The organism is Curtobacterium poinsettiae (assembly GCF_025677645.1).
GTDB classification, from domain to species: domain Bacteria; phylum Actinomycetota; class Actinomycetes; order Actinomycetales; family Microbacteriaceae; genus Curtobacterium; species Curtobacterium poinsettiae_A.
On sequence record NZ_CP106879.1, the window covers coordinates 344,623 to 399,886 of the forward strand.

Consider the following 55,264-nt stretch of genomic DNA (forward strand, 5'->3'; position numbering starts at 1 on the left):
GCGCGACCGAGCGATGGGAACCCTGATGACGAACGACGACCGGAACGACCAGGACCGGACGGGCGACGGCCAGGCGCCGCGCTGGGGCGACGCCCCGCAGCAGCAGCCCGACGCCGATGCCCCGCGGTACGGCGAGCGGGTGGACCCGGCGCCGACCTCGACCCCGCAGTACGGCGAGCAGTACGGGCAGGGCCAGCAGCAGTACGGGCAGCAGTCCGGGCAGGGCGAGCAGCAGTACGGCCAGCCGAACGGCGAGCAGCAGTACGGCCAGCCGTCGAGCACGCCGAGCTGGAACGACCAGCAGCGCCACGACCAGCAGCCGTACGCCGCCGCGCCCGCCCACTCCGGCGCCCCGGCCTGGCAGAGCCACGACGAGCCGAAGCCCAAGAAGAAGAAGACCGTCGGCATCATCGCCTTCGTGCTCGGCCTGCTCGCGCTCGTGCTCGGCGTCATCGGTGGCTACATCATGGGTTCGGCCATCAGCAACAGCGGTGTGCTCGACCAGATCACGCAGAACGGTTCGACGAACCTCACGCCAGAGCAGATGCAGAGCGAGGTCATGAGCGACCCGGACGTCCGCTCGCAGCTCGTGGGCGGAGTCGCCGTGATCGGCATCGCCGCGTTCCTCGGACTCTGGGCACTCGTGCAGGGCATCATCGCGGCCGTCGCCAAGCGCGGTCGTGTCTGGGGCATCCTGGCGATCGTCCTGGCGGTCGTCGCGACCATCGCCACGTTCGTCACCTACGCCGGCGTGGCCGCTGCCGCCGCCGTGGGCGCCAACTCCTGATCGACCACCCCGAACGGCCCGTCGTGCTCCGGCACGGCGGGCCGTTCGTCGTCCCGGAGGGCACGCGCGGACCGCCGCAGGCGTGCAACCTGAGCGCGTCGCACCGACCGCTCCCGGGAGACCGCGGCTACCCTCGAACCGATGTCCCTCCCGCCCGACGACCGCCAGCAGCCCGACCTGTCCGACCGTTCCCGTGAACCGCGCCACGCGGCTCCCGTGACGGCCGGGGTCAGCCCGGGCAGCACCTTCGCGCCCATCAGCCTGCGACCCGCGGTCGACGTCGACGCCGTGCACCAGCGGCTCCGTGACCTCGGCCAGAGCCGCAGCACCGACGCCCTCGCCGAACGGGCCGAGCTCCTCCGTCTGCTCGGTCGTCTGGACGAGTCGCTCGTCATCGCGGAAGAGGTGTTCCGCCTCGCGATGTTCACCGGGGAGCGCCAGGACAAGGTCGCCGCGCGGATCCGTCGTGCGCACGTCCTGCACGACCTCGGGCGCCACGACCGCGCCGCCAGCGAGGCCGCCATGGCCCGCGACACCGCCGCCACCGAGGAGTGGCCCGAACTCGAGGGCGCCGCAGCCGAGATCGAGGGCTGGTCGCTGTTCGAGAACGACCGCTTCGACGAGGCTCGCGCCGCACTGTCGCGGGCGTACCAGGCCTTCCGGCAGGCGGGGGCGCCGTCCGAGCGCACCGACGCGCTGCGAACCGCGGTCGAGGCCGCGATGCGGGCCTCGATCACGAACCCGGCGGAACCGTCGGACAAGCCGCGGACCGCCCGCGAGGTCGCCGCCCGCCGTGCCGAGGACGACGAACCGACCACCCGCGTCGCCGAGCCGGTGAAGCAGGTCCCACCGATCCGCCGCCGCGTGCTCGGCGCACCCGACGCCGCACGGACCGAGGCCGACGACATCTGGGGCCGGATCGCGGCCCGGGCAGCGAAGAAGGGCCAGGCCGACCCGCGCGCCGAGCAGTGACCGCACTCGAGACCGTCCGGCTCCGCGCCGAAGCGCTCATCGCCGAACACCTCGGCGCCGGGACGTGGGCGTTCGGGTTCGACCACGCCAAGACCCGCGCAGGGCAGTGCGACTTCGCGCGGAAGCGGATCACGGTGAGCCGACACCTGGCCACCCGGTTCTCCGACGACGACGTCGAACAGGTCCTGCTGCACGAGGTCGCGCACGCCCTCGCCGGCGCCCAGGCAGCACACGGACCCAAGTGGAAGCGCACGGCCGCGGCGATCGGGTACACCGGCTCCAGGCTGCACGACGGGCCGATCGCCAGCGAGCTCGCCCCGTGGATCGGCACCTGCCCCGCGGGACACGAGCACTTCCGGTACCGCACGCCCACCCGTCCCCTGGCCTGCGCCCGCTGTTCCCGGCGGTTCGACGCCCGGAACGTCATCACGTGGCGGCGCCGGACCGCGGACGACGACGCGGCCACGATGGCGTCGACTACCGCATGAGGGTCCCGACGCACGGAGGCGCGCCGGTAACCCGTTAGCCTGGGCGGATGCACACGGGGCAGCACATCCGCACGGACGCCGGTTCCTCCTGGTTCTTCGACGCCGGACGGATCGCGCTCGACTTCGCGCACACGGGTGGCTTCGCGGACGACGCCGCCAGCCGCCGACCGCGGTCGCAGCTCGGGGAACTGCTCGCGAGCCCGGCCGACCTGGACGAGTGGCTCAGCGAGCACACCGAGCCGATCGACGTCGGTGCCAGCGCCCGCGAGCTGCAGGACGCCCGCGCCCTGCGCGCCGCGATCGCGCGGCTCGCCGTGGCCGCCGCCCCCGCGCCGGCGAGCACCGCCGCGGAACGCACCGCCGTGGCGGCGGGCCTGCGTGCCGGGGCCGGCCGCACGCGCCCCGCGCCCGACGACATCGACACCGTCAACCTGTTCGCCGCCCTGCCGGACGTGCCCCCGAGCCTCCCGGGTGGCCGACGCCGCGCCGGGGCCAACCGGGTCCGCCTGGCACAGGCCCTGTCGAGCGTGGCGCGCGATGCCGTCGCGCTCTTCACCGAGGTCGGCTTCGACGACGTCGAGGCCGACGGCCGGCCGACGCGGCTGAGCCGGTGCTCGGCCGAGGACTGCGGCCTGGTGTTCTACGACTCGTCGCGCGGCGGGACCCGGCGCTGGTGCTCGATGCAGCGGTGCGGCAACCGTGCGAAGGTCCGGGCGCACCGCGCCCGCCGCGCCACGGAGTGACCAGGAGCTGACACCTTCCCCTCGTCGTCCGGGAGGGGCGAGTCGCGACACCCCGCGCACCTCCGCCGAGCGGTCACCGACCGTCGCCCGACGGCGTCCCAGCCGTCAGGTTGCGACCACCCGACGCGGAGCAATCGACGAGTCGCGACCAGCCACCGGCCGGGAGGCGCGTGGCTGCGCCGCCACGGGCCTCCTGTCCGCCTTCCGCGAGCGGTCAGGACCCCCCGCGCACCTCCGCCGAGCGGTCACCGACCGTCTGCTGGCGGCGTTCAAGCCGACGGGTCGTGACCACGCGACACACACACGCGCGAGCGGCGACCGGCGAGCACCACGAAACGTCGAAGAAAAAGATTCGGCGTGCCGAATTCTCTGACAGGATCGGTGCATGACCGACACTGCCAACCCCCGGCTCGACGAGCACCCATCCGGTGCCCCGCGTCGTCGTGCAGCCGGGCTCACCCTGCTCGGACCGGCGTTCGTGGCGGCCATCGCGTACGTCGACCCCGGCAACGTCGCCGCCAACCTGACCGCCGGGGCCGAGTACGGGTACCTGCTGCTCTGGGTGCTCGTGGCCGCGAACGCCAGTGCCGTGGTGGTGCAGTACCTGTCCGCCAAGCTCGGGGTGGTGACGGGGAAGTCGCTGCCCGAGCACCTGGGCCTGCGGATGCGGCGCACCCCACGGCTGCTGTTCTGGGGCCAGGCCGAGATCGTCGCCGCCGCGACCGACATCGCCGAGGTGATCGGCGGCGCGCTGGCGCTCTACCTGCTCTTCGACCTGCCGCTCGTGGTCGGTGGGATCATCACCGGGCTCGTCTCGATGCTCCTGCTGACCCTGCACAGCCGCCGGGGCACGCGGCTGTTCGAGACCGTGGTGACGGCGATGCTCGCGATCCTGACGGTGGGCTTCTGCGCCGGGCTGCTGTTCGCCCGGGTGTCTCCGGCCGATCTCGTCGCCGGGCTCGTGCCGCGGTTCGAGGGTGCCGGCTCGGTGCTGCTCGCGGCCTCGATGCTCGGCGCGACCGTGATGCCGCACGCGGTGTACCTGCACTCGGCGCTCGCCCGGGACCGCCACGGGGACGTCCCCGCCGGGCCGCAGCGTCGCCGGGTGCTCGTCGCGACCCGGTGGGACGTCGGGCTCGCGCTGATCGTCGCGGGTGGGGTGAACATCGCGATGCTCGTCCTCGCCGCGGCCACGCTGCCGGGCGTCGAGGGCACCGACTCCATCCCCGGCGCGCAGCGCGCCATCGCCGAGAACGTCGGCCCGGTCGTCGGGGTGCTCTTCGCCGTGGGCCTGCTCGCGTCCGGCCTGGCCTCGACCTCGGTGGGCTGCATGGCCGGCGCGGAGATCATGAAGGGCCTGCTGCACATGCGGATCCCACTCGTGGCCCGGCGCGCGATCACCCTGGTGCCGGCGATCGTGCTGCTCGCGCTGAACGCCGACGCGACGATGCTGCTCGTCGTCAGCCAGGTGGTGCTGAGCTTCGGGATCGCCTTCGCGATCGTGCCCCTGGTGGTCTACACGTCGCGACGGAGCGTGATGGGGACCGACGTGAACGCCGCGACCACCCGCGTGGTGGCGTGGGTGATCGCGACGGTCATCGTGGCGCTCAACGTCGCACTGGTCGTGCTCACCCTGACCGGCTGAGGCACGACCGGTCAGGGTGACGGGCGGTCGTCACTCGACGACCTGGACGTCCTTCCAGAACGCGACGTAGCCCGAGTAGTCCTTGCCGACGCGGTCGAACGACGACGGGATCGGCGTCGGGTACGACCACGCGCGGTCCTGCAGCGCCTGTCCGTCGACGTTGACCGTGAAGTACTGGGTGTCGCCCTTCCACGGGCAGTGGTACTGGGTGGGGCTCTCGGTGAAGAGCTCGGTCTTCACGCTCGACGGCGGGAAGTACCAGTTGCCCTCGATCTTGATGAGGTCCTCTTCGGGGGCCTCCGCGATCACCGTGTCGCCGACGACTGCCTTCATGGCGTTGCTCCTTCGCTCGCTGGTTCCGTGACGGGGCGAACGCTACGCGCGCTCCCCCGATTCCCGCAGGACGGGCAGGTCGGGGCCCGCGGCGAGCGCCGCGTGCACGTCGTCACGGCTCAGGACGGCGGCTCCCTCGGACGCGCAGACCAGGTGCCGCACGGCACGGCGCAGCCCCGTGTACGCCGCGCAGGCCGCGGCGGCCTCGGGTGAGGTGTGGTCGATGCCGACATCGGTGAGCGCGTCGACGACGGCTCCGGCTGCGAGCAGGTCCTCGACCGCGAAGTCGGGTGCGTCGGCGACGTCGACGGACTCCCCCGCCGCCTCGGCCGCGTCGTCGAGGGCTGCGGTGTGGTGCAGCCCGGCGGCCACGATCGCGACGACGCACCGGTCACCACGTGCGGCCTGGAGGCCAGTCACCCGTTCCGCGACCGCCGCCGCGTTGCCGAGGTGGCCGAGCACGACCTCCGGACCCTGCGGCAGCTGGGCGGTCACGTTCCGCAGCGCGCGCCGCTGTGCTGCGGCGTCGGGGGTGGGCGGCAGGGCGTCGACCCAGACGAGCAGGTGGGCGCCGTGGGCGATGCGAGCCGCACCTCCGGAGCCCCACGCGAACCGGACCTGGTACTTCTCCTGGGTGCGTTCTGCCACGTCCGTCACGATAGCCGCCCGGGCGATGCTGTCCCTCTCCACAGGGTCGCCGTCCGACCGGGTTCCACCAGGGTCGGCGACCCTAGGATGCATGTCCATGGAGATCGCCCCCGTACCCCCCCTGACCGGCGACCGTGTGACACTCGAGCCCCTCGGGCAGGAGCACGCGGAAGACCTGCGGGCGGCGGTCGCGGACGGCGATCTGTGGCGCACCTGGTACACCTCGGTGCCCGCCCCGGCACAGGTCGAGGCCGAGATCGACCGGCGGCTCGCCGAGCACGAGGCCGGCCGCATGGTGCCCTTCGCCGTGCGGGACCGTCCGACCGGCCGGGTGGTGGGTGCGACGACCTTCATGAACATCGACCCGGGCAACCGTCACGTCGAGATCGGCAGCACGTTCCTGGCGCGGTCGGCGCAGCGCTCGGGGATCAACACCGAGTCGAAGCTGCTCATGCTGTCGCACGCGTTCGAGGCGTGGCAGTGCATCGCGGTCGAGTTCCGCACACACTGGCACAACCTGCAGTCCCGGGCGGCCATCGCGGGCCTCGGCGCCAAGCAGGACGGCGTGCTCCGGAACCACGCGATCGGCCGCGACGGCACCCTGCGCGACACCGTGGTGTTCTCGATCATCGCGTCGGAGTGGCCGGCGGTGCGGCTCTCGCTGGCCGAGCGACTGCGGCGACACGACCGCGCCGAGGGCTCCCGCCGTCGTTCTGCCCGGCACGCCTGAGTCGTCTCGCTTGCGTCGTCTCCCCTGACCAGGCGCCGTCGGCAAGCGGGCACGGCGCACCGTCCAGCGCGCGGGCGTAGCGTCACCGCCATGCACGTCGGACTCCGGATCGTCCTCGATGCGCCGGTCGACGCCGTGCGCGATGCCCTGCTGTCCCCGTCCGTGATGGTGGCGGTGACGAAACCGTTCCTGGCGTACCGCTCGCGCGATCCCCGGGGGTTCCCGGAGCGCTGGGAGCCGGGACACCCGCACCCGATCACCGCGGACGCCTTCGGGCTGGTGCCGAGCGGCGACACGCACGTCGACCTCGACCTGTACGAGGTCCGGGGGGTCCCCGTGCAGCGCGACAACGGAGGCGGCACGTCCGGGTTGTTCGGGCGGATGACGATGTCGCACCGGATGGCCGTCGTCCCCGTACCGGGTGGCCGGACCCTGCTGCTCGACCGCCTGACCTACCGGATGCGACCGGCCGTCCTCGGGCTCGCCCTGTGGCCCGGCATGTGGGTCATCTGGCAGTGGCGGGCGTTCCGGATGCGCGCCCTCGCGCCCACCTGGCGGACCGACGCCGAGTGACGGGACGCGGGTCGGGCCTCCCGTCCACCGCGGAGCGGGCGTAGCCTCGACCACGTGAGCCAGACGCGCCCCCAGGAGCCGACGACCGACGACCGCGTGCGCAGCACGCTGGCGACGACGGATTGGCGGCGGATGACGTTCGACCTGTACCGCCGCGTCCGCGCCACCCCGGACCCCCAGACGGCGCACGCGCTCTGGCGCGAGACCCGGGACGCGATGTTCGCGGAGCACCCGGCGTCGCCGCTGCTCGACGAGGACGCCCGCGACTTCGAGTCCCTGCCGGTGCCGGACTACGACCCGGCGTGGCGGTTCCAGGTCCGCATCGAGGCCACCGAGCCCGCCGAGTTCGACTTCGAGACCGGCACCGACGGCGTCGTCCACTTCGACCGCCTCGGCCTCGTGCGGGTCCCCGGTGTCGGCACCCTCGACGTCTGGAAGCACGGCGGCTACGCGGGCGGGGTGTTCGTCCCCGTCAAGGACGCCAGCGCCGGCAAGGCCCGCGGCACCTACGGCGGCGGACGCTACCTGCTCGACACCATCAAGGGCTCGGACCTGGGCGGCGACGACCTCGGGTCGCTCGTGCTCGACTTCAACTTCGCCTACAACCCGTCGTGTGCGTACGACCCGGCGTGGGCGTGCCCGCTCGCGCCTCCGGGCAACACCGTGCCGGTCCCGATCCCCGTCGGCGAGCAGTACGACTTCTAGGGTGGAACGCATGACAGGACTCGTCGCCCTCGACGTCGGTGGCCGCGTGCCGCCGTTCGAGCAGGTCCGATCGCAGATCGCCGCGCAGATCACCGCCGGGTACCTGGTGGACGGCGAACGGCTGCCCAGCGTGCGTGGGCTGGCGGACGAGCTCGGTCTCGCCGCCGGCACCGTCGCGAAGGCCTACCAGCTGCTCGAGGAGGCCGGGCTCGTGCACACCGCACGGGGTGCCGGCACCCGGGTGGTGCGACCGGCAGCGGTGCCGGACGCCGTGGCCGAGGCCGCTCGTGCCCTGGCCGCTGCGGCGCGATCGGCGGGGCTGTCGGCGAACCAGGCGGCCACCGCGTTGCGCGAGGCCTGGCCGGCGTAGCGGGCGCAGGGCGCGCGCTTCCGGGCATACCCGGTCGTTCCGGGCGTACCCGGTCGGAAGTTCTGACCCGGTACGCCCGATCCGACCATGCATCGCAGGCGTTCTGGGAAGGAACGTCCCGGGCGCTCAGCAGTGCTCGTACACGTACGCGTCGTCCGCCGGGGTCACCAGGTCGCGGTCGCGCAGGATCGTCATGGCCGGACGGCTCCGCAGCCCGCACACCGAACCCCACGAGCGCTCGAGGGTGTCCGAGTACTCCACGTCGATGACCCGCCCGCCGTAGGCCTTCGTGTACGCGGCGCACTCCCGGTACTGCACGCACTCCTCGGCGACGACGAAGTCGAACCCGGTCTGCTTCCGGCCGGACGCCCCGAGCTGCGGGGTGTTCTTCTGCCCGACGGCCAGGCCGTGTCGGTGCCCCGTGGCGACGAGCGACTTCGCGAGCGCCAGGTTGCCGGCACGGGTGAGCCGCTTGCCGCTCCGGGTCCACGAGTCGAGGTTGTCGAACTCCACCGCGTCGAACCCGCGGTCACCGCAGCGGGCGACGGTCTTCGCGAGCACCTTCGTGATCAGGGCACGCTTGGCCGCGGTCCGGGTGTCGAGGAGCATCTCGTCCGGCCACCCCGGGTCCGAGACCGGCTTGCCCGCACGGTCGCGGAGGATCGCTGACGGGTACGACTTCTTCCACGTCCGGGCGGCCTCGGGCTGCGTCTGGAACCCGTTGACGTAGCAGATGTCGTACGTGCCCTTCGCCGGGCGGTCCGTGCTGTCGCGCTCGACGATCGTCACGCCGGAGGGCGGTGTGTACCCGCCACCGAGCTGGTAGTCCACCCGGCCCGAGGTCGGCAGGTTGCGGTAGCTCGCGGCCGCGCTGGTCGTGGCGGCCTCGGCGCAGCCGGCCGTGCCGAGGACGGCCACCAGGGCCATCGCGGTGGTCAACAGGACGGATCGCATGCGCACCCCGGAATCCTCGCACGCGCAGGGCGAACGGCCCCGCCCTCGCTGTTCCGGAGATGTGCACGCTATGCTGGTCGTACTCGAGGCGCCGATCGCCTCGTGCGTCGTACGGACGCCCCGAACTCCCGACCACCTGTCTCAAGACTCCGGTCGATGATCGAGCACCTCACGAAGGTGCCCAGGCTTCTCTGCTGCGGCGACTGCGCCAGCCACATCCGTTGGCGCGCATCCCGCCCGCGCGCTGCCTCGCAAGCGTGCCCACAGCCGGACTGCTCCGGCTGGAAAGGTCACCATGACCACCGAAGACATCCGTTTCTCCGACCTCGGCGTCCCCGCGCCGATGGTCTCCGTCCTCGCCGACCAGGGCAAGGACATGGCGTTCCCCATCCAGGCGGACACCCTCCCGGACTCCCTGCAGGGCAAGGACGTCCTCGGCCGCGGCCGCACCGGCTCCGGCAAGACCATCGCGTTCGCGATCCCGCTCGTCGCCCGCCTCGCCGCCAGCGGCCGCAAGCGCCGAGCCGGCCGCCCCCGCGCCCTGGTGCTCGCGCCGACCCGTGAGCTCGCGACGCAGATCGACGTCGCCCTCGCTCCGCTCGCCAAGGCCATGGGTCTCAACACCACGACCATCTTCGGTGGCGTCGGTCAGGGTCGTCAGGTCGACGCCCTGCGCGGCGGCGTCGACGTCGTGGTCGCCTGCCCGGGGCGCCTCGCCGACCTCATGCAGCAGGGCCACGTGAACCTCGGCGACATCGAGGTCACCGTCCTCGACGAGGCCGACCACATGGCCGACATGGGCTTCCTGCCCGGGGTCACCAAGATCATGCAGGCGACGCCCGAGAACGGGCAGCGACTGCTGTTCTCCGCCACGCTCGACAACGGCGTGGACAAGCTCGTCAAGAAGTTCCTGCACAACCCGGTGATGCACTCCGTCGACGAGGCGAACAGCCCCGTCGAGGCGATGACCCACCACCTGTTCGAGGTCGCCGACGCCGACGCGAAGAAGCACCTCGTGAGCGCCCTCGCCTCGGGCAACGGCCGCCGCATCCTCTTCATGCGCACGAAGCACCACGCCAAGCGCCTCGCCAAGCAGCTCAGCAGCCAGGGGATCCCGGCCGTCGACCTGCAGGGCAACCTGTCGCAGGGTGCCCGTGAGCGCAACCTCGCGAAGTTCTCGTCCGGTGAGGCCCTCGTGCTCGTCGCCACCGACGTCGCCGCCCGCGGCGTGCACGTCGACAACGTCGAGCTCGTCGTGCACGTCGACCCGCCCACCGAGCACAAGGCGTACCTGCACCGCTCGGGGCGCACGGCGCGTGCCGGTTCGTCCGGTGACGTCGTCACGGTGACGATGCCCGCCGAGCGTCGCGACGTCGCGCAGATGATGCGTGCAGCCGCGATCAAGGTCACCCCGCAGCACGTCACGGCGACCTCTCCGGCGGTCACCGCGCTCGTCGGCGAGGTCGCTCCGATCCGCCACGTGGCCGAGGAGCAGCCCACCCAGCAGCGTCAGCCCAAGCAGCGCTCCGCCGAGTCCGCCGGTGACGGCGGCGGTCGTCGCCGTGGTCGCGGCGGTCGGTCCGGAGGCGCGGCACAGCCCGCGCGCTCCGGCTCGGCCGGCGAGTCCGCCGGTTCGGCCGGGGGCCGTCAGGGCCGTCCGGCCCGTGGCGCACGTTCCGAGGGCGCCGGGCGCTCCGGCGCCGCAGCCGCCGGTTCGACCGGTGGTCGCCGCAGTGGCGGCAACCGCCGCTCGGGCAGCAGCGACGTCGTGCGCGGCGGCTCGTCGGCCGTCTGGTCGTCCGAGGGCGGCTACGCCGCGGGTCGGTCCGGCAACGAGTCGGGCGGCAACCGTCGTGGTGGCTCGCGCCGCGCCTCCCGTCCGGCCGGCGCTGCCGACCGCCACTGACCTGCGCGGTCTGAGTCCGCAGGACACCGGTGTTCACGTTTCGAACCCCCGCATCCCGGGGTGTGTTCGGTGAGCACCGGTGTTTCGCGTCGGGGCTCGGGCGAACCTTGGCGGGGGCTGGGGGCGGGGTACTCCGCCGGGCGTACGGTCTCACTCACCGGATGCCGCGCAAGCGGCTGACGGGGAACACGTCCGCTTCTGGAAGGAGTGCCTATGGCTGGCATCGATGACATCAAGAACGCCGCTGAGAAGGCGGCAGGCAAGGTCAAGGAAGCCACCGGCAACGCGACCGGTAACGACCGCTTGAAGGCCGAAGGCCAGACCGACCAGGGCAAGGCCTCGGCGAAGCAGGGCGTCACCGACGTCAAGGACGCCGCGCACGGCGTCGCCGACAGCTTCAAGGACGACAAGCACTAAGCCGGTTCGCGACCGCGCTGCGAAGCCCCCAGATCCGATCGGATCCGGGGGCTTCGTCGTGCACGGGCTTCGTCGTGCGCGGGCTTCGTCGTGTGACGAGCTAGTGCAGGGCACCGACCGATGCCAGGCCGGCGCGGAGCAGTGCCCCGCGGCCGCCTTCCATCTCGTCGGCGACGGCGTCGGACGCGGCTTCCATCGGGCTCATCCACGTGAGCTCGAGGGCGTCCTGCCGGGGCTCGCACGTCCCCGTGACGGGGACGACGTACGCCAGCGAGATCGCGTGCTGCCGCTCGTCGGTGTACACCGAGGCGCCGGGCAGCGGGAAGTACTCGGCCACGGTGAACGGCGTCGGGCTCGAGGGCAGCTGCGGGAACGCCATCGGCCCGAGGTCCTTCTCCAGGTGGCGGAACAACGCGGTCCGGATCGACTCGCCGAACATCACCCGGCCGGACACCAGGGTGCGGGCGATCGAACCGCTCGGGGAGACACGCAGCAGCACGCCGACCTCGGTCACGACGCCCAGGCCGTCGGTGCGGACGGGGACCGCCTCGACGTAGCAGATCGGCAGACGACGGCGGACGTTCGCGAGCTCCTCGTCGGACAGCCAGCCGGAGTCGGGATCGGGGGTGCGCAGCGAGGACATGCACCGTGTCTACCAGGGACGGCGGCGAGTTCGGCGGAAGGCGCGGGAGTTGGGGATGGTTAGCGTTGTCCACATGATCGATGCGGACCTGGTGCAGTGGACCCGGAGTACCTCGGACCGGCGGGGCACACCCCTGCTCGTGGCCATGCACGGGGTCGGGTCGAACGAGCACGACCTGCTCGGCCTCGCCCCCGCGCTGCCGCCCGTGTGGACGGTCGCGTCGCTCCGGGCACCGATGCCGTGGGGGCCCGGCTTCAGCTGGTACCCGCTCGGCACGCCCGGCTCCCCCGTGCCAGAGGCGGTCGACACCGCGGCCGCCGAGGTGCTCGACTGGATCGACTCCGTCGCCGCCGACCACCCGCGGATCGGACTGCTCGGGTTCTCGCAGGGCGGCTCGATGGCGCTCCAGCTCCTGCGCGCCCGGCCAGCGGCGTTCGCGTTCGCGGTGTCGCTGTCGGGGTTCGTGGTGCCGGACGTCGCGGACTCGCGCGACGAGGCCGTGTCGGCCGTGCGTCCGCGGGTGTTCCTCGGGCACGGCGACCTCGACCCGGTGATCCCGCCCGAGGCCACCGCCCGGACGCAGGCGTGGGCCGCAGCGCACACCACCGTGACGGACCGGACGTACGACGGGCTGCCGCACGCGGTGTCGGCAGCGGAACTGGCGGACGTGGCGGCGTTCATCGGCGGGTAGGGGCGCGGGGTTCGGCGCGCTTGGTGAGCAGAAATGGTCGGGTCCGACGTGCGGACTCGACCATTGCTGCTCACGATGTGGATGGGAGGCACGGGGCGGGCTGGCACCGGGCCTCCTGTCCGTCATGGGTGACGTCCGTCAGTCGGCGAGGATCTGGAGCAGGTCCTTGCGGAGCTGGTCCACCTTGGCCGTGGCGGCCTTGGCCTGTTCCTCGGTCGCGGTGCTGCGGTACATCTGCAGGACGCCCATGGTCTTCCGCAGCGCCTCGAAGAACTCGCGCTGGGCGTCCGGGATGCCCGGGGCCCCGTCGAGTGCCGCAGCGATCTCGTCGGCCTTGGCCTCGGTCTCGGCCTTGCCGGCGTCGGTGAGCTCGAAGAGCGTCTTGCGGCCGTCGCCCGACGAGACCACGAGGTCTTCGTCGACGAGCTGCTGGAGCGTCGGGTAGACCGAGCCGGGGCTCGGCTTCCAGGCGCCGCCGGTGCGCTCGGCGATGGTCTTGATCACGGCGTACCCGTTCTGCGAGCCCTCGGCCAGCAGACCGAGGATCGCGAGGCGGACGTCACCGCGGCGACGGCGTTCGCGGCCGAAGCCGGGCCCGCCGAAACCGGGGCCGAAGCCCGCGCCCGGGCCGAAGCCGGGGCCGAACCCGCGACCACCGAAGCCGCGGCCGCCGTGGTCGTGGTCACCGCGGTCACGGCCGGGGAACCCGGCGCCGTGGTGCTGCCGCGCGCCGCCGAAGCGGGGGCCGCGCGGGCCGAACCCGCGCTGGTCGCGGGGGGACGTGTTGCTGTCGTCGTCATACGAGGGGCGCATGAGGAGTCCTTTCATCGTGCTGAGTCGGCTCGCGACCGGTCTGACCTGATCGTCTTCGTCGTATCGCGATGTGTTCACGATAGATCGGTAACTATCGCTCTGTCAAGGGGTACGTGCGCTCGGCCTGCTGTCGGTGGTGGCGGGCAGGATGGGACGGACCATGACGGACGTCTTCGAGCGCTTCTCCCCCGCGACCACCGAGTGGTTCCGCGGCGCCTTCGACGCACCGACGCCGGCGCAGGCCGGGGCGTGGGAAGCCATCTCGACCGGGCAGCACGCACTCGTGATCGCCCCGACCGGCTCCGGCAAGACCCTGGCGTCGTTCCTGTGGTCGATCGACCGGCTCATCAGCGCGACGGACCGTCCGCCGGCGAAGCAGCGCACGCGGGTGCTCTACGTCTCGCCGCTCAAGGCCCTCGGCGTCGACGTCGAGCGCAACCTCCGGAGCCCGCTCGTCGGCATCACCCAGACCGCTCGGCGCCTCGGCACCGAACCGCCGGACGTCACGGTCGGGGTGCGCAGCGGTGACACCCCGTCGTCCGACCGCCAGAAGCTCCTGCGCCAGCCGCCGGACATCCTCATCACCACGCCCGAGTCGCTCTACCTGATGCTCACCTCGCAGGCGCGCGAGACCCTGGTGAACGTCGACACCGTCATCGTGGACGAGGTCCACGCGGTCGCCTCGACCAAGCGCGGTGCACACCTGGCCGTGTCGCTCGAGCGCCTCGACGACCTGCTCGAGAAGCCCGTGCAGCGCATCGGGCTGTCCGCGACCGTCCGCCCACCGGAAGAGGTCGCGCGGTTCCTCGGCGGCCGGGCACCGGTGACGATCATCGCGCCGCCAGCGCAGAAGACCTTCGACCTGCGGGTCGTCGTCCCCGTCGACGACATGTCCGAGCTCGGGGCACCACCGGTCGGCGCGGACGCGTCCGAGTCGCCGACGAACGGGTCGATCTGGCCGCACGTCGAAGAACGTGTCGTCGACCTGATCGAGGAACACCGCTCGACCATCGTGTTCGCGAACTCGCGGCGGCTGGCCGAACGGCTCACGGCGCGGCTCAACGAGATCCACGAGGAACGCGTGCTCGCCGCCGCCGGTGACGGCGTGCTGGTGCCGGCGGGGGCGTCCCTGGACGACGACGGGCTCCCCGCGGCGCGGGGCCGACCACAGTCCCCGGCCCGCACCTCGGCGCACGCCGTCGCGCCCCAGGGGGCCGGGCGACCGCCGGCGCAGCTGATCGGCGGGTCCGGGCAGACGGGCGGCGGGGGCTCGGACGCCTCGGTCCCGGTGCTCGCCCGCGCACACCACGGCTCGGTGTCGAAGGACCAGCGCGCGATCATCGAGGACGACCTGAAGTCCGGTCGGCTGCGGTGCGTCGTCGCGACGAGTTCACTCGAGCTCGGCATCGACATGGGCGAGGTCGACCTGGTCGTCCAGGTCGAGGCGCCGCCGTCGGTCGCGAGCGGCCTGCAGCGCGTCGGTCGCGCCGGCCACCAGGTGGGTGAGATCTCCCGCGGCGTGCTGTTCCCGAAGCACCGGGCCGACCTGGTCAACAGCGCGGTCACGGTCGAGCGGATGGTCACCGGTCAGATCGAGTCGATCTCGGTGCCGGCGAACCCGCTCGACGTCCTGGCGCAGCACACCGTGGCCGCCGGGGCGATCGACACCCTCGACGTCGAGCACTGGTTCGAGCTCGTGCGGCGGAGCGCCCCGTTCAGCGGCCTGCCCCGGTCGGCGTTCGAGGCGACGCTCGACCTGGTCACGGGCCGGTACCCAAGCGACGAGTTCGCCGAACTCCGGCCACGGCTGGTCTGGGACCGCGTGCACGGCACCCTGACCGGGCGCCCCGGTGCGCAGCGACTCGCGGTGACGAGCGGCGGCACGATCCCCGACCGCGGCATGTTCGGCGTCTTCATGGTCGGCGAGAAGGCGTCCCGCGTCGGCGAGCTCGACGAGGAGATGGTCTACGAGTCACGCGTGGGCGACGTCTTCGCCCTCGGTGCGACGAGCTGGCGGATCGAGGAGATCACCCACGACCGCGTCGTCGTGAGCCCGGCGTTCGGGCAGCCCGGACGCGTGCCGTTCTGGAAGGGCGACGGCATCGGCCGACCCGCCGAGCTCGGCCGGGCGACCGGTGCGTTCGTGCGCGAGGTCGAGGGCGCGTCGGACGACGACGCCCGCGCCCGCGTCGCCGCCGGTGGACTGGACGAGCGTGCGATCACCAACCTGCTGACCTTCCTGCGCGACCAGCGCGCGGCCACCGGTCACGTGCCGAACGACACCACGCTCGTCATCGAGCGGTTCCGCGACGAGCTCGGGGACTGGCGGCTCATCCTGCACTCGCCCTACGGCATGCAGGTGCACGCGCCGTGGGCCCTGGCCGTCGCCGCACGGCTGCGCGAACGGCACGGCATCGACGGTGACGCGATGGCGGCCGACGACGGCATCGTCGTCCGCATCCCGGAGACCGACGCCGAGCCGCCGGGTGCCGACCTGTTCGTGTTCGAGCGCGACGACCTCGAGGCCCTGGTCACCGACGAGGTCGGCAGCTCGGCACTGTTCGCCGCGCGGTTCCGGGAGTGCGCGGCGCGTGCCCTGCTGCTGCCCCGACGGAACCCCGGACAGCGGTCGCCGCTCTGGCAGCAGCGGCAGCGGGCATCGCAGCTGCTCGAGGTCGCGCAGAAGTACCCGACGTTCCCGATCGTGCTCGAGACCGTGCGCGAGGTGCTGCAGGACGTCTACGACGTGCCCGCGCTGCTCGGGATCGCCGACGACATCGCCGGACGCCGGATCCGCCTGGTCGAGACGGAGACCGAGCAGCCGTCGCCGTTCGCCCGGTCGATCCTGTTCGGGTACGTCGCGGCGTTCATGTACGAGGGCGACACCCCGCTCGCCGAACGCCGGGCAGCGGCCCTGTCGCTCGACTCGACCCTGCTCGGCGAGCTGCTCGGCCGTGCGGAGCTGCGCGAGCTGCTCGACCCGTCGGTCATCACCTCGGTGGAGCGCGACCTGCAGCGGCTCTCGCCGGACCGCCGTGCCCGTGACGCCGAGGGGCTCGTGGACGTGCTGCGGCTCGTCGGCGCGCTCGACCTCGACGAAGCGGTCGACCGGAGTTGGCTCGCCGACGCCGCCGACCGTCCAGAGGCCACCGCTGCACTGCGCAGCACGCTCGAGGTCCTGGAGCGCGACCGCCGAGTGCTCTCGTTCTCGCACGCCGGGGCGACGCGCTGGGCCGTCATCGAGGACGCCGCCCGTCTGCGCGACGCCCTCGGGGTGCCGCTGCCGATCGGTGTGCCCACGGCGTTCGTCGAGCCCGTGGCGGACCCCCTCGGTGACCTGATCGGCCGCTACGCGCGGTCGCACGGACCGTTCTCCGCGCAGGAGGCCGCCGGTCGTCTCGGGCTGGGCATCGCCGTCGTGCAGGACACCCTGCGCCGACTCGTCGCCGACCGCCGGGTGGTGGAGGGCGAGTTCCGCCCCGACCGCCAGGGTGCCGAGTGGTGCGACGCCGAGGTCCTGCGACGGATCCGCACGAAGTCCCTCGCAGCCCTGCGGCACGAGGTCGAACCGGTCTCGCCGGACACCCTCGCCCGCTTCCTGCCCGCCTGGCAGCACGTCCAGACCCCCGGGACCCGCGGTGGGCTCCGCGGCGTCGACGGGGTCCTGCAGGTGATCGACCAGCTCGCCGGGGTCGCCCTGCCCGCCAGCGCGTGGGAGACCCTGGTGCTGCCGTCGCGCGTCACCGACTACTCGACGAGCATGCTCGACGAACTGACCGCCACCGGCGAGGTCCTGTGGTCCGGCGGGGGCACCCTGCCCGGCAACGACGGGTGGGTGCGCCTGCACTTGGCCGACACCGCGGCGACGACGCTCGCCGAGCCCTCCGGCGACGAGACGACCGAGCTGCAGCGGGACGTGCTCGGCGCCCTGGCCGGTGGCGGCGCGTACTTCTTCCGGCAGCTCGGCCAGGCCGTGGGCAGCAGTGATGACCAGGCGCTCACCACCGCGCTGTGGGACCTGGTCTGGGCCGGACAGATCACGAACGACACCTTCGCCCCGCTGCGCTCGATGCTCGGCGGCAAGGCGAAGAGCTCGAGTGCTCCGCGTGCTCGGGCCTACCGCGGCCGTCGGCGTCCGACCATGCCGACGCAGTCCGGGCCGCCGTCGGTCGGGGGCCGGTGGTCGCTCCTGCCGCTGGCCGAGTCCGACTCGACCGTGCGGGCCGCCGCGACCGCAGAACAGCTGCTCGAACGCTACGGCGTCGTCACCCGCGGTGCCGTGCAGGTCGAGGGCGTCCGGGGTGGCTTCGCCGGGGTGTACCGGGTGCTCTCGCGCTTCGAGGAGTCCGGCCGTGCTCGTCGCGGGTACTTCGTCGAGGGGCTCGGTGCCGCCCAGTTCGCCACCGGCCCGACCGTCGACCGGCTGCGCACCTACGCCCGCGAACTCGGCGACGACGAGCGTGACGATCCGGACCGGAAGCGCGAGGCACTCACGCTCGCCGCGACCGACCCGGCGAACCCGTTCGGGGCCTCGTTGCCGTGGCCGACGGGCGACGCAGACCACGGTGTCGCAGCCGACGAGGCCGAGATCGCCGGCGCGGCGAGCACCGCCGCGAGCGGCGCTGCGAGCGCCTCGAAGACCACACGGGGCCACCGCCCGGGCCGGAAGGCGGGCGCACTGGTGACGACCGTCGACGGCGAGCTCACCGTGTACGTGGAGCGCGGCGGCAAGTCGGTGCTGACGTTCACCGACGACGCGGCCGACCTCGCAGCCGCCGCCGCCTCGATCGCCGGCATCGTGCGGAGCGGGCTGCGGAAGCTCTCGGTCGAGCGGGTCGACGGGGACTTCGTGCTCGAGACACCGCTCGGCAGCGCACTGCGGGAGGCGGGGTTCACGGCGACCCCGCAGGGGCTGCGGCTCCGTGTGTGAGGCGAGCCGTGCCTCCCGGCAGTGCAGCGACCACGTGGCGGGGGTGAGCGGTGCCTGAGGGCGACACCGTCTACCGGGCTGCCCGCCGCCTGCACACCGCGCTGGCGGGCAAGGTCCTGACGAAGAGCGACTTCCGGGTCCCCGCCTTCGCGACCCTCGACCTGGTCGGGCGGACCGTGGACGAGGTCGTCCCCCGCGGCAAGCACCTGCTGCACCGCATCGGTGACCTGACCGTGCACTCGCACCTGAAGATGGAGGGCCGGTGGGACGTCTACGCCCCCGGCGACCGCTGGCGTCGTCCGGCGCACCAGGCCCGGGTGATCCTGGAGGCCGAGGGCGTCTCGACCGTCGGCTTCGCCCTCGGGGTGCTCGAGGTCGTGCCGCGCGACCAGGAGTCCGAGGTCGTCGGACACCTGGGGCCCGACCTGCTCGGCCCCGACTGGGACGCCGACCGGGCGCTCGCCAACCTGACGCAGGACCCCGAGCGCCCGGTCGGGCTGGCACTGCTCGACCAGCGGGTGCTCGCCGGACTCGGCAACGTGTACCGGAACGAGCTCTGCTTCCTGCGCGGCGTGCTGCCGACGCGCCCGGTGGGCGAGGTGCAGGACCCGGCCCGGATGATCACGATGGCGCAGCGGTTGATCGTGGCGAACCGCGACCGCAGCGCCCGCGTCACCACCGGCGTCGACCGGCCGGGTTCGCGCTTCTGGGTCTACAACCGCCGCGGCAAGCCCTGCCTGCGGTGCCGGACGCCGATCCGGCACGGGGAGCTCGGTGACTCGGAGCTCACGCTGCGCGACACCTACTGGTGCCCGCGCTGCCAGACCTGAGGCGCGGGGTGCAGCCGCTCCGCCGCCGTGGCACGGACGGCATCGGTGACCCGTTCGAGCAGCGGTGACGCCAGGTTCCACCGCTGCCACCAGAGCGCGACGTCGGCACTCCGGCCGGGCGCCAGCTCAACCAGGACACCGCGGTCGATCGCCTCGAGGCACTGCGCCTCCGGCAACAGCCCCCAGCCGAACCCGAGCGTCACCGCCCGGGCGAAGTCCGCCGACGTCGGGACGAAGTGGCGCGGGCCGCCGGGAGCGTGGCCGAGGACCTGGCGCAGGTACCCCTGCTGCAGGTCGTCGTCGCGGTCGTAGTCGACGAGCGGGACCTCGTCGAGTCGTCGGAGCATCCGCCGCTCGGTGCCGGTGTCGCCGAGGTAGCGGGCGACGAACGACGGAGACGCCACGGCGCGGTACCGGTCGATGCCGAGCGGTACCGACGAGCAGCCCTGAACCGGGTCCGCCTCGGCCGTCACGGCGCCCATCACCGTGCCGGCGCGGAGCAGCTCGGCGGTGCGGTCTTGGTCCTCGCGGTGCAGGTCGAAGACCACCTCGGTGTCGGCACGGACGAGCGCGAGGGCATCGAGGAACCAGGTGCCGAGCGAGTCGGCGTTCACCGCCAGGGAGATCGACGGCACGGCGAGCCCTCCGCCACCGAGCGCGCTCGAGGTCTCCTCGTCGAGCAGCCGGACCTGCCGTGCGTGTCGGAGGACGACCTCGCCGTCGGCGGTGGGGCGCACGGGAGTCGTGCGCTGGAGCAGCACCCGCCCGACCTGCTGCTCCATCGACTTGATCCGCTGGGACACCGCGGAGGGCGTGATCGACAACGCACGGGCCGCGGCGTCGAGGGTGCCGTGGTCGACCGCGGCGAGCAGTGTCTCGAGGTGCTCGCGCTGGAACCGGGTCATGCAGCTGAGCTTACGGCGGTGCAGGAACGTGAGCTGTACTACACCGCTTCCCCGTCCTAGCGTCGAGCCGTGACCACACTCCTGCCCCTGCTCTCCGGCCTCGGCACCGGACTCGCACTCATCGTCGCGATCGGTGTGCAGAACACGTACCTGCTCCGGCTCGCGGTCAGTGCGGGACTCCGGGTGGTGGCCGCGGCGGTCGTGGTGTGCGCGGTCTCGGATGCGCTGCTCATCGTCGCCGGGGTGCTCGGTGTCGGCGCCGTGGTCGAACGGTTCCCCGTGGCGCTCCTGGCGGTCCGGTTCATCGGTGCCGCGTTCCTGCTGACGTACGGGGTGCTCGCGGCGCGGCGTGCACTGGGGCCCTCGGGGGACGCGATGCGGGTCGGCGACGAGGCGGCCGACGACGGTGTGGTGGGCGCCAGCGCGGGCGCGGGCGCGGCGGTCAACGCGCCCACCAGCACGACGGAAGCGGCGGGGCGGACGCGCACCGCGCCTCCCGGCCAGGTGGCGACCATGCGGACGGCCGTGCTGACCATGCTCGTCTTCACGTGGGCGAACCCGCACGTCTACCTGGACACGCTGGTGTTCCTCGGGTCGGTGGCGAACCAGCAGGGCGCGGACGACCGGTGGCTCTGGACGATCGGTGCCGTCACGGCGAGCTGCCTGTGGTTCGGTGCGCTCGGGTTCGGCGGACGCCTGCTGCGGCCGCTGTTCGAGAAGCCGCTGACCTGGCGGGTGTTCGACGGGCTGGTCGCCGTCGTGATGCTCGCGTTCGGCGTGCTGCTGCTCGTCGGCGCGTAGCGGCGCGGCGGGCTCCGGGCTGCAAGACACCGGTGTCCACACGTCGAACCGCGGTGTGCGGGTGTGCAACGTGCGAACACCGGTGTCTTGCGGGCCAGCCGACCCGGCCCTACTGCATGCGCTGGCCGACGCGGCTGTGGCGACGGCTGTAGCCGAAGTAGATGACGAAGCCGATGGCCAACCAGACGACGAACCGCAGCCAGGTCTCGACCTCGAGGTTCAGCATCAGCCAGAAGCACAGCACCGCCGAGATGATCGGCAGCACCGGCGACCACGGCACCCGGAAGGCCCGCGGGGCGTCGGGCCGCGAACGACGCAGCACGACGATGCCGATCGACACCAGGACGAACGCGGACAGCGTGCCGATGTTGATCATGCCCTCGAGCTTGTCGACCGCGGTGAACCCGGCCAGCAGCGCCACGACGACACCGGCGACGACCTGCACACGCACCGGGGTCTGCGTCTTCGGGTTGGTCTTCGAGAACCAGCGGGGCAGCAGGCCGTCGCGGCTCATCGAGAAGACGATGCGGGACAGCCCGAGCAGGAGCACCATGACGACGGTGGTCAGACCGATCAGGGAGCCGATGGCGATGATGCCCGCGGCCCACGGCAGCCCGACGATGTCGAACGCCGACGCCAGGGACGGCGCCTTCTCCTCCGCCAGTCGCTGGTACGAGACCATGCCGGTGATGACGATGCTGACACCGACGTAGAGCAGGGTCACGATGCCGAGCCCGATGAAGATGCCGCGCGGCAGGGTCTTCTGCGGGTTCTCGGTCTCCTCCGCGCTCGTGGCGACGACGTCGAAGCCGATGAAGGCGAAGAACACCAGGGACGCCGCGGCGAGCAGGCCGAAGACGCCGTACTGGGCGGGCTCGGCACCGGTGAACCACGACACGAGCGACTGGGTCCAGACGCTGCCCTCGGCACCCTTGCTCGGCTCCGCCGGCGGGATGAAGGGGGTGAAGTTCGCGGCCTTGACGAAGAACGCACCGGCGACGATCACGAACACCACGATCGCGACCTTGATGACGGTGATCACCGCCGACACCCGCGACGACAGGCGGGTTCCGAAGGCGAGGAGGACCGTGAAGATCCCGACGATGAGCACCGGCCCCCAGGTGAAGGGGATCGGGCCGAGCTGGATCGTGCTCGGCAGGGTGATGCCGAAGACGTCGAACGCGGTGCTGAGGTAGATGCCCCAGTACTTCGCGATCACGGCGCTGGCCGTGAGGGTCTCGAGGATGAGGTCCCAACCCACGATCCAGGCGAGCAGCTCACCCATCGTGGCGTAGGTGAACGTGTACGCGGAGCCGGCGACGGGGATGGTCGACGCGAACTCGGCGTAGCACATGATCGCCAGGCCGCAGGTGACGGCGGCGAGCAGGAAGGAGATGATGACGCCGGGCCCCGCGAAGTTCGCGGCGGCGTTCGCGCCGACCGAGAAGATGCCGGCGCCGACGGCGACCGCGATCCCCATCGCGGCGATGTCGAACGTCCTCAGGGAGCGTTTCAGGGACCTGCCCTGCTCCTCGGAGTCGGCCAGGGAGGCCTCGATCGACTTGATGCGGAGCTTCGTTGCCATGGGGTGGATCCCGTCATCGGCTGGCGGCGGACCTCGGAAGGGTACTGGTGTACCACTGTGTCACGCAAAGCGTCCGCCCGGACGGTGGCCCGGTCCGGCGTCGGCCGGGAGGCGCGGCGGCGGTCCGGCATGCACCGCGCGGCCAGCCGACGGGTGCGTCCAGGGCCGCGGTCGCGTCAGCGGGGTGCGGTTGCGCTGATGTCAGCGGGGCGCGCTTGCGTCAGCGGGGTGCGGTTGCGGTCGCGTCAGCGGCCCGCGCGCCAGTCCGCCAGGAACCGGGCGCCGGCCTCGTCGTGGATCACGCCGTCGGGCGCGGCGAGCACCGGGTACGGCGTGGCCGGCACCCCGTCGGCGGGACGGACGTCGACGTGCGCGACCTCGTGGCCGTGGGCGTGCAGCCAGTCCGCCATGGCGTAGTCGCTGCGGGAGTCCCCCACGGTGCGCCAGGTGACCGGGAGCGCACCGTCCTGCGCCAGGAGCTCGAGCGAGCGCTCGGCGCCGAGGTCCTTGCCGCTGCGGTCGGACTCGACGTCGGTCGAGATGATCGTGGGGTCGATGCGCCACTGCACGGCACCGTCGGCGTCGGGCCGGACGTCGTCGAGTCGGCGGACACCCAGCCCGCGACGCTCGAGCGCGGCCATGGCCTTCGCGTCGAACTCCGGCTGGCGGGCCAGGTAGGTGGCGTTCGGCACCTCGACGCGCTGCTCGATCGACACCATGGCGCGCTTCGTCTCGTCGAAGAACACCAGGTCGGCGTACTCGTCGCGGACCAGCTCGCGCATCTCGTCGGCGTAGTCCCGCGGCAGCGCCAGGTCGTCGGCGACGGTCAGTTCGCCCATGCCGCCGTCGTACTGCGGACCGATCGAGCACCACACGGCGCCCTTCTCGCAGACGGCGTGGACCCGCCCGCCCTCGGCGAGACCACCGGCGAGCAGCGGGCCGACGACCTCGGAGCGGATGAACGCGTCGCTGCGGCCGGTGTTGAAGACGATCGGGATGCCCTCGGCGGCGAGCGCGACGAGGTCCGCGACGATGCTCGGGATCGCGATGGTGCGGGAGACCGGGCTGGCGATGGGTCCGTCGACGTCGAGCAGGAGACCGAGGCGGGGTGCGTTCACCCGCCCATCCTCTCGCAGTCAGCTGCTGGGCGAGGCGATCCGGCTCCGGACGCGGTCGATCAGGGCTCCGAGGGCCGCCGGGGCGGGGACGTGTCCCTGCCCGGGCACCTCGGCGTACTCCGATCCGGGCACGGCGTCGACGAGGGCGCGGGCCGCACGACGCATCCACTCGAGTCCGTCGCCACCGGCGCCGACGAGCACCGGTACACCCACGGCGGCAGCGACGCGCTCGGGCACGGCGAGGCCGTTCAGCACGCGGACCTCGCGGCTGAGCACGTGGGCGTCGACGACCAGGGAGCGCCAGAGCGACCCCTTGAGCCGCAGGGCCGTGACCTGACCCATCGGGACCCCGAGCACCTGGGTCAGGAACCCGCGGACGGCCTGGGCCCGGCGGCCGGCACCGACGTGCTCGTCGAGCAGGTCGGCGAACACGACGTCGTCGGCGTGCGGGTCGACCGAGGCGCGGTACGGCGGTTCCCACAGGACGGCACCGTCGACCGGCAGCCCGGTGGCGAGCCCGTGCAGGACGACACCGGCGCCGACGCAGATGCCGACGGCGGTGGTCGGTGCGCCGATGCTCTCGACGACGGCACGGAGGTCGTCGACCTCGCGCTCGATGGCCCACGCGGCGGAGTCACCGCTGGCACCGCGACCGCGGCGGTCGTAGGTCACCACACGGCACGTCGAGCCGAGCTCGGCGACCACGCGGTCGAGGTACGGGGTCCCGCGGTGGTCGAAGGCACCGCCCACGACGACGACCGCCGGCCCGTCCCCTGCCTCGGAGACGGCGATGGTGGTGCCGTCGGAGGAGACGACCGTTCGGTCGACTGGAGGGAGCATGGGGTCCTTTGCGGGCTGTCGACGGCGATGCGTCGGGCCTCGGAGGGGACCGTGCGGATTACCGGTCCTCCGAGTGTCGCAGGCGTGGGAGCCCGTGTCTCCCCCCGCTTCCAGGGGCAGGACCGCGCCGCTCGACACCACCGGACCGACGTGCCATGCTGTTTGAGTACACCTGTACTCAACCGATCACCGCCACTGCAGGGGGAACCCGTGACACTCATCGCCATCGTCGCCTGCGAGATCGCCTTCTGGGTCGCGATCCTCGGCGGCCTGACCACCCGGTACCTGCTGCGACGCCCTCGGCTGGGCGCGGCGATGCTCGTCGCAGCACCCGTGATCGACCTCGTCCTGCTCGCCGTCGTCACGGTCGACCTGCTCGGCGGCGGGACCGCGTCGTGGCACCACGGGCTCGCGGCGGTCTACATCGGGTTCTCGGTCGCGTACGGGCACCGGATGATCGCGTGGGCGGACGTCCGGTTCACGACCGGTTCGCCGGCGGTCCGGCACCGGAACGGCTGAGTGGACGGCGGTACACGGCCCGGTGCTGGGGCGACGTGCTGCGGACCGGGCTCGCCGTGCTGATCGCCGGCGGGATCATCGGCGGACTCGTCCTCGTGGTCGGGGACCCGGATCGCACGAACGAACTGCAGGGCACGGTCGCGCTGCTCGGGGTGGTCCTGGGCGTCGAACTGCTCTGGGCGATCAGCTACACGATCTGGCCACGCCGGGCCACCACCGCAGCCGCGAGCCCGGCCGGAGCAGCGAGCCGGCCGTAGGCTGACCCGGTGCCCCGCCGTGTCGACCTCGAGGAACGGGGATCCCTGGTCGCCGCGGCGTGCCTGCGGATCCTGGAGCGGGACGGCCTGAGCGCGCTGTCGGTGCGGAACGTCGCGGACGAGGCCGGCATCGCTCCCGCATCGCTCCGGCGGGTGTTCCCGACGCAGGACGCCCTGCGCGAGCACTGCCTGACGATCATCGAGGAACGCGTCGTCGCTCGGCTCACGGCCCTGCGCTCGACGGGTCGGGCGCTCGCACTGGACGTCCTCGCCCAGGTGCTGCCGCTCGACGCCGAGCGCACGACCGAGATCCTGGCGCAGGTGCAGCTCGGCGTGCTCGCGCGCACCGACGAACACCTGGCCGCGAGTGCCCGACGCCTGAACGACGGGGTCAGCCGGGTGTGCACCCGGGCGCTGGAGATCCTGCGTGCGGACGGCGGCTTCGGCGCCGATCGCGACCTGGCCGACGAGGTGGACCGGCTGCACGCGCTGATCGACGGGCTGGCGGTCGAGCACACGTGGGACCCGACGGCACGGGCGCCGGAGCGGGTCCTGGCGCTCGTCGAACTGCACGTGGACAGCCTGGGCGGCGCGGTCGCCTGACGCCTCAGCGACCTCGGTAGACCTCGCGCCGGTGCCCGGCGCGCACGACGACGACCACGAGCCGTCCATCGTCGATCAGGTAGATCACGCGGTAGTCACCGACCCGGACACGCCATTCCGGGCTGTTGACGAGTCGACGAGCCGCGGGTGGACGTGGCTCGTCAGCCAGGATCGCGAGAACCCCTTCGACGAGTCGTCGGGCATGTGGCGGCAGTTTGCGGATGGCACGTCCCGCACTCGGTTCGAACTCGATGTCGTAGGTCATCCCAGACCGAGTTCGCGCCTGAGGTCCTCCCACTTGACGTTCTCGCCGCCGATGCGCTCGTTCTCGAGTCGGGCCTCTTCCACCGCCTTCAGGTCGTCCAGGTCCTCCGCCGCCTCGAGCAACCGGTCGAGGACGGCCGCATCGACCACGGCCGCGACGCGCTTGTTGCGCCGGGTCAGGTAGACGGGTTCGTGTCGGGCGTCGTCGATGATCGACGCGAGACGGCCACGGGCTTCGGAGATCGACACTTCGCTCACCTGTACATTCTAGAGCGTTTTGTACAAGTCAGACGAGTGCCGTTGTGCCCACCGACTCCCGTTCGAGCAGGGATCGTTTGACGCCGAGCCCCCACGCGAAGCCCCCGAGCGTGCCGTCCGAACGCAACACCCGGTGGCACGGGACGAAGAGCGCGGGGGCGTTCCGGGCGCACACGCTCGCCGCCGCCCGCACCGCGTCGGGCCGACCCATCGCCGCCGCGAACGCGGTGTAGGTCAGGGTGCCGCCGGCGGGGATCCGGCGGAGCTGGCGCCACCCCTCGGTGAAGAGCTCGGTGCCGAACTGCCGGACCGGTACCTGCATGGCGTGCTCGACCTCGCCCGAGTAGAAGGCGTCGACGGCCTCGGCCGAGGCGACCACGCCGTCGAGCACGCGGTCGGGGCGGTGGCGGTCGGCCAGGCGGGCGAGGATCCGCTCGACGGAGTCGGTCCACCCCGCGGCGAGGACCCTGCCCTCGGCGTCCTCGAGCACGGTGAACGGTCCATCAGGGGTGTCCAGGGTCTGGATGGTTGCGTCGGTCATCGGTCGTCCTTCCGGGGGTCCTCGGGGGCACGGGCTGCACGGGCGCCGGCGGTCGCGGTCATCGCGCGGTCGATGATCGGTCGCCAGCAGTGCATCGTGAGGTAGCTCCGCCAGGGGGCCACCTGCTCCGACCATAGGGAGAGCGCACCCGCCGTACCGGGCAGCCCGAGTTCCTGTGCACCGTTCCGCACGGCGAGGTCGCTGTGGAGGAAGATGTCGGGGTGGTGCCGGACCCGGAGCGCGACGTAGTCGGCGGTCCACGGCCCGATGCCCTTCACCGCGAGGAGTCCGTCGCGCAGGTCGCCGAGGGACTGCCCACCGTCCACCACCAGGGACCCGTCGGCGAGCGCCGCAGCCACCCGCAGGATCGTGTCGACGCGGGCGGCCGGGCCGCGCAGGACCTCGTGCCCGCGTTCGGCGACCACCGCCGCGGACGGGAACAGCAGCCCGCCTGGCCGGATCGCGTCGGGCACCGCTGCTCCGAGTGCGGCCACGAGCCGGGTCTGCGCGGTGCGCGCCGCGGCCACCGAGACCTGCTGCCCGATCAGGGTGCGGAACACGATCTCGTGCGCGTCCACCGCGCCGGGCAACCGGAGGCCGGGCACCCGGGCGACGGGGCCGGCGAGCTCGGGCACGGCTCCGAGGACGGCGTCGACGGCGACCGGGTCGGCGTCGAGGTCGAACAGCGCACGCACCCGCGCCACGAGCGCCGGCAGGTCGGAGAGGTCGGTGACCCGCACGCGCAGGTCGATGCCGGTGCCCCGCCCGGCCACGTCGGGGACGGCGGCCGACGCGCTGAACCACCCCGGGCCTCCAGGCAGGTCGACCAGCCGCCCGTACGACGTGACCCGGCCGGCGGGGTCGGTGTCCACCTGCTCGGCACCCGGCAGGGCGTGCAGCGCGTGCCAGTCGAGCAGGCCCTGCACGTCGAAGGGCGCTCGGGCCGGCAGGTGCACGTGCAGTCCGCCGTCACCCACGGGATCGGCGTCACCTCGCCCGGACCGACGTGCGCGGAGTTCCGTCGGGGTGACGGCGAAGACCTCGCGCACGGTGTCGTTGAACTGCCGGACGCTGGCGAACCCCGCGGCGAACGCGACGTCGGCGACGGGCAGGTCGGACGAGGTCAGCAGGGTCCGCGCGGTCTGCGCCCGGTGGGCCCGGCTGAGCGCCTTCGGTCCGGCGCCGAGCTCGGCCGTCATGATGCGGTTGAGCTGCCGCTCCGAGTAGCCCACGCGCGCGGCGAGCCCGGGGACGCCGTCGCGCTCGACCACACCGTCGAGGACGAGTCGCATCGCCCGGCCGGCGACGTCCTCGCGCAGGTCCCACTCGGGGCTGCCAGGGGTCGCCTCGGGCAGGCAGCGCTTGCAGGCGCGGAAGCCGGCCAGGTGTGCTGCGGCACTCGTGCGGTAGAAGGTGACGCCCGAGACCTTCGGCGTGCTGGCCGGGCAGCTGGGTCGACAGTAGATGCCGGTGGAGTGCACGGCGGTGACGAACTGGCCGTCGAAACGCGCGTCGCGCGATGCGACGGCGCGGTGCCGTTCGGCGTGCAGCGCGTCGGGCTGCGCGTCGGTGTCCGGGCTGGTCATGGGCTCAGCCTGACATGCGCCGCCGACGTCGACTGGCGGGAATCGGACGGAGCAGTGCACGGCCGGGAGGCCCGGCTACCGTTGGCCGGGTGACTTCCGCAGACGACGTGGCCGGTCTCGACGACCTGCCGTTCCGGACCGAGGTCGAGGTCGCGCTGCTGCTCGTCTCACCGCGGCACCGGTACGAGGGGCGCCCGGCCGACGGCGCGCTGCCGATGGGCGCGGACGATCCGGACGAGTCACGCGACCGGATCGAGCTGCGGGCCGGGCTGGGCATCGTCGGCGACCGGTACTTCGCGGCCCGGGCGCACGTGCACGCCTCGGTCACGGTGATCGGCCTGGAGGGGCTCGAAGCCGTCGGTCACGCGATCGGCGCCACCGTCGACCCCGCTGCTACCCGGCGGAACGTGTTCCTGCGCGGCGCCGACGTCGAGGCGCTGCGGGGCGAGCCGTTCTCGTTGGCGAGCAGGACACCCGACGGCAGCGACGGCGCCCTCGGCCGCGCTGTCCGGTTCCGCGGCTACCGCGCCGCGAACCCCTGCGCCTGGATGGACCACGAGGTGGCCCCCGGGGCGTTCCGTGCGATGCGCGGCCGGGGCGGGGTGCGGTGCGATCCGGAGTCCGACGGTGTGCTCACCCTCGGACCCGCGGTGCTCCGCACGGCCCGCCCCGTGGCGCTCGGCTGACGCGGGCGCCGTGCAACCGTGGCTCGGCGGCGCGGTGCTCAGGCGGTGAGAGCGCTCTCGATCGCGTCGACGAACGCCGGCAGGTCGTCCGGGGTGCGGGAGGTGATGAAGCCACCGTCGACCTGGACCTCCTGGTCGACCCACTCGGCTCCGGCGTTCCGCAGGTCGGTCTGCAGCGACGGGAACGACGTGACGGTCTTGCCCGACAGCACGCCCGCCTCGACGAGGGTCCAGGGCCCGTGGCAGATCGCCGCGACCGGCTTGCTCGCCTCGGCGAAGGCCTGCACGAGACTCGCCGCGCGGGACTCCTGGCGCAGCGTGTCGGCGTTGATCGTGCCGCCGGGGATCACGAGGGCGTCGAAGTCGTTCGCGTCGACACCGGCGAGGGTGGTGTCGGGCTCGAGCGTCTGCCCCGGGTCCTTGTCGCCGACCAGGGTCTGGATCGTGCCGGTCTCCTTGGCCGCCACGGTCACCGAGGCACCGCGCTCACGCAGCTGCTCGGTGGGGACGACGATCTCGTCCTGCTCCACGCCGTAGTTCGTCGTGATGACGAGGACCTTCTTGCCGTCGAGGGTTGCCATGATCGCTCCTTCCGCGGCCCGGTCGTTCCGGCCGCACACCCGAGGGTCGTCGGGGTCGGCTGAACAGGCCTCCAGGGCCGGCTCGGATGACCGGTCGGGCGGTCGCAACACCCCGCTCGCGGCCGCCGAGCGGTCACGAAGCGTCGGCTGGCGGCGGCGCAACCGACAGTTCCCGACCACTCGGCGCGGGCCGCACGGGGTGTCCTGACCGGCCGCAGACCCGCAGCCGGGCGGGCCGGGCGCCGCGCTCAGCCGCGGATGCGGAAGGCGTCGCCGTCGCGCTCGACGGTCAGCCCGTCGTACCCGTGCACTCGGTGCAGGCCGGCCGTCACCGGGTGCTCGAGGAGACCGACGACGACCGTGGTCGCGCCGGAGGCGATGGCGGACTCGAGTCCGGCCGGGGCGTCCTCGAACGCCACGCAGTCGGCCGGGTCGACGCCGAGCAGGGCAGCTCCGCGCAGGTAGCCGTCGGGGTGGGGCTTGCCGTGCTCGACGTCCTCGGAGGGCACGAAGGCCTCGGGCACGGCGAACCCGGCGGCCGCCATCCGGCCCGCGGCGAGGTCACGCGGGGCGCTCGTCACGAGGGCCACCGGGACACCGAGTTCGACGAGTCGCTGCACGAAGGCGACGGCCCCGGGGATCTCGAGGATGCCCTCGGTGCTCGCGGTCTCCTCGGCGACGAGCTCCGCCGCGATCCGCTGCTGCTCGGCCAGGGGCAGGTCGGGCAGGAAGCGCCGCAGGGTGTCGATCGCCTGCCGACCGTGCGAGAACGCGAGGATCTCGTCGGGGTCGATGCCGTTCGCGTGGCCGAACCGGGTCCAGGTCGCCTCGACCACCGCGGTCGAGTCGACGAGCGTCCCGTCCATGTCGAAGAGGACCCCGGACGCCACGATGTCGATCACGCGCCCGACCCTAGCCCACGGGGGTCAGCGCGCCCGGACGGACCGGGTGAGCAGCACGCCGCCGGCGCCGAGCAGCACGTGCGCCGGTCGCATCCGCCGGAGTTCCGGCGACGACCCGCGGGCGATGCGCGGCCCCTCCCCGCCCTCGAGCGACGGATCGATCGTCAGGGTCAGCTCGTCGACGGCGTCCGCGGCGATGAGCGCCCCGAGGAACGACGGCCCGCCCTCGCAGTGGATCGTCCCGAGGCCACGGTCGGCCAACACGCCTCGGATCCGCCCGGCGTCCACCGAGTCCGGGTCGTCCGCGCTGCACGGCACGACGTCGGCGACCTCGGCGAGCGCCAGGGCCTTGGACGACGCAGCCGCCGTCGCCGACGTCAGGACGACGGGGCGCACCGGCGCCGCGGTGAAGACCCGAGACCCCGGGTCGAGCGACAGCGATCCCGTGACGATCGCGAACACGGGGTGGTCCGGCATGCCGTGGGCACGCCGCCAGGCGACGTCGGTGTCGTGCAGGACCATCGGCCCGTAGCCCTCGTCGCGGACGGTGCCGGCGGCGACGAGCACGACGTCGGCCACCCGCCGGAGCAGGTCGAAGACGCGCAGGTCGTCGGCGCCACCGAGCGACCCGGACACCCCGGCAGCCGACGCGGAGCCGTCGAGCGTCGCGACGAAGTTCACGCGGAGCCAGGGGCCCCCGGCGTCGGCGGTGTAGAGCTCGAGCAGGTCGTCGTCGGACAGGTCCGCGATCGACGGGGGCAGGACGTTCACGTGTTGTGCCTCGATTCCACGGGGGTGCGCCATCCGAGCGTGGCCTCGACCATCCGCATCGCGTCGACGCTCTCTGCGACGTCGTGCATCCGGACGATCCGGGCGCCGAGCATCGCGCTCACGGTCGCGACGGCGAGCGATCCGGAGAGCCGTTCACCGCGGGGGCGTCCGAGCGACTCCCCCACGAAGTCCTTGTTCGACACCGCGGCGAGCACCGGGTAGCCGAGCGCGACGACCTCGGGCAGCCGACGGGTGAGCTCGAGCGTGTGCACGGTGTTCTTGTGCAGGTCGTGGCCCGGGTCGACGATGATCCGCGACTCGGGGATGCCCGCGGCGAGCGCCCGGTCGACCCGTTCGCGCAGGAACGCGACGACCTCGCCCGCGATGTCGCCGTACTGCGGCGGTGCCGGCAGGGGCCGCCGCGGTTCGGCGAGCGAGTGCGTGATGACGACGGTGGCCTCCGAGTCGGCGACCACGGCGGCCATCCGCGGGTCGGACAGGCCGGTGGTGTCGTTGACGACGGTCGCCCCGGCCGCGATCGCCGCTGCAGCGACCTCCGGGCGGAAGGTGTCGACGCTGATGACGACGTCGGACTGCTGGGCGAGCTGCTCGACGACGGGCACGACCCGGTCGATCTCGTCGGACGCGGGCAGCTCCGGACCGGGTGCGAACTTCACGCCGCCGATGTCGACCCAGTCGGCGCCCTGTTCGGCTGCACGCACCGAGGCGGCGACGGCCCGGTCGAGCTCGAAGGTGGCGCCGCGGTCGTGGAACGAGTCGGGCGTGCGGTTCACGATCGCCATCACGGCGATGCGGTGGTCGAAGTCGATGGTGCGGCGGCCGAACGTCCGGACCGGGTGGCGCAGATCCGGCACGACCCAGCCGGGTCCGGCCGCGTCGGTCCGTGGGCCCACGACGCCGGTCCCGGCGCGACGCGCCAGCGGCGTGCCGGCCGTGCCGTCGGGGAGGCCCGTCATGCGTCCGCCCCGGCACTCGCGTCGTGCCCGGCGTCGGTCCCACGCCCCGCGCCGATGAGCGCGATCGCCTCGGCCCGCCCCGCGGCGTCGGCCAGCGAACCGGTCGCCGCCACCGTCACCGTCGTCGAACCGGTCTGGCGCTCCCCACGCGTCGTGACGCACTGGTGCTGCGCGTCGAGGACCACCAGGACGCCCTGGGCGCCGAGTCCCTCGGCGATGGTCGCGGCGACCTGTTCGCCGAGCCGCTCCTGCAGTTGCGGGCGGGAGGCCACCGCGTCGAGCACCCGCGCCAGCGTGCCGAGCCCGATGAGCCGGTCGCCCGGCGCGTACGCCAGGTGCGCCACACCGAGGAACGGCAGCAGGTGGTGCTCACAGACGGAGCGGAACTTCACGTCGCGCACGATCACGAGCCGACCGCGCTCGCCGTCCTCGGCGTGCACGGTGCCGTCCCGGGCGATGGCGACCGCGTCGGTGCCGATCCCGGAGAAGAACTCGGCGTACGAGTCGGCGACGCGAGCGGGGGTGCGGGTGAGTTCCAGGCGGTCGGGATCCTCGCCGATGGCGAGCAGCAGCTCGCGGACGGCGGCCTCCACACGGGCGCGGTCCATGGGTGACGTCACCCGCTTATCCAACACCAGCCCTGGCCGGAGAACGCGGGCAGACGCCCAGCGCGAGGGGCGCGATCCGCGCAGAACGGGCCTCCTGGCTGTCGCAACCTGTGAGACCGGTGTGACACGCCCGAAACCCAGCATCCTTTAAACTCTCGTGGTGAGCGCCCCGCAGACCGACACCACGCCCCGGAACCGCTTCGCGACCGGCCTCGACCGATTCTTCTCCATCACGCAACGCGGATCGTCGATCCCCCGCGAGGTCCGCGGTGGCCTCGTCTCGTTCGTGACGATGGCGTACATCGTCATCCTGAACCCCCTCATCCTCGGCGGGTTCAGCGCCGACCAGGCCGCCAAGGACGTCAGTGGCGGATGGCTCGAGAACGCTCAGGTGGCCGCGGCGACCGGACTCGTCGCCGGCGTCATGACCATCGCGATGGGCATCATCGCGAACCTGCCGTTCGGCATCGCCGCGGGGCTCGGGATCAACTCGTTCCTCGCCGTCAGCGTCGTGCACCAGGTCACCTGGGCCGAGGCGATGGGCCTGGTCGTCATCAACGGCGTGATCATCGTGATCCTCGCGTTGACCGGCATCCGGACGATGATCTTCACCGCTGTCCCGGCCCAGCTGAAGGCCGCGATCACCGTCGGCATCGGCCTGTTCATCGCGTTCATCGGGCTCGTCGACTCCGGCTTCGTGCGGTCCTCCGGGCTCGCGTCGCCGCCGCTGCAGCTCGGTGAGGACGGCTCCGTCGGCGCCCTGCCGACCATCGTGTTCCTGATCGGCCTGATCATCATCGGCACGCTCATGGCCCGCCGGGTCAAGGGCGCGCTGCTCATCGGCATCGTCGCGACCACGATCATCGCGATCATCCTGCAGGCGATCTTCCAGGTGCCGACTTCGGTGGACTCGAAGACCGGCTGGAACCTCAACGCCCCCGGCCTGCCGAGCGCACTGTTCGCCGTGCCGGACCTGTCGCTCGTCGGCCACGCCGACGTCTTCGGCGCCTTCACCCGCATCGGCCCGCTCGCCGCGTCGATGCTCGTCTTCACCCTCGTCTTCACGAACTTCTTCGACGCCATGGGCACCATGACCGGTCTGGCCAAGGCCGCCGGCGTCGCGAAGCCGGACGGCACGTTCCCCCGTCTGAAGTCGGCGCTCGTCGTCGAGGGCGTCGGCGCGATCGCCGGTGGTGGCGCGTCGGTGTCGTCGAACACCGTCTTCATCGACTCGGCCTCCGGCATCGGCGAGGGTGCCCGCACGGGCATGGCGTCCGTCGTCACCGGCCTGCTGTTCCTGGCGTCGATGTTCCTCACGCCGCTCACCCAGGTCGTGCCGCTCGAGGTCGCCGCCGCCGGGCTCGTCGTCGTCGGTGCGCTCATGGTCGCGCAGGTGGCGGACATCTCGTGGACGGACTTCGGCTCGGCCCTGCCGGCGTTCCTGACGATCGTCGTCATGCCGCTGACCTACTCGATCGCGAACGGCATCGGCGCCGGCTTCATCAGCTGGGTGCTCATCAAGCTGCTGTCCGGCCGCGGTCGTGAGGTCTCGTGGCTGCTCTACGTGGTCGCCGCGGGCTTCCTGCTGTACTTCGCGCGGGGGCCGCTGGAGGCGCTGCTCGGCGTCGGCTGAGGCTTTCGTCCGGGCGTTGCCTGGAGGCCCGTGGTCAGTCCGGCAGGTCGCTCGGCGTGGCCTCGTGGTGGCGCTGGTCCTGGGTGCGACGGTCTTCCTTCATGCCCGCCTCGAACAGGTGGCGGCGGCCCTGCACGAGCTCGTCGCGCGCGGTGCGCTCGAGCTCCTTGGCGAGGGCGTAGTAGCCGTCGTCGTAGTCCTCGACGATCTGGAACGTCCAGCGGCCGGCGATGACGTTGCGGCCCACGAGTTCGGTGTCGATGCGCTCGGCGAGCTCGGTGTGCCCCGCCTTCCGCAGCTGCTCGACCGCCTCGCCGAGGTTCAGGTCAGCGGTGCCGGTCAGCCGGTGGAACCCGTAGAGCAGGCCGCGGGCGTGCTCGATGACCTCGACCGCGGCGGACAGGCTGCCGAGCGCCTCGACCGTGGCCTCGGACACCCCCTCGGGAACCTGGTGCTGCGCGTCGGGGCCCTGTGCGTCGTCGTTCGTCATGGGTCCCGTCTACACGACGGCGGCTGCGCTGTTCGAGGGGTTCGTCCACGACCCGCCGGGGTCGATCGGCGGTGGTTGCGACGTCCGAGGTCGACACCTACCATTCGAACACACGTTCGAACGAGGAGACCCGATGATGATCACCGACACGGCCGCCACGGTGTGGTGGGCCGAGGGCACGCCGACGCGGCTGGTGTGGGCTGGGCGGCGCTGGCGGGTGAGCGACACCCCCACCCGGCTGACCGTGACGCGCGCCGAGCTGCCCACAGCGATCACCCACGCGCCTGAGCGCACCGTGGGCTGGCGGTTCCAGGCGACCAGCGACGACGGTGAGGCCCTGGTGGTCGACATCGTGCCGCAGGGCTCCGGCTGGGGCGTGGCCCGGACGTGGACGTGACGGGCCCGAGCCGCTACCGTCCGGACATGGACAGGTGGGTGGCTCTGCTGCGCGGGGTCAACGTGAACGGCATCACGATCCGGAGTGCCGAGCTCGCAGAGCTCTTCCGGGGACTCGGGTTCGACGACGTCCGCACCGTGCTCGCCTCGGGCAACGTCGTGTTCTCCGCCGACGTGCCCGCCGAGCCGCTGAAGACGTCGATCGAGCAGGGGCTGCGCGACCGGTTCGGGTACGACGCCTGGATCGTGCTCGTCCGGCACGACGCCCTCGCGGCCGTGGTCGACGGTTTCCCCTTCGAGCGTGCCGACGCACGGCACGACTACGTGGTGTTCGGGTCCGACGACGGTGCGCTCGACGCGTTGGTCGCGGACCTCGAACTCGACGACTCGGTCGAGCAGGTCTCCCGCGGGAACGGGGTCGTCTACTGGTCGTGTCCGAAGGGGTCGAGCACCGACACCGTGTTCGCCAAGCGGGCCGGCGCCGCACGCTTCAAGCGCACGACGACGACCCGCAACACGAACACCCTGCGGAAGCTCCTGTGACGCTCGGCACGCTGCACCACGTCGAGCTCCGCACCGCCGACCTCGACACCGCCGACGGCGCCTGGGGCTGGCTGCTCGGCGAACTCGGCTACGAGCCGTTCCAGCGCTGGGAGCACGGCCGGAGCTGGCGGCTCGGCACGTCGTACATCGTCCTCGAATCAGCCCCGCTCCGCGGCGACCACGACCGCCGCCAGCCGGGACTCAGCCACCTGGCGTTCCACGCTGGCGACGCCGAGGCGGTGGAGCGGCTCTGGGTCGAGGCTCCCGATCACGGCTGGACGCACCTGTACGAGGACCGGCACCCGTTCGCCGGTGGCCCGGACCACCACGCCGCCTTCCTCGAGGACGCCGAGCGGTTCAAGGTCGAGCTCGTGGCCAGCGGACAGCACTGACGGCGATGCCGGGGTCGTGTCAGGCCTGCGGCGGCTGCCCGTTGCTGGCCATGGTGCCGCCGTCCACCGGCAGGACCGCGCCCGTGATGAACGAGGCCGCGTCGCTGGCCAGGAACAGCACGGCCTCGGCGACCTCCTCGGAACGCCCGCCCCGACCGAGGGCGATCCGCTCCTCGAACTTCGACTGCAGCGACTCGTCCTCCGCCTGATCCTGGGTCAGGTCGGTCCAGATCAGCCCCGGAGCGACGGCGTTCACGCGCACCCCGAACTGCCCGTTGTCGAGCGCCGCGGCCTTGGTGAAGTTCGTCACGCCACCCTTCGCCGCGTTGTAGGGGCTCATCCGCCAGTCGGCGTCCTCACCGGAGACCGACGAGGTGTTCACGATCGAGCCCTTGGTCTCGCGGAGGAACGGCAGGGCCGCCCGGGTGCCGTAGAACACCCCGGACAGGTCGGTCTCGATGACGCGGCGCCACTCGGCCGTGCTGATGTCGGTGATGTCCCCGGAGCTGAAGGTCCCGGCGTTGTTCACCAGGACGTCGAGCCGATCGAAGCGGTCGATCGCCGCCGAGACGACGGTCTCCCAGTCCTCCGGGCTCGCCACGTCGGCGTGCAGGGCGACCACTCGGTCCGTCGGCAGGGAGTCACCCACCGTGCGGACCTTCTCCTCGACGCTGTCGGTCAGCACGACCGACGCGCCCTCGTCGATGAACGCCCGGACCGTCGCCTCGCCGATGCCGGAACCCGCGCCCGTCACGATCGCGACCTTGCCCTCGAACCGGTTGCCCATGATGTCTCCTCTCGTTGCACGAACCGTGCCCGGGAGACGCCATCGGCCCGAGGGGCACGGCAGACCACGGTGCCCCGGTGCGGCTGGACGCGCTCGGAGGTGCCGGCAGCGGCCCGGGATGCACGTCGCCCCGGTACCGCGAGGCGGAACCGGGGCGACGTGCAGCGCAGGGACTGGCGTCAGCCGGTCGAGTCGTCGAGGTCGAAGTCGCGCTCGAGGGAGATCGTCGGGATCGACGCGGTGATCACCGAACCGTCCGCACGCAGCGTGCCCTGGATGTCGCTCGTGGTCGGGGCGTGCCCGGACATGCGCGGCCCGTGGTGCGGCAGCGGCACCACGGTGGGCTCTCCCGCCTCGATGTCCCACTGCTGGTTGTGCACCCAGACCGTGAAGCCCGACCCGGTCTCGACCGTGAGCGTCATGGTCTCCTGCTCCAGGTCGACCCGGACGCGCGAACCGCTGACCGTCAGCCGGTAGGACAGACGATCCCAGTGCTTCGGCAGCCGCGGGTTGAAGGTCATGCGTCCACCGTGGTCGCGCATGCCACCGAAGCCGTTGACGAGCGCGCCCCAGATGCCTCCGGTCGACGCGATGTGCACGCCGTCCGAGGTGTTGCCGTGCAGGTCCGCCAGGTCGACGTAGAGCGCGGTCTGGAAGTACTGGTCCGCGAGGTCGTGGTACCCGACCTCGGCCGCCATGATCGACTGCACGACCGCGGACAGGGTCGAGTCACCGGTGGTGAGCGCGTCGTAGTAGTCGAAGTCGCGACGCTTCTCCGCCGCCGTGAACTCGTGCCCCTGCAGGAAGAGCGCGAGCACGACGTCGGCCTGCTTGAGCACCTGGAACCGGTAGATCACCAGCGGGTGGTAATGGAGCAGCAGCGGGCGCTTGGACTCGGGGGTGTTCTCGAGGTCCCAGAGTTCCTTGTCGAGGAACTGGGCGTCCTGCGGGTGGATGCCGCGGTGCGGGTCGAACGGGATCTCCATCGACTCGGCGGCGTGCTCCCACTCGACGAGCTCGTCCGGCCGCAGACCGGTCCGGCGCACCATGCGGTCGTACTCTTCGGCGTCGTCCGCGGCGAGCTCGCGGCAGGCGTTGACGGCGAACCACAGGTTCGCCCGGGCCATCACGTTCGTGTAGAGGTTGTCGTCGACGACGGTCGTGTACTCGTCCGGTCCGGTCACACCGTCGATGTGGAACTTCTTGTCGCCGTTGGACCGCCAGAACCCGAGATCGGCCCACAGCCGGGCCGTCTCGACGAGCACGTCGATGGCCCCGCGCTTCAGGAACTCGCGGTCGCCCGAGGCCCGCACGTACTGCATGAGCGCGTGCGCGATGTCGGCGTCGATGTGGTACTGCGCGGTGCCGGCGGCGTAGTACGCGCTGGACTCCTCGCCGTTGATCGTCCGCCACGGGAACAGTGCGCCGCGCTGGTTCAGCTCGCGGGCTCGAGCACGTGCCGCGTCGAGCATGTTGTAGCGGAAGCGCAAGGCGTTCCGGGCGACGATCGGCGCCGTGTAGGACAGGAACGGCAGGACGTAGATCTCCATGTCCCAGAAGTAGTGGCCGCCGTACCCGGAGCCGGTGACGCCCTTCGCGGCGATGCCGTGGCCGTCGGTGCGGGCGGTGGCCTGGGCGAGCTGGAAGAGGTTCCAGCGGACGGCCTGCTGGATCGCGGGCTGGCCGGCGATCTCGACGTCGCTGCGAGCCCAGTAGTCGTCGAGCCAGTCGCGCTGCTTGGCGAAGGTCTCGTCGACGTTCTCGGCGTGCGCCCGGTCGAGCGTGCGGTCGCACCGGTCGGCGAGCTCGCGCACGGGGACCCCGCGGGAGGTGTGGTAGACCACGTGCTTCACGAGCCGGATGGGCTGACCGGCACGGGCCTGCACCCGGTAGACGTGCTTCGCCAGGTCGTCCTCGATCGACGACGACTCGTCCCAGCTGTTCTCGGTCTCGATGTGGTGCTCGACGCCGACGCAGATCGTCATGCCTGAGCTGGACGCCTGGTACCCCAGGACCGAGCGACCGCCGGTGCTGCGCTTGAGCTTCGGCAGGAGCACCCGTTCGGTGAACGACTCGGCCTTGCGGGGGTCGAAGGCGTTCGCCGCGGCCCGCATGCCGGCGTGGTACTCGTCCTGCACGTCCTGGCGGTTGAGGATCTGGCTGGACAGCAGGATCGAGGCGTCCGCGTCGAGCACGGTGACCTCGTAGTCGATGACGGCCAGGTGCCGGTCGGTGAACGACACGAGTCGGCGCGATCGGATGAGCACCCGCTTGCCCGACGGCGTCGACCACTCGGTCTCGCGGAACAGGTACCCGCCCCGGAACTCCAGGCGGCGCGTGTGCCGGAGGATGTCGGCCTCGGCCAGGACGAGCGGCTCGTCGTCGACGTACAGGCGGATGACCTTGGCGTCGGGCGCGTTGATGATCGTCTGCCCGGTCTTCGCGAAGCCGAAGGCGTCTTCCGCGTGCCGGATCGGCCAGGTCTCGTGGAACCCGTTGACGTACGTGCCGTACTGCACGCCGCCACGGCCTTCGTCGAGGTTGCCGCGCAGGCCGAGGTACCCGTTGCCGACGGCAAAGTTCGTCTCGGCGACGCCCTGCTCGTCGGGGGTGTACTCCGTCTCGACGAGGGCCCACTCATCGATCGGGTAACGGACGCGGTCGAGGGGGTCCGAGGTGATGGGGTTCATGCTGCTCCGTGGGAAGGGAGGGAGATGGGTACGTCGGTACGGCCGGCAGGCAGGGAGCGTCCGGCCGGGTGGCCTACGTCGTACTGGTCGGTGCGGGCAGCTCGTCGATGAGTTCGGCGAGGTCGGACACCACGACGTCGGCACCGTGCTCGCGCAGGGCGTCCGCCCCGGCGCCGCGGTCGACACCGACGACGAGACCGAACGAGCCGTTGCGGCCGGCTTCGACCCCGCTCGTGGCGTCCTCGACCACGACGCACTCGGCGGCGGTGAGCCCGAACCGGGTCGCCGCGTCGAGGTAGGTGTCGGGCGCGGGCTTGCCGGTCAGGCCGTCCTGGCGGGCGACGAGCCCGTCGACGACCACCGGGAACCGGTCGAGGATGCCTGCCGTCCGGAGCACCGAGGTGGCGTTCGCCGAGCTCGAGACGACCGCGACGGACAGGCCGGCGGCGATCGCGGCCGTCAGGAACCGGAGCGACCCCGGGTAGGGCTCGACGCCGTGCTCGGCGAGCTCGGCGGTGAACTCCGCGTTCTTCCGGTTGCCGAGCCCGCACACCGTGTCGGTGTCGGGCGCGTCGTCCGGGGTGCCCTGCGGCAGGTCGATGCCGCGCGACTCGAGCAGCGAACGCACACCGTCGTACCGGGGCTTGCCGTCGATGTAGGTGAAGTAGTCCTGCTCGGTGTACGGCGCGACCCCGTGTGCGGCCAGGTACGGCGTGAACAGCCGACTCCAGGCGCGCATGTGGACGTCGGCGGTCGGGGTGAGCACGCCGTCGAGGTCGAACAGGAGCGCGCGCTGGTCACTGAGTCGCGCGGGCGTGCGCTGGTCCTGCGTCGTCATCTGCGGTCCTCCGGGGACTGGTGGTGGACGAATGGCTCCCGACGAGTCTAGGACCGCTCCAGTCCCGGTGTTCGGACGCGCCGCACCCGGTCGGGAGACCGGCTGTGAACACTCGGAGACGCGCACCGGCACGCTGACCCGGACGGAAGGCACCACCATGACCAGCGACACCACGGCCGCACCCCACGACGGCACGCAGTCGAAGCTCCGCCAGGCGATCACCGGGCCACTGCTGTTCCTCTTCATCCTCGGCAACGTGCTCGGCGCCGGCATCTACGCTCTGATGGGGACGCTGGCGAAGGACGTCGGCGGCGCGCTCTGGGCACCGCTGGTGCTCGCGCTCCTGCTGGCCCTGCTCACCGCGGGCTCCTACGCCGAACTCGTGACGAAGTACCCGAAGGCCGGCGGCGCCGCGGTCTTCGCCGAACGCGCCTACAAGGCGCCGATCGTCTCGTTCCTGGTCGGGTTCAGCATGCTCGCCGCCGGCGTCACGAGCGCCGCGGGCCTGTCGCTCGCCTTCGCCGGCGACTACCTCGGCACCTTCGTCGACCTGCCGCCGGTGCCCACCGCGATCGTCTTCCTCGCCCTGATCGCCTGCCTGAACGCCCGTGGCATCTCCGACTCACTGAAGAGCAACGTCGTGATGACGATCATCGAGGTCTCCGGTCTCGTCATCGTGATCGTCGTCGTGGCCGTGATGCTCGGCGGTGGCGGCGGCGACGTGTCCCGGATCGGCGCGTTCCCGGCCGAGGCGAACCCGGCACTGGCGACCCTGAGCGCCGCGATCGTCGCCTACTACTCGTTCGTCGGCTTCGAGACGTCCGCCAACATCGCGGAAGAGGTCCGCGACCCCCGCCGCGTCTACCCGAAGGCCCTGTTCGGCGCCCTCGCCACCGCCGGCGTCGTCTACGTCCTCGTCGCCCTCGCCAGCGCGATCGCCCTGCCCGCTTCGGAGCTGTCCGAGTCCAGCGGCCCGCTGCTCGCGGTCGTCTCCGCCACCGGCGTCCCGATCCCCGACTGGGTCTTCAGCCTCATCGCCCTGGTCGCCGTCGCGAACGGCGCGCTGCTCACGATGATCATGTCGAGCCGAGTGACCTACGGCATGGCCGAGCAGCGGCTCCTGCCTGCCCTGCTCGCGAAGGTCCTGCCGAACCGCAAGACCCCGTGGACCGCCATCGTCGCCACCACGGTCGTCGCGATGCTCCTGACCCTGGTGGGTGACGTGGGCGTTCTGGCCGAGACTGTCGTCCTCCTGCTGCTCTTCGTGTTCATCAGCACGAACGTCGCCGTCCTGGTGCTCCGTCGCGACCACGTCGAGCACGACCACTTCAGAGTCTGGACGTTCGTCCCGGTGCTCGGGGTGCTGTCGTGCATCCTGCTGCTGACGCAGCAGAGCGGTCAGGTCTGGCTCTACGCCGCGGTCCTGCTCGCCGTCGGCGTGGTCCTGTACTTCGTCGCCCGGTTCACCGGGCACCGTTCCGGACGCGACCACGAGGCGGGCGTGATCCACTGACGTCACGCACCACGGGCCTCCAGGCAGACCGTCTGGAGGCCCGTGGTGCGTCCGCCGGTCCGCCCGCGTGGTCAGCGCAGGTCGCGCACCCAGGCCTCGATGGCGTCCGAGATCTGCTGGCGGGCATCAGCACGGCTGATGGTCGCCGTGCGGTCGCCCGGCTGGTCGCCGTAGGCACCGAAGTCGGCGTGGTTCGAACCCTGGATCTCGGTCATGGTGGCGGTCGACGGCAGCTCGTCCCGCGCGGCGTCGACCTTGGCCGGTGTGGACAGGCCGTCACGCGAACCGGAGATGCTCAGCACGTCGATGTACGAGCGGCTGATGTCGTCCGCGCAGTAGCTGCCGAGCAGCAGCAGGCCGTCGGCGTCCAGGGCGAGCTGGCACGCGCGGACCCCGCCGAGGGAGTGTCCGCCCACCGCCCAGTGCGCGACCTCGGGCGCGTGCGCCTGGAACGTCGACAGCGGTCGGGTGTCGAAGAACGCGAGGTTCAGCGTCGGCTTCGTGATGACGACGGTCGTGCCGTTGGCGACCACCTGACGGAACGTGGTCATGTAGGCGTACGGATCGACCTTCGCGCCGGGGATGAAGACGATCCCGACCCCGTCGGCCTGGCCGGTCGGGGTCATCACCACCGAGTCTCCGGCGTCGCGGACGGCGATCCGGTCGTCGCGCCAGACCTGCAGGGCGGCGCTGCGGGTGCCCTGCATCACGATGTGGGCCCAGACGAGGAACACCACCGCGAGCAGCACGACGACCGCGACGATCCAGGTGGTCCAGCGCAGTGCTCGGTTCATGTGGCCACCGTACGGCGCATCCGGACGGCGGCGTTCGCTTCGTGAGCAGGAATGGTCGGGTGCGACGTGCACACCCGACCATTCCTGCTCACGATGTCGCCCGGGAAGGGCGACCGTGACGCGCTACTTGATCGCGGCGCGGATCTCGGCGGCTGCTGCGCCGACGTCCGACGCGCTGTAGATCGCACTGCCGGCGACGGCGATGCGGGCACCGGCCTCCTGCACCGAGGCGACCGAGGACGCGTTCACGCCGCCAGCGATCGAGAACGGGACGCCCGACTCCTTGCCGGCGTCGAGCAGGGTCGAGAACGTGAAGCCCTCTTCCGCCTGCTCGTCGAGCCCGGCGTGGACCTCGACGAACTCGGCGCCGAGTGCGACGACCTCGCGGGCACGGGCGGCCTTGTCGGAGACGCCGATCAGGTCGACGACGATGCCCTTGCCGTGCTTCTTCGCGGCCTTGACGGCACCGACGATCGTCGAGTCGCCGGCGACACCGAGGACGGTGACCAGGTCGGCACCGGCCGAGAAGGCGATGTCGGCCTCGAGCTCACCGGCGTCCATCGTCTTGAGGTCGGCGAACACGATCTTGTCCGGGTGTGCCTCCTTGATCGCGGTGACGGCGGACAGACCGGCGCTCTTGATCAGGGGCGTGCCGAGCTCGAGGACGTCGACGTGCGGCGCGGCCGCGGCGGCGAGCTCGAGGGCGGCTTCGGTGGTCAGGGTGTCCATGGCGAACTGGAGCTGCATGGGTGTGCCTTTCATTCGAGGTTGGCGTGGCGGGGCCAGAGGTCGTCGGCGGACTGCCCGCCTCGGGTCCACAGGGCGTGGAACACGGCGTCGCCCACCAGGGCGACCGCCTGTTCGAAGAGGCCACCGGCGTACTGGGCCGAGGCGGTGCCGGAGCGGTCGGTCTTCGTCGCGGCGGGCAGGACGATCGTGACGTCCGCCAGCTCGGCGAGCGGGGAGTCGTCGGTGGTCGAGAGCGCCACGACGGATGCGCCGACCTCGTGCGCGGTCCGCGCGGCCTGCACGATGCCGGTGGTCGTGCCCGAGCCGCTCGCGACGAGGAGCAGGTCACCCTGGCGGATGGCCGGGGTGGTGACCTCGCCGACGACGTGTGCGTCGAGCCCGAGGTGCATGAGGCGCATCGCGGTCATGCGGAGGGCGAGGCCGGATCGACCGGCCCCGTGGACGAACACCCGGTCGGCGCCCTCGATCAGGTCGAGTGCGCGCTGGGCCGGGGCGTCGTCGAGGCGGGCTGCCAGGTCGCCGACCTCGCGGACGACCAGGTCGAGCGCTGCGGAGACGGTGGTTGCTGCCATGCCCTCGATCTTTCCGTCGCGCGCCGCTACCCGCCGCTACCCGCCCCGGCAGGGGCCCCATCCCATCGGGTGGGCCCATCCGCTCGGGTGGGACGGGTACGGTCACCTCCATGGACGCATCGGTCGACAGCCTGGAGGCGCGGGGCGGCTCCGTCATCCGGCTCGCGGCCGCCGAGCACGCACGCACGGTCGCCGAGCAGGCGGACCGGCACGCGCTCACCCTCGAGTCCGTCCTCGCCGTGCTCCGGTCGTCGCGGGTCACCGACGCGGCCGCCCGGGCCGAGGCCGTCGAGATCGCCTCGGCCGCCCTGGTCGACCTGCGCACCGTCACGGACCAGCAGCGGAGCACCCTGCTCGAACCCGTGACCGGCGCGTTCTCGCGGTTGCGCGCCGACCTGCGACCGCTCGTTCGGTTCGGGGACCTCGACGTGCAGTTCGTCGAGCCGCCGGCCACCGGCCGTGCGCTCCCGGGTGACGTCGCCCACGCGGCCCGGGCCATCGTCCGGACCGCGGTGCTCGCCCTGGTCGACGACGGTGCGGCGAAGCGGGTGCGCATCCAGTGGGACTGCGACGGCCGGAACCTGCTCATGCAGCTCCGCGACGACGGCTCCGGCACGCTCGACGTGCACGACGACGCGATGCGGCCGATCGCGGAGCGGGTCGTCACGCTCGACGGGCGGGTGCAGGTCGCGAGCACGCCCGGTTGGGGGTCCGTGCTCGACATCTCACTGCCGCTCGACCCGCGGCCGACCGAGGTGGACGCGGTCGACGACGGCGACCTGACGCCGCGGGAGCGCGACGTGCTGCGGCTCGTGGCGACCGGCGTCGGCAACCGGGAGATCGCCGATGGACTCGGCATCAGCGTCAACACCGTGAAGTACCACGTCGCGAACCTGCTGCGGAAGCACGGCGCCCGGACCCGGGCGGAGCTCGCGGCGTTCAGTTCCCGGGCGTGACGCCGCCGGGAGCGAAGCGGTACCCCATGCCGGACTCCGTCACCAGGTAGCGGGGGTGCGCGGGGTCCGGCTCGAGCTTCCGCCGCAGCTGCGCCATGTACAGCCGCAGGTACCCGGAGTCGTTGCCGTGCGTCGGCCCCCAGACCTCGGTCAACAGCATCTCGCGGGTCATCAGGCGGTCCGGGTTCGTGACCAGGACCTCGAGCAGGCGCCACTCGGTGGGCGTCAGGCGGATCGCGGGACCCTCCGCCGGGGTGACCTGCTTCGCGACGAGGTCCACGAGCAGCGGTCCGATCGCGATCGTCGGGGTCTCCTCCGACGCCACCACCCGCCGCCGCCCGAGCGCCCGCAGCCGGGCGAGCAGCTCGTCCATCTGGAACGGCTTCGTCACGTAGTCGTCGGCTCCGGCGTCGAGCGCGTCGACCTTGTCGGACGAGTCGGTCCGCCCGGAGAGCACGAGGACGGGCACCTGCGACCAGGCCCTGACGCCCTCGAGCACACCGATGCCGTCGAGCCGGGGCATGCCGAGGTCGAGCAGCACCAGGTCGGGGCGCTCGGTGATGACGGCGTCGATCGCCTCGCGCCCGTCCCGAGCCGTGACGACGTCGTACCCGCGCGCCGAGAGCGTCACCGAGAGCGCGCGGACGAGCTGCGCGTCGTCGTCAGCGATCAGGACCTTCATCGGATCTCCACTCCCACGTGCCCGGCGATCGGCAGCCGCACCACGACGGTGAGCCCACCGCCCGGGGTGTCGTCGACCTCGATCGTGCCGCCCATGCCCTCGGTGAAGCCGCGCGCGAGCGCAAGGCCGAGCCCGAGGCCGGTCTCGTTGTCGGTGTCGCCGAGTCGCTGGAACGGCTGGAACACCTCGTCACGGCGGTCCTCGGGGATGCCGGGGCCGTGGTCGGCGACGCGGAGCTCCACCCCGCCGGCGAACGCGCTCGCGGCGACCCGGACGTGGGTGCCGTCCGGCGCGTACCGGGCGGCGTTCGCGAGCAGGTTCACCACGACGCGCTGCAGCAGGACCGGGTCGGCGAGCACCGGCGGCAGGTCCGCGGGCAGGTCGAGGTCGACGTCGTCGGGGCCGAGCTCCAGCTCGTCGAGTGCAGGGGCGACCACCGTCTCGAGCGCGATCGCAGCCGGGGTGACCGCGAGGACACCGGCCTGGACCCGACTGACGTCCAGCAGGTCCGCCAACAGCACCGCCAGCTGACCGAGGCTCTCGTCGGCGGTCGCGAGCAGCGCCTCCCGGTCGGCCCGTGACAGGTCGATGTCGGGCGCACGCAGCGTCTGCACGGCGGCGGAGGCCGCTGCGATGGGTCGGCGCACGTCGTGGCCGACGGCCGCGAGCAGCGCACTCCGGACCCGGTCGGCGGCGGCGATGCGCTCGGCGCCGACGGCGGTGCGTGTCAGCTCGCGGTGCTCGACGGCGGCGTCGAGCTGCTGCTCGACGACCCGCAGCAGCCGGCGCTGGGTCGGGTCGTCGGGCGCGCCGGCGAACTCGAGCACGGCGCCGGACGCCAGCGTCGTCGACGCGTCCGGCGTCGCGCCGAACTCGCCGGAGGTCGCCGGCACCTCGTCGCCCTGGCGGATCCGGACGCCGGCGAAGCCGAAGGCCTCACGGGTGCGGTCGAGCAGCGCCTGCAGGGCGTCGTCGCCGCGGAGCACGCTGCCGGCGATGCCCATCAGGAGCCCGGACTCGGCAGAGGCCCGACGGGCGGCACGTGATCGGCGAGCGGACCGGTCGACCACGAAACTGACCAGCACCGCACTGATCACGTACATGACCAGGGCGAACAGGTGCCACGGCTGCTGGACGGTGACCATGTAGAGGGGTTGCACGAAGAAGTAGTCGAGACTCAGCCCGGACAGCACGGCCGTGAACACCGCCGGCCACATCCCACCCACCAGCGCCACGACCAGGACGAGTAGCTGGTACGCCAGCACGTCCACCGTGATGGCGTCCGGGTCGCTGCCGATCGACAGTACCCAGGTGAGCAGCGGCCCGACCAGGACGGACAGGACGAACGCGGCGACCACCCGGCCGCGTGACAGGCTGCCGCCGAGCTTGGGCAGGGTGATCCCGCCGCCGGCGCGCTCGTGCGTGACGACGTGGACGTCGATGTCGCCGGACTCGCGGATCACGGTGTTGCCGATCCCCGGACCGGTCATGGCGGCCGCGAGCCGGCTGCGGCGGCTGACCCCGATCACGATCTGGGTGGCGTCGATCGACCGCGCGAACCGCACCAGCGTGCTCGGTACGTCGTCGCCGACGACCTGGTGGTAGGTGCCACCGAGCTGCTCGAGCAGGGTCCGCTGCTTGCCGAGCGCGCCGGGGTGCCGCTCGCGTAGGCCGTCGTTCGTCGTGACGTGCACGGCGGCGAGCTCGCCGCCGGCGCTGCGGGCGGCGATCCGGGCGCCGCGGCGCAGCAGGGTCTCGCCCTCGGGGCCTCCGGTCAAGGCGACGAGCACGCGCTCCCGGGTCTCCCACCGGTGCTCGATGCCGTGCTCGGCGCGGTAGGCCTTGAGCGCGTCGTCGACCTCGTCGGCGAGCCAGAGCAGGGCGATCTCGCGCAGCGCGGTGAGGTTGCCGAGGCGGAAGTAGTTCGACAGCGCCGCGTCGATCCGGGCCGCCGGGTACACGAGGCCGTCGGACAACCGCTCCCGCAGGGCCGCCGGGGCGAGGTCGACGACCTCGATCTGGTCCGCCGCGCGCACCACGGCGTCGGGGACGGTCTCGCGCTGCACGGTGCCGGTGATCTCGCGCACGACGTCGCCGAGGGACTGCATGTGCTGCACGTTGACGGTGCTCACCACCGAGATCCCGGCGGCGAGGAGCGCCTCGACGTCCTGCCAGCGCTTGTCGTGGCGACCACCGGGGGCGTTCGTGTGCGCGAGCTCGTCGACGAGTGCGATCTCGGGGGCCCGGGCGAGGACGGCGTCGAGGTCGAGGTCGTCGAGCTCCACCCCGCGGTGGGAGACGGTGCGGCGGGGTACGACCTCGAGCCCGTCGACCAGGGCTGCGGTGGCGGCGCGCTCGTGCGTCTCGACGACGGCCACGACCACGTCGCGACCCTCGTCGAGCAGGCGACGCCCCTCTTCGAGCATCGTGTAGGTCTTGCCGACACCGGGCGCCGCACCGAGCAGGACCCGCAGCTTCCCGCGCTTCACGTGCTCATCCTCTCGCGTCGGTCGGCCGGTCTCCGCAAAACACCGGTGTTCACCTGTCGCGCCGCGGATTGCGGGTGTTCGACGCGCGAGCACCGGTGTCTTGCGGAGGGGTCACCCACGCTCAGGACGCCTTCGCCAGCGCCAGGTTGAGCGCGAGCACGTTCACGACCGGCTCGCCGAGGAACCCGAGCTGCCGCGATTCGGTGTTCGCGGCCACGAGCGCCCGCACCGTGTCCTCCGAGACGCCCCGCGCCGCAGCCACTCGAGCCACCTGCTGGGCCGCGTAGGCGGGGCTGATGTCCGGGTCGAGGCCCGAACCGGACGCGGTCACGGCGTCGGCGGGCACCTGCGCGGCGGGGACCCCGTCGGCCTTCGCCAGCGCCGCACGGCGCTCCTCGACGGCCTTGAGCAGGTCGGGGTTGTTCGGCCCGAGGTTCGAGCCGGAGGACGCACCGGCGTCGTAACCGTCCTCGCCGGCGGCGGACGGCCGCGACTGGAACCAGCGGTCGGCCTGCTCGCCCGTGAACGACTGCCCGATCAACGAGGAACCGACGACCGTGCCGGACGAGTCCGTGACCATCGAGCCGTTGGCCTGGTCGTGGAACGCCGCCTGTCCGACGCCCCAGACGGCGAGCGGGTAGCCGACGCCCAGGACGACGGTGGCGACGAGGGTGAGGCGGATGGCCACACCGGCGGAACGGAAGGTGGAACGTGCAGATGCCATGACTAGAACCCCGGGATGAGACCGACGACGAGGTCGATCAGTTTGATGCCGATGAAGGGGACGACCACGCCGCCCAGCCCGTAGACGAGCAGGTTGCGGCCGAGGATCGACGATGCTGCGGCCGCGCGGTACTTGACGCCACGCAGGGACAGCGGGATGAGCGCCACGATGACGAGCGCGTTGAAGATGACCGCCGACAGGATCGCGGACGACGGGCTGTGCAGCCCCATGATGTTGAGCGCCGCGAGCCCCGGGAACGCCGCCTGGAACATCGCCGGGATGATGGCGAAGTACTTCGCGACGTCGTTCGCGATGGAGAAGGTGGTCAGGGCACCGCGGGTGATGAGCAGCTGCTTGCCGATGCGGACGACGTCGATGAGCTTGGTCGGGTCGGAGTCGAGGTCGACCATGTTGCCCGCCTCCTTCGCCGCCGTCGTGCCGGTGTTCATCGCGACGCCGACGTCAGCCTGGGCCAGGGCCGGGGCGTCGTTGGTGCCGTCACCGGTCATGGCGACGAGGTTGCCGCCCTCCTGCTCGCGCTTGATGTACGCGAGCTTGTCCTCCGGCGTGGCCTCGGCGAGGAAGTCGTCGACGCCGGCCTCGGCGGCGATGGCCTTCGCGGTGCGGGGGTTGTCGCCGGTGATCATCACGGTGCGGATGCCCATCGACCGGAGTTCGGCGAAGCGCGAGGCCATGCCGTCCTTGACGACGTCCTTCAGGTGCACGACACCGAGCAGCGTGACCACACCGTCCGCGGAGCGGCGGCCGACCACGAGCGGGGTCCCGCCCTGGTCGGAGACCTCGGCGACGGTCGCGTCGATCGCAGCCGTCACACCGGCTTCGGGGGTTCCGGCCCAGGCGAGCACTGCAGCAGCAGCACCCTTCCGGATCTGCGACCCGTCCGGCAGGTCGAGACCGGACATGCGCGTCTGCGCCGTGAACGGCACCTCGACGGCCCCGTCCGGCAGGATCGGCGTCACCCCGGCGTCCGCAGCGAGCGACACGATCGAGCGTCCTTCCGGTGTGCTGTCGGCAGCACTCGACAGCGCGGCGGCCTCCATGAGCGAGGCCTCCGACACCCCCGGCACCGGCACCACGCGGGATGCCCGACGGTTGCCGTAGGTGATCGTGCCGGTCTTGTCGAGCAGCAGCGTCGTGATGTCACCGGCGGCCTCGACCGCGCGGCCCGACATCGCCAGCACGTTGTGCTGCACGAGCCGGTCCATGCCGGCGATGCCGATCGCGGAGAGCAGGGCTCCGATGGTGGTCGGGATGAGGCAGACGAGCAGGGCGATGAGCACCGGCACGCTGACCGTCGCACCGACGAGTCCCGCGATGGGCTGCATCGTCAGGCAGACGATCACGAAGACGATCGACAACGAGGCGAGCAGGATGTTCAGCGCGATCTCGTTCGGCGTCTTCTGCCGTGCCGCGCCCTCGACCAGGCGGATCATCCGGTCGATGAAGGTCTCACCCGGCGTCGAGGTGATGCGCACCACGATCCGGTCCGACAGCACCCGGGTGCCGCCGGTGACGGCACTGCGGTCACCGCCGGACTCGCGGATGACCGGTGCGGACTCGCCCGTGACGGCCGACTCGTCGACCGAGGCGATGCCGTCGATGACGTCGCCGTCGCCCGGGATGACCTCGCCGGCGACGACCACGACGACGTCGCCCTTGGCCAGGTCGACGGACGCGACCTCCTCGGTCTCGTTCGCGGTCGCAGCCGCGTCGGCCTGCGTGTAGCCGAGCACCCGTCGGGCGCTCGTGGTCGAGCGGGTCTTCCGCAGCGTGTCGGCCTGGGCCTTGCCCCGGCCCTCGGCCACCGACTCCGCCAGGTTGGCGAAGACGACGGTCAGCCAGAGCCACACGGCGATGGCGATGGTGAACGCGGACGGCTCGACGACGGCGGCTGCCGTCGTCAGCGCCGCGCCGACCTCGACGATGAACATGACGGGGTTCCGCCACATGAGTCGCGGATCGAGTTTCCGCAGGGCGCCCGGGAGGCCCGCCACCAGTTGGCGGGGCCCGAACGCGGACGAGCGGGTGGCCGGCTCCGGGGCGGTGGTCGCCTCGTGCTCGGAGGTCACGGTGGTCATGACAGTCCTTCTGCGAGCGGACCCAGTGCGAGCACCGGGAAGTAGGTGAGTGCGGTGACGATGACGGCGACGCCGCCGAGCAGCCCGATGAACAGCGGGCGGTGGGTGGGCAGCGTGCCCGCGGTCTCCGGCACGCGGTCCTGGGCGGCGAGCGACCCGGCGAGCGCCAGGACGAACACCATCGGCACGAAGCGGCCGAGCAGCATCACGACGCCGAGCGAGGAGTTCATCCAGGTCGTGTTCGCGGTGAGCCCGCCGAAGGCCGAGCCGTTGTTGTTCGCACCCGAGGTGAAGGCGTAGAGCAACTCGGAGAGTCCGTGGTTGCCGGGGTTGTAGATCGACGTGCCGAGCACCTGTTCGCGGACGCCGGGGATCACGAGCGAGAGCCCGGTGGCGACGAGCACGAGCGTCGGCGTGACGAGGATGTACAGCGCCGCGAAGGTCATCTCCTTCGCGCGGATCTTCTTGCCGAGGTACTCGGGCGTGCGACCGACGAGTAGACCGCCGATGAACACCGTGATGACGGCGAGCACGAGCATGCCGTACAGGCCGGACCCGACGCCGCCCGGCGTGACCTCGCCGAGCATCATGTTCAGCATCGCCATCATCCCGCCGATGGGCGTGAAGCTGTCGAACATGCCGTTCACCGCACCGGTCGAGGTCGCGGTCGACGTCGTGCCGAACAGGGTGGTGCCGAGGATCCCGAACCGGGTCTCCTTGCCCTCCATCGCCGCGCCGGCCGCGTGCGTCGCCACCCCGGCGCCGCCGAGCTCGGCGATCGACATCACCGACAGGGACACGAGGAAGATCGCGCCCATCACGGCGAGGATCGCGTAGCCCTGGCGGTCGTCACCGACCATGCGGCCGAAGGTGCGCGGCAGCGAGAACGGGATGACGAGCATCAGGAAGATCTCGACGAGGTTCGTCCACGCCTGCGGGTTCTCGAACGGGTGCGCCGAGTTCGCGTTGAAGTAGCCGCCACCGTTCGTGCCGAGTTCCTTGATCGCCTCCTGCGACGCGACGAACCCGTCGGGGATGTGCTGCGTGCCACCGACCAGCGTGGTGACGTCGGTGCCGCTCCCCCACGACTGGACGACCCCACCGGCGACGAGCACGATCGCGAAGACGAAGGCACCGGGCAGGAGCAGCCGGCCGAGGCCGCGGACGATGTCCACCCACACGTTGCCGAGCGTGCCGGACCCGCGGCGGGCGAACCCGCGCACCAGGGCGACGGCGACCGCCAGGCCGACGGCCGCGGACAGGAAGTTCTGCACCGCCAGGCCGGCCATCTGCACGGTGTACCCGACCGTCACCTCGGGCGAGTACGACTGCCAGTTCGTGTTCGCGACGAACGACGCCGCGGTGTTGAACGCGAGTGACGGGCCGACGTTCGGCAGCCCGAGGTCACCGGGCAGGACGACCTGGATGCGCTGCAGCAGGTAGACGAGCAGGAGTCCGACGACGCTGAAGAGCAGGACGCCCCGCAGGTAGACGGGCCACGACTGCTCGGCGTCGGGGTCGACCCCGATCAGCCGGTAGACCCCGCGCTCGATGCGGTTGTGCCGGACGGGTGTGAAGACCTTCGCCATCCAGTCACCGAGCGGACGGTACGCGACGACGAGCAGCAGGACGAGCGTGGCGACCTGGGCGATGCCCGCCCAGACGTCCGCGGCGCCCACTAGAAGCGCTCCGGACGCACGAGCGCCCAGACGAGGTACACGACTGCGGCGATGCCGAGGACGGCGGCCGCGATGGTGATGCCGATCACAGCCGTTCCACCCCCTTGGCGATCAGTGCCACCACGCCGAACACGGCGAGGACACCGGCGACGACGAACACGTCGAACACGAGGGACTCCAGAAGATCTGCGGTGTCCGCGCCGGGTGACGCGGACCGGCACCACGAGTGGTGCCGAACCGATGCTGGGTCCTGCGCCGCGCCTCCAGACCGCTCCTAACGGTTCCCTCACGCCGCCCTGGCCGACGCATGCACGCTCCTAACGCCTGTGGAGAGCGCTCGATCCTGTGACGCGGATCCGGTAGAGTCTCAGCATCACGATCGGCCCGCTCGCCTCACGGCTCGGGCCGATTTTCTTGTCTGGGGGGGGCGCATGGAGTACGTGAAGCCGTGGCTCTCGATCGGTGAGCAGATCGAGAAGCTGGCTTCCAAGGGAGTCCGCATCGGTGATCGGGGCGTCGCGGGCTCGGTACTACGCGAAGTCGGCTACTACCGCCTCACCGGGTACCTGTATCCCTTCCGTGAATCCTCGGTCGAGATCGACGACCACGGCCGTCGGCACATCGAGGTCCAGGACCGGTACCGAGCAGGGACGGAACTCGCCGCAGCCGAAGCACTCATCGCCTTCGATCGGAGTCTCCGGCTCCTGGTGATCGAAGGTGTCGAGCGGATCGAGGTGGCCGTTCGAACCCAGGTCGGCCACGTCCTCGGAGAGCAAGGCCCCTTCGCTCACGAAGACGGATCACTCTTCACCGAGGCGTTCACCGCACACCGGGCCGATGCGCCTGATGGCTCCAGCCCGCACACTGCTTGGCTACAGCGCGTCCGCGAACGGCAGGATTCGTCGGATGAATCGTTCGTTGCCCACTTCCGCACCAAGTACGACGACCGGATGCCCATCTGGGCACTCACCGAGATCCTCGAGCTGGGACACCTCGCTCGGCTGTACGGCGGCCTCCGGAACGACGTCGCCACCCGGATCGCCCGAGAGTTCGGCGTCCCGACCAAGAAGACGATGCTGAGCTGGCTCGCCTCGGTCAACTACGTCCGGAACGTCGCAGCACACCATGCGCGTCTGTTCAACCGGAAGTTGGTCGTGGTCCCGAAACGGCCGAGGTCCGGTGCGGTACCGCACCTCGCACATCTCTCGGGAACCGATGCGCCGAAGCAGTTCGGTGTCTACAACACCTTGGCGGTGATGGCCTACCTGCTCAGGTCGATCCCGTCCGACCACGACTGGGCCGAGCGCGTGGCCGCTCTCCTCGGGGCCTTCCCGAGCAACGAACACCTCGATCTCTCGTCGATGGGTGTCGGCGCCGGTTGGCTGGACCACGCGCTCTGGACAGGTCGCCACTGATCACGCTGGGCCACGCGTGCCGGCCGCCCGCAACCGGTCAGCGAGGTCTGCCACGGCCTCGACGAGCTCCTCCGGACCCGCGACGACGAAGTCGACCGCAAGTCCTGACACCACGTTCGCGAGTCCGTCCCACGACCACGACCCGAGGGTGACGCGGGCGCGGTCCCCCTCGAGCTGCTCGACCACGGCGTCCTCGGGCCGGTACGGCGCGATCCGCCGCGCATCGCCCGCGGTCATCGACACCGAGCCGGTGCAGGGCCACACGTCGTCGATCGCGGACCCCTTGAACCGCGCAGACACGAACGCCGCCGCATCGCCACCGGGGATCGGTCGCGGCGTGAAGGGGACTCGGGTGCGCATCCGCGGCGTGATCCGGTCGATGCGGTGGGTGCGCCAGTCGTCGCGGTCGGCATCCCAGTCGAGCAGGTACCAGCGACCGTTCCGGGCGACGACGGCGTGCGGTTCCACCCGGTGCGGGGTCTCGTCCTCGCCGTACCCGAAGCGGAACACCTCGCGAAGGTGAACGGCCTCACTCACCGCCACCAGGACCTCCGGGTGCGTGGTGGTCCGGCTCGTCGCGGTCACGGCCTGCACCGCGTCGACCCGGGACCGCAAGCGCGCGGGCATCACCTGCCGAACGGTCGCGAGGGCACGGGCCGCCGACTCGGCGACGTCCGCCCCCGATGCCGGCGCCACGGCGAGCGCCAGGGCGATCGCCACCGCCTGGTCGTCGTCGAACAGCAGCGGGGGCAGGTCGAAGCCGGCCTCGAGCCGGTAGCCACCGGCCGGGCCGCGGAGCGCCTCGACCCGGTACCCCAGGCCGCGGAGCCGATCGACGTCGC

General features: G+C 72.0%; 56 protein-coding genes and 1 pseudogene (1 of these 57 cut by a window edge). 25 read left to right on the plus strand and 32 right to left on the minus strand.

Annotation, left to right across the window (positions count from 1 at the left end):
• Positions 1 to 25: 25 nt before the first annotated feature.
• The 5 genes from OE229_RS01685 (at position 26) to OE229_RS01705 (ending at position 4,635) form a co-directional block, all read left to right on the plus strand.
• Entirely contained in the window at positions 26 to 787 is a 762-nt protein-coding gene (locus OE229_RS01685; RefSeq protein WP_262139441.1) for a DUF4064 domain-containing protein, read from the plus strand.
• A gap of 141 nt (positions 788 to 928) precedes the next feature.
• A complete protein-coding gene (locus OE229_RS01690) occupies positions 929 to 1,759 on the plus strand; it encodes a hypothetical protein (RefSeq protein WP_259578912.1) in 831 nt (276 codons plus the stop codon).
• Entirely contained in the window at positions 1,756 to 2,247 is a 492-nt protein-coding gene (locus OE229_RS01695) for a SprT-like domain-containing protein (RefSeq protein ID WP_262139443.1), read from the plus strand. The genes OE229_RS01690 and OE229_RS01695 overlap by 4 nt, the downstream gene beginning before the upstream one ends.
• 47 nt (positions 2,248 to 2,294) lie before the next feature.
• A complete protein-coding gene (locus tag OE229_RS01700) occupies positions 2,295 to 2,990 on the plus strand; it encodes a CGNR zinc finger domain-containing protein (RefSeq protein ID WP_262139444.1) in 696 nt (231 codons plus the stop codon).
• 385 nt (positions 2,991 to 3,375) lie between these two features.
• Entirely contained in the window at positions 3,376 to 4,635 is a 1,260-nt protein-coding gene (locus OE229_RS01705; RefSeq protein ID WP_262139445.1) for an Nramp family divalent metal transporter, read from the plus strand.
• Between the two features lie 30 nt (positions 4,636 to 4,665).
• On the opposite strand, the gene OE229_RS01710 is transcribed toward OE229_RS01705, so the two are convergent.
• Complete coding sequence (locus OE229_RS01710; protein ID WP_027466755.1) at positions 4,666 to 4,968, minus strand: DUF427 domain-containing protein; 303 nt, start codon at positions 4,966 to 4,968, stop codon at positions 4,666 to 4,668.
• A gap of 42 nt (positions 4,969 to 5,010) precedes the next feature.
• Positions 5,011 to 5,616 (minus strand): hypothetical protein, encoded by a 606-nt coding sequence (locus OE229_RS01715; protein ID WP_262139447.1) that lies wholly within the window; start codon positions 5,614 to 5,616, stop codon positions 5,011 to 5,013.
• Positions 5,617 to 5,707: 91 nt separating this feature from the next.
• Between OE229_RS01715 and OE229_RS01720 the strand changes: the two genes are divergently transcribed.
• From OE229_RS01720 to OE229_RS01735, 4 genes are all read left to right on the plus strand, one after another.
• Positions 5,708 to 6,346, plus strand: coding sequence for a GNAT family N-acetyltransferase (locus OE229_RS01720; RefSeq protein ID WP_263344952.1), 639 nt, complete (start codon positions 5,708 to 5,710; stop codon positions 6,344 to 6,346).
• Between the two features lie 90 nt (positions 6,347 to 6,436).
• Positions 6,437 to 6,919, plus strand: coding sequence for a hypothetical protein (locus tag OE229_RS01725; RefSeq protein WP_262139449.1), 483 nt, complete (start codon positions 6,437 to 6,439; stop codon positions 6,917 to 6,919).
• A 132-nt stretch (positions 6,920 to 7,051) separates the two neighbouring features.
• A complete protein-coding gene (locus OE229_RS01730; RefSeq protein ID WP_051597091.1) occupies positions 7,052 to 7,624 on the plus strand; it encodes a DUF1684 domain-containing protein in 573 nt (190 codons plus the stop codon).
• 10 nt (positions 7,625 to 7,634) lie between these two features.
• Entirely contained in the window at positions 7,635 to 7,994 is a 360-nt protein-coding gene (locus OE229_RS01735; RefSeq protein ID WP_262139451.1) for a GntR family transcriptional regulator, read from the plus strand.
• A 126-nt stretch (positions 7,995 to 8,120) separates the two neighbouring features.
• Here OE229_RS01735 and OE229_RS01740 read toward each other — a convergent pair whose 3' ends face one another.
• The gene (locus OE229_RS01740) at positions 8,121 to 8,948 is read right to left on the minus strand and encodes an endo alpha-1,4 polygalactosaminidase (RefSeq protein WP_247737913.1); all 828 of its coding nucleotides are present in this window, start codon (positions 8,946 to 8,948) and stop codon (positions 8,121 to 8,123) included.
• Between the two features lie 295 nt (positions 8,949 to 9,243).
• Between OE229_RS01740 and OE229_RS01745 the strand changes: the two genes are divergently transcribed.
• Both OE229_RS01745 and OE229_RS01750 read left to right on the plus strand, forming a co-directional pair.
• A complete protein-coding gene (locus tag OE229_RS01745) occupies positions 9,244 to 10,854 on the plus strand; it encodes a DEAD/DEAH box helicase (RefSeq protein WP_111123196.1) in 1,611 nt (536 codons plus the stop codon).
• Positions 10,855 to 11,067: 213 nt separating this feature from the next.
• Positions 11,068 to 11,271 carry a CsbD family protein gene (locus tag OE229_RS01750; RefSeq protein WP_111234610.1) on the plus strand — a complete coding sequence of 68 codons (204 nt, stop codon included), beginning with the start codon at positions 11,068 to 11,070 and terminating at the stop codon, positions 11,269 to 11,271.
• Positions 11,272 to 11,371: 100 nt separating this feature from the next.
• Here the strand turns inward: OE229_RS01750 and OE229_RS01755 are convergent, their stop codons facing one another.
• Complete coding sequence (locus tag OE229_RS01755) at positions 11,372 to 11,914, minus strand: NUDIX hydrolase family protein (RefSeq protein ID WP_110859466.1); 543 nt, start codon at positions 11,912 to 11,914, stop codon at positions 11,372 to 11,374.
• Positions 11,915 to 11,987: 73 nt separating this feature from the next.
• On the opposite strand from OE229_RS01755, the gene OE229_RS01760 reads away from it, so the two are divergent.
• Positions 11,988 to 12,605 carry an alpha/beta hydrolase gene (locus tag OE229_RS01760; RefSeq protein ID WP_262139453.1) on the plus strand — a complete coding sequence of 206 codons (618 nt, stop codon included), beginning with the start codon at positions 11,988 to 11,990 and terminating at the stop codon, positions 12,603 to 12,605.
• Between the two features lie 138 nt (positions 12,606 to 12,743).
• Here the strand turns inward: OE229_RS01760 and OE229_RS01765 are convergent, their stop codons facing one another.
• Complete coding sequence (locus OE229_RS01765) at positions 12,744 to 13,418, minus strand: PadR family transcriptional regulator (RefSeq protein ID WP_182064389.1); 675 nt, start codon at positions 13,416 to 13,418, stop codon at positions 12,744 to 12,746.
• Between the two features lie 160 nt (positions 13,419 to 13,578).
• Between OE229_RS01765 and OE229_RS01770 the strand changes: the two genes are divergently transcribed.
• Positions 13,579 to 18,348, plus strand: a complete 4,770-nt coding sequence (locus OE229_RS01770; protein WP_262139454.1) for an Lhr family ATP-dependent helicase — start codon at positions 13,579 to 13,581, stop codon at positions 18,346 to 18,348.
• A 50-nt stretch (positions 18,349 to 18,398) separates the two neighbouring features.
• Entirely contained in the window at positions 18,399 to 19,178 is a 780-nt protein-coding gene (locus tag OE229_RS01775; RefSeq protein ID WP_262139456.1) for a DNA-formamidopyrimidine glycosylase family protein, read from the plus strand.
• Here OE229_RS01775 and OE229_RS01780 read toward each other — a convergent pair.
• Positions 19,151 to 20,083 (minus strand): LysR family transcriptional regulator ArgP, encoded by a 933-nt coding sequence (locus OE229_RS01780; RefSeq protein ID WP_262139458.1) that lies wholly within the window; start codon positions 20,081 to 20,083, stop codon positions 19,151 to 19,153. The two genes, OE229_RS01775 and OE229_RS01780, sit on opposite strands and share 28 nt — an antisense overlap.
• A gap of 69 nt (positions 20,084 to 20,152) precedes the next feature.
• Between OE229_RS01780 and OE229_RS01785 the strand changes: the two genes are divergently transcribed.
• On the plus strand, positions 20,153 to 20,884 hold the full coding sequence (locus OE229_RS01785; protein WP_262139460.1) for a LysE/ArgO family amino acid transporter: 732 nt from the start codon (positions 20,153 to 20,155) through the stop codon (positions 20,882 to 20,884).
• 109 nt (positions 20,885 to 20,993) lie between these two features.
• Here OE229_RS01785 and OE229_RS01790 read toward each other — a convergent pair whose 3' ends face one another.
• The 3 genes from OE229_RS01790 to OE229_RS01800 all read right to left on the minus strand — a co-directional run bounded on the left by OE229_RS01790 (position 20,994) and on the right by OE229_RS01800 (position 24,427).
• On the minus strand, positions 20,994 to 22,469 hold the full coding sequence (locus OE229_RS01790; protein WP_182064394.1) for an APC family permease: 1,476 nt from the start codon (positions 22,467 to 22,469) through the stop codon (positions 20,994 to 20,996).
• Positions 22,470 to 22,714: 245 nt separating this feature from the next.
• Complete coding sequence (locus OE229_RS01795; RefSeq protein WP_262139462.1) at positions 22,715 to 23,587, minus strand: HAD family hydrolase; 873 nt, start codon at positions 23,585 to 23,587, stop codon at positions 22,715 to 22,717.
• A gap of 18 nt (positions 23,588 to 23,605) precedes the next feature.
• Entirely contained in the window at positions 23,606 to 24,427 is an 822-nt protein-coding gene (locus OE229_RS01800) for an alpha/beta fold hydrolase (RefSeq protein ID WP_182064396.1), read from the minus strand.
• 210 nt (positions 24,428 to 24,637) lie between these two features.
• Here OE229_RS01800 and OE229_RS01805 point away from each other — a divergent pair.
• Both OE229_RS01805 and OE229_RS01810 read left to right on the plus strand, forming a co-directional pair.
• Positions 24,638 to 25,203 (plus strand): annotated as a pseudogene (locus tag OE229_RS01805) (hypothetical protein).
• A 9-nt stretch (positions 25,204 to 25,212) separates the two neighbouring features.
• Positions 25,213 to 25,806 (plus strand): TetR/AcrR family transcriptional regulator, encoded by a 594-nt coding sequence (locus tag OE229_RS01810; protein ID WP_262139464.1) that lies wholly within the window; start codon positions 25,213 to 25,215, stop codon positions 25,804 to 25,806.
• A gap of 4 nt (positions 25,807 to 25,810) precedes the next feature.
• Here the strand turns inward: OE229_RS01810 and OE229_RS01815 are convergent, their stop codons facing one another.
• From OE229_RS01815 to OE229_RS01830, 4 genes are read right to left on the minus strand one after another with little or no spacing between them, the layout of a single operon-like run.
• Positions 25,811 to 26,071: a type II toxin-antitoxin system RelE family toxin gene (locus OE229_RS01815; RefSeq protein ID WP_071250103.1), complete on the minus strand. Its 261-nt coding sequence runs from the start codon at positions 26,069 to 26,071 to the stop codon at positions 25,811 to 25,813.
• The gene (locus OE229_RS01820; RefSeq protein ID WP_071250100.1) at positions 26,068 to 26,328 is read right to left on the minus strand and encodes a type II toxin-antitoxin system prevent-host-death family antitoxin; all 261 of its coding nucleotides are present in this window, start codon (positions 26,326 to 26,328) and stop codon (positions 26,068 to 26,070) included. Before OE229_RS01820 ends, OE229_RS01815 begins: the two co-directional genes overlap by 4 nt.
• Before the next feature lie 28 nt (positions 26,329 to 26,356).
• On the minus strand, positions 26,357 to 26,869 hold the full coding sequence (locus OE229_RS01825) for a methylated-DNA--[protein]-cysteine S-methyltransferase (protein ID WP_262139466.1): 513 nt from the start codon (positions 26,867 to 26,869) through the stop codon (positions 26,357 to 26,359).
• A complete protein-coding gene (locus OE229_RS01830; RefSeq protein WP_262139467.1) occupies positions 26,866 to 28,455 on the minus strand; it encodes an AlkA N-terminal domain-containing protein in 1,590 nt (529 codons plus the stop codon). Before OE229_RS01830 ends, OE229_RS01825 begins: the two co-directional genes overlap by 4 nt.
• A gap of 89 nt (positions 28,456 to 28,544) precedes the next feature.
• Here OE229_RS01830 and OE229_RS01835 point away from each other — a divergent pair, with 89 nt between their 5' ends.
• Entirely contained in the window at positions 28,545 to 29,141 is a 597-nt protein-coding gene (locus OE229_RS01835) for a molybdenum cofactor biosysynthesis protein (RefSeq protein ID WP_262139468.1), read from the plus strand.
• Between the two features lie 38 nt (positions 29,142 to 29,179).
• On the opposite strand, the gene OE229_RS01840 is transcribed toward OE229_RS01835, so the two are convergent.
• From OE229_RS01840 to folE, 5 genes are all read right to left on the minus strand, one after another.
• Entirely contained in the window at positions 29,180 to 29,722 is a 543-nt protein-coding gene (locus OE229_RS01840; protein WP_182064402.1) for a type 1 glutamine amidotransferase domain-containing protein, read from the minus strand.
• A 248-nt stretch (positions 29,723 to 29,970) separates the two neighbouring features.
• Positions 29,971 to 30,624: an HAD-IA family hydrolase gene (locus OE229_RS01845; RefSeq protein WP_182064403.1), complete on the minus strand. Its 654-nt coding sequence runs from the start codon at positions 30,622 to 30,624 to the stop codon at positions 29,971 to 29,973.
• Positions 30,625 to 30,648: 24 nt separating this feature from the next.
• Positions 30,649 to 31,395 carry a pyrimidine reductase family protein gene (locus OE229_RS01850; RefSeq protein ID WP_262139470.1) on the minus strand — a complete coding sequence of 249 codons (747 nt, stop codon included), beginning with the start codon at positions 31,393 to 31,395 and terminating at the stop codon, positions 30,649 to 30,651.
• A complete protein-coding gene (gene folP / locus OE229_RS01855) occupies positions 31,392 to 32,372 on the minus strand; it encodes a dihydropteroate synthase (protein ID WP_247737893.1) in 981 nt (326 codons plus the stop codon). The genes OE229_RS01850 and folP overlap by 4 nt, the downstream gene beginning before the upstream one ends.
• The gene (gene folE / locus OE229_RS01860; protein WP_262140073.1) at positions 32,369 to 32,980 is read right to left on the minus strand and encodes a GTP cyclohydrolase I; all 612 of its coding nucleotides are present in this window, start codon (positions 32,978 to 32,980) and stop codon (positions 32,369 to 32,371) included. Before folE ends, folP begins: the two co-directional genes overlap by 4 nt.
• Positions 32,981 to 33,137: 157 nt before the next feature.
• On the opposite strand from folE, the gene OE229_RS01865 reads away from it, so the two are divergent.
• Positions 33,138 to 34,613, plus strand: coding sequence for an NCS2 family permease (locus OE229_RS01865; RefSeq protein WP_111023334.1), 1,476 nt, complete (start codon positions 33,138 to 33,140; stop codon positions 34,611 to 34,613).
• A gap of 34 nt (positions 34,614 to 34,647) precedes the next feature.
• Here the strand turns inward: OE229_RS01865 and OE229_RS01870 are convergent, their stop codons facing one another.
• Positions 34,648 to 35,103 carry a hypothetical protein gene (locus OE229_RS01870; protein ID WP_262139472.1) on the minus strand — a complete coding sequence of 152 codons (456 nt, stop codon included), beginning with the start codon at positions 35,101 to 35,103 and terminating at the stop codon, positions 34,648 to 34,650.
• Between the two features lie 133 nt (positions 35,104 to 35,236).
• Between OE229_RS01870 and OE229_RS01875 the strand changes: the two genes are divergently transcribed.
• The 3 genes from OE229_RS01875 to OE229_RS01885 are packed head-to-tail and all read left to right on the plus strand — an operon-like array spanning position 35,237 to position 36,434.
• On the plus strand, positions 35,237 to 35,500 hold the full coding sequence (locus OE229_RS01875; protein WP_182064407.1) for a hypothetical protein: 264 nt from the start codon (positions 35,237 to 35,239) through the stop codon (positions 35,498 to 35,500).
• A gap of 26 nt (positions 35,501 to 35,526) precedes the next feature.
• Positions 35,527 to 36,042, plus strand: a complete 516-nt coding sequence (locus OE229_RS01880; protein WP_259578860.1) for a DUF1697 domain-containing protein — start codon at positions 35,527 to 35,529, stop codon at positions 36,040 to 36,042.
• A complete protein-coding gene (locus tag OE229_RS01885; RefSeq protein ID WP_182064409.1) occupies positions 36,039 to 36,434 on the plus strand; it encodes a VOC family protein in 396 nt (131 codons plus the stop codon). The genes OE229_RS01880 and OE229_RS01885 overlap by 4 nt, the downstream gene beginning before the upstream one ends.
• 19 nt (positions 36,435 to 36,453) lie before the next feature.
• Here the strand turns inward: OE229_RS01885 and budC are convergent, their stop codons facing one another.
• The 3 genes from budC to OE229_RS01900 form a co-directional block, all read right to left on the minus strand.
• Positions 36,454 to 37,221 (minus strand): meso-2,3-butanediol dehydrogenase, encoded by a 768-nt coding sequence (gene budC, locus OE229_RS01890; RefSeq protein ID WP_209134913.1) that lies wholly within the window; start codon positions 37,219 to 37,221, stop codon positions 36,454 to 36,456.
• Positions 37,222 to 37,400: 179 nt separating this feature from the next.
• A complete protein-coding gene (locus OE229_RS01895; RefSeq protein ID WP_263344957.1) occupies positions 37,401 to 39,911 on the minus strand; it encodes a glycoside hydrolase family 65 protein in 2,511 nt (836 codons plus the stop codon).
• 73 nt (positions 39,912 to 39,984) lie between these two features.
• Positions 39,985 to 40,749, minus strand: a complete 765-nt coding sequence (locus OE229_RS01900; RefSeq protein WP_262139474.1) for an HAD family hydrolase — start codon at positions 40,747 to 40,749, stop codon at positions 39,985 to 39,987.
• Between the two features lie 157 nt (positions 40,750 to 40,906).
• Here OE229_RS01900 and OE229_RS01905 point away from each other — a divergent pair, with 157 nt between their 5' ends.
• Positions 40,907 to 42,262, plus strand: coding sequence for an APC family permease (locus tag OE229_RS01905; RefSeq protein WP_263344958.1), 1,356 nt, complete (start codon positions 40,907 to 40,909; stop codon positions 42,260 to 42,262).
• A 71-nt stretch (positions 42,263 to 42,333) separates the two neighbouring features.
• Here OE229_RS01905 and OE229_RS01910 read toward each other — a convergent pair whose 3' ends face one another.
• The 3 genes from OE229_RS01910 to hxlB form a co-directional block, all read right to left on the minus strand.
• Positions 42,334 to 43,056, minus strand: coding sequence for an alpha/beta hydrolase (locus OE229_RS01910; protein ID WP_262139478.1), 723 nt, complete (start codon positions 43,054 to 43,056; stop codon positions 42,334 to 42,336).
• A gap of 123 nt (positions 43,057 to 43,179) precedes the next feature.
• The gene (gene hxlA, locus OE229_RS01915; protein ID WP_027466791.1) at positions 43,180 to 43,803 is read right to left on the minus strand and encodes a 3-hexulose-6-phosphate synthase; all 624 of its coding nucleotides are present in this window, start codon (positions 43,801 to 43,803) and stop codon (positions 43,180 to 43,182) included.
• 11 nt (positions 43,804 to 43,814) lie between these two features.
• Positions 43,815 to 44,378, minus strand: a complete 564-nt coding sequence (gene hxlB / locus OE229_RS01920) for a 6-phospho-3-hexuloisomerase (RefSeq protein WP_262139480.1) — start codon at positions 44,376 to 44,378, stop codon at positions 43,815 to 43,817.
• Between the two features lie 110 nt (positions 44,379 to 44,488).
• Between hxlB and OE229_RS01925 the strand changes: the two genes are divergently transcribed.
• A complete protein-coding gene (locus tag OE229_RS01925) occupies positions 44,489 to 45,334 on the plus strand; it encodes a helix-turn-helix transcriptional regulator (RefSeq protein WP_262139482.1) in 846 nt (281 codons plus the stop codon).
• Here OE229_RS01925 and OE229_RS01930 read toward each other — a convergent pair.
• The 6 genes from OE229_RS01930 to OE229_RS01955 all read right to left on the minus strand — a co-directional run bounded on the left by OE229_RS01930 (position 45,318) and on the right by OE229_RS01955 (position 53,096).
• Complete coding sequence (locus OE229_RS01930) at positions 45,318 to 46,016, minus strand: response regulator (RefSeq protein ID WP_209134900.1); 699 nt, start codon at positions 46,014 to 46,016, stop codon at positions 45,318 to 45,320. The genes OE229_RS01925 and OE229_RS01930 overlap by 17 nt on opposite strands.
• Positions 46,013 to 48,505, minus strand: coding sequence for an ATP-binding protein (locus tag OE229_RS01935; protein WP_262139484.1), 2,493 nt, complete (start codon positions 48,503 to 48,505; stop codon positions 46,013 to 46,015). Before OE229_RS01935 ends, OE229_RS01930 begins: the two co-directional genes overlap by 4 nt.
• Positions 48,506 to 48,626: 121 nt before the next feature.
• Positions 48,627 to 49,229, minus strand: a complete 603-nt coding sequence (kdpC, locus tag OE229_RS01940; RefSeq protein WP_262139486.1) for a potassium-transporting ATPase subunit KdpC — start codon at positions 49,227 to 49,229, stop codon at positions 48,627 to 48,629.
• Between the two features lie 2 nt (positions 49,230 to 49,231).
• A complete protein-coding gene (gene kdpB / locus OE229_RS01945) occupies positions 49,232 to 51,328 on the minus strand; it encodes a potassium-transporting ATPase subunit KdpB (protein WP_209134898.1) in 2,097 nt (698 codons plus the stop codon).
• On the minus strand, positions 51,325 to 53,007 hold the full coding sequence (kdpA, locus tag OE229_RS01950; RefSeq protein ID WP_259578846.1) for a potassium-transporting ATPase subunit KdpA: 1,683 nt from the start codon (positions 53,005 to 53,007) through the stop codon (positions 51,325 to 51,327). Before kdpA ends, kdpB begins: the two co-directional genes overlap by 4 nt.
• Positions 53,007 to 53,096: a potassium-transporting ATPase subunit F gene (locus OE229_RS01955; protein WP_017887940.1), complete on the minus strand. Its 90-nt coding sequence runs from the start codon at positions 53,094 to 53,096 to the stop codon at positions 53,007 to 53,009. The genes kdpA and OE229_RS01955 overlap by 1 nt, the downstream gene beginning before the upstream one ends.
• A gap of 237 nt (positions 53,097 to 53,333) precedes the next feature.
• On the opposite strand from OE229_RS01955, the gene OE229_RS01960 reads away from it, so the two are divergent.
• Entirely contained in the window at positions 53,334 to 54,422 is a 1,089-nt protein-coding gene (locus tag OE229_RS01960) for an Abi family protein (protein WP_262139491.1), read from the plus strand.
• On the opposite strand, the gene OE229_RS01965 is transcribed toward OE229_RS01960, so the two are convergent.
• Positions 54,423 to 55,264, minus strand: the 3' portion of a protein-coding gene (locus OE229_RS01965; RefSeq protein WP_262139493.1) for a helix-turn-helix transcriptional regulator. 115 nt of this gene lie beyond the right edge of the window; 842 of the gene's 957 nt are visible here — the last part of the coding sequence; its start codon lies beyond the right edge, outside the window; it ends in the stop codon at positions 54,423 to 54,425. It lies immediately after the preceding gene.

Excerpts from the sequence above, each read along its gene's own strand:
- OE229_RS01705 (WP_262139445.1), top strand. The coding sequence starts at position 3,376 with ATGACCGACACTGCCAACCCCCGGCTCGACGAGCACCCATCCGGTGCC.
- OE229_RS01710 (WP_027466755.1), bottom strand. The coding sequence starts at position 4,968 with ATGAAGGCAGTCGTCGGCGACACGGTGATCGCGGAGGCCCCCGAAGAG.
- OE229_RS01925 (WP_262139482.1), top strand. The coding sequence starts at position 44,489 with ATGGACGCATCGGTCGACAGCCTGGAGGCGCGGGGCGGCTCCGTCATC.
- OE229_RS01735 (WP_262139451.1), top strand. The coding sequence starts at position 7,635 with ATGACAGGACTCGTCGCCCTCGACGTCGGTGGCCGCGTGCCGCCGTTC.
- OE229_RS01870 (WP_262139472.1), bottom strand. The coding sequence starts at position 35,103 with ATGACGAACGACGACGCACAGGGCCCCGACGCGCAGCACCAGGTTCCC.
- OE229_RS01840 (WP_182064402.1), bottom strand. The coding sequence starts at position 29,722 with ATGGCAACCCTCGACGGCAAGAAGGTCCTCGTCATCACGACGAACTAC.
- hxlA (WP_027466791.1), bottom strand. The coding sequence starts at position 43,803 with ATGCAGCTCCAGTTCGCCATGGACACCCTGACCACCGAAGCCGCCCTC.
- OE229_RS01905 (WP_263344958.1), top strand. The coding sequence starts at position 40,907 with ATGACCAGCGACACCACGGCCGCACCCCACGACGGCACGCAGTCGAAG.
- OE229_RS01685 (WP_262139441.1), top strand. The coding sequence starts at position 26 with ATGACGAACGACGACCGGAACGACCAGGACCGGACGGGCGACGGCCAG.
- OE229_RS01880 (WP_259578860.1), top strand. The coding sequence starts at position 35,527 with ATGGACAGGTGGGTGGCTCTGCTGCGCGGGGTCAACGTGAACGGCATC.
- OE229_RS01800 (WP_182064396.1), bottom strand. The coding sequence starts at position 24,427 with ATGCTCCCTCCAGTCGACCGAACGGTCGTCTCCTCCGACGGCACCACC.
- OE229_RS01760 (WP_262139453.1), top strand. The coding sequence starts at position 11,988 with ATGATCGATGCGGACCTGGTGCAGTGGACCCGGAGTACCTCGGACCGG.
- OE229_RS01780 (WP_262139458.1), bottom strand. The coding sequence starts at position 20,083 with ATGACCCGGTTCCAGCGCGAGCACCTCGAGACACTGCTCGCCGCGGTC.
- OE229_RS01830 (WP_262139467.1), bottom strand. The coding sequence starts at position 28,455 with ATGACCAGCCCGGACACCGACGCGCAGCCCGACGCGCTGCACGCCGAA.
- OE229_RS01750 (WP_111234610.1), top strand. The coding sequence starts at position 11,068 with ATGGCTGGCATCGATGACATCAAGAACGCCGCTGAGAAGGCGGCAGGC.
- OE229_RS01930 (WP_209134900.1), bottom strand. The coding sequence starts at position 46,016 with ATGAAGGTCCTGATCGCTGACGACGACGCGCAGCTCGTCCGCGCGCTC.
- kdpB (WP_209134898.1), bottom strand. The coding sequence starts at position 51,328 with ATGACCACCGTGACCTCCGAGCACGAGGCGACCACCGCCCCGGAGCCG.
- OE229_RS01730 (WP_051597091.1), top strand. The coding sequence starts at position 7,052 with ATGACGTTCGACCTGTACCGCCGCGTCCGCGCCACCCCGGACCCCCAG.
- OE229_RS01895 (WP_263344957.1), bottom strand. The coding sequence starts at position 39,911 with ATGAACCCCATCACCTCGGACCCCCTCGACCGCGTCCGTTACCCGATC.
- budC (WP_209134913.1), bottom strand. The coding sequence starts at position 37,221 with ATGGGCAACCGGTTCGAGGGCAAGGTCGCGATCGTGACGGGCGCGGGT.
- OE229_RS01745 (WP_111123196.1), top strand. The coding sequence starts at position 9,244 with ATGACCACCGAAGACATCCGTTTCTCCGACCTCGGCGTCCCCGCGCCG.
- OE229_RS01875 (WP_182064407.1), top strand. The coding sequence starts at position 35,237 with ATGATGATCACCGACACGGCCGCCACGGTGTGGTGGGCCGAGGGCACG.
- OE229_RS01725 (WP_262139449.1), top strand. The coding sequence starts at position 6,437 with ATGCACGTCGGACTCCGGATCGTCCTCGATGCGCCGGTCGACGCCGTG.
- folE (WP_262140073.1), bottom strand. The coding sequence starts at position 32,980 with ATGGACCGCGCCCGTGTGGAGGCCGCCGTCCGCGAGCTGCTGCTCGCC.
- OE229_RS01755 (WP_110859466.1), bottom strand. The coding sequence starts at position 11,914 with ATGTCCTCGCTGCGCACCCCCGATCCCGACTCCGGCTGGCTGTCCGAC.
- OE229_RS01910 (WP_262139478.1), bottom strand. The coding sequence starts at position 43,056 with ATGAACCGAGCACTGCGCTGGACCACCTGGATCGTCGCGGTCGTCGTG.
- OE229_RS01825 (WP_262139466.1), bottom strand. The coding sequence starts at position 26,869 with ATGACCGACGCAACCATCCAGACCCTGGACACCCCTGATGGACCGTTC.
- folP (WP_247737893.1), bottom strand. The coding sequence starts at position 32,372 with ATGACGGGCCTCCCCGACGGCACGGCCGGCACGCCGCTGGCGCGTCGC.
- kdpC (WP_262139486.1), bottom strand. The coding sequence starts at position 49,229 with ATGGCATCTGCACGTTCCACCTTCCGTTCCGCCGGTGTGGCCATCCGC.
- OE229_RS01770 (WP_262139454.1), top strand. The coding sequence starts at position 13,579 with ATGACGGACGTCTTCGAGCGCTTCTCCCCCGCGACCACCGAGTGGTTC.
- OE229_RS01740 (WP_247737913.1), bottom strand. The coding sequence starts at position 8,948 with ATGCGATCCGTCCTGTTGACCACCGCGATGGCCCTGGTGGCCGTCCTC.
- OE229_RS01690 (WP_259578912.1), top strand. The coding sequence starts at position 929 with ATGTCCCTCCCGCCCGACGACCGCCAGCAGCCCGACCTGTCCGACCGT.
- OE229_RS01720 (WP_263344952.1), top strand. The coding sequence starts at position 5,708 with ATGTCCATGGAGATCGCCCCCGTACCCCCCCTGACCGGCGACCGTGTG.
- OE229_RS01700 (WP_262139444.1), top strand. The coding sequence starts at position 2,295 with ATGCACACGGGGCAGCACATCCGCACGGACGCCGGTTCCTCCTGGTTC.
- OE229_RS01900 (WP_262139474.1), bottom strand. The coding sequence starts at position 40,749 with ATGACGACGCAGGACCAGCGCACGCCCGCGCGACTCAGTGACCAGCGC.
- OE229_RS01790 (WP_182064394.1), bottom strand. The coding sequence starts at position 22,469 with ATGGCAACGAAGCTCCGCATCAAGTCGATCGAGGCCTCCCTGGCCGAC.
- OE229_RS01815 (WP_071250103.1), bottom strand. The coding sequence starts at position 26,071 with ATGACCTACGACATCGAGTTCGAACCGAGTGCGGGACGTGCCATCCGC.
- hxlB (WP_262139480.1), bottom strand. The coding sequence starts at position 44,378 with ATGGCAGCAACCACCGTCTCCGCAGCGCTCGACCTGGTCGTCCGCGAG.
- OE229_RS01765 (WP_182064389.1), bottom strand. The coding sequence starts at position 13,418 with ATGCGCCCCTCGTATGACGACGACAGCAACACGTCCCCCCGCGACCAG.